Source organism: Pseudomonas sp. (assembly GCF_050739655.1).
Lineage (GTDB): Bacteria > Pseudomonadota > Gammaproteobacteria > Pseudomonadales > Pseudomonadaceae > Aquipseudomonas.
Genome location: NZ_JBOIBY010000252.1, coordinates 1 through 56709, shown reverse-complemented (window position 1 = coordinate 56709; position 56709 = coordinate 1). Strand labels below are relative to the sequence as shown.

The 56709-nt window shown below is 56.5% G+C and carries 52 protein-coding genes and 3 pseudogenes (1 of these 55 only partly in view); 27 read left to right on the top strand and 28 right to left on the bottom strand.

Annotated features, from left to right (window positions below; genetic code table 11):
* On the bottom strand, positions 1-661 hold the 5' portion of the coding sequence (locus ACRESJ_RS12510; protein ID WP_431758170.1) for a universal stress protein. It extends 287 nt beyond the left edge of the window; only the first 661 of its 948 coding nucleotides appear in the window; its start codon is at positions 659-661; its stop codon lies beyond the left edge, outside the window.
* Positions 662-987: 326 nt separating this feature from the next.
* On the opposite strand from ACRESJ_RS12510, the gene ACRESJ_RS12505 reads away from it, so the two are divergent.
* Positions 988-1413, top strand: a complete 426-nt coding sequence (locus ACRESJ_RS12505; protein WP_431758169.1) for a potassium channel family protein — start codon at positions 988-990, stop codon at positions 1411-1413.
* Positions 1414-1462: 49 nt separating this feature from the next.
* Here the strand turns inward: ACRESJ_RS12505 and ACRESJ_RS12500 are convergent, their stop codons facing one another.
* Positions 1463-2347 (bottom strand): universal stress protein, encoded by an 885-nt coding sequence (locus tag ACRESJ_RS12500; RefSeq protein ID WP_431758168.1) that lies wholly within the window; start codon positions 2345-2347, stop codon positions 1463-1465.
* A gap of 297 nt (positions 2348-2644) precedes the next feature.
* Between ACRESJ_RS12500 and ACRESJ_RS12495 the strand changes: the two genes are divergently transcribed.
* The 4 genes from ACRESJ_RS12495 (at position 2645) to fnr (ending at position 7148) form a co-directional block, all read left to right on the top strand.
* Complete coding sequence (locus tag ACRESJ_RS12495; protein WP_431758167.1) at positions 2645-3835, top strand: cation:proton antiporter; 1191 nt, start codon at positions 2645-2647, stop codon at positions 3833-3835.
* Between the two features lie 90 nt (positions 3836-3925).
* On the top strand, positions 3926-5242 hold the full coding sequence (potE, locus tag ACRESJ_RS12490; RefSeq protein WP_431758166.1) for a putrescine-ornithine antiporter: 1317 nt from the start codon (positions 3926-3928) through the stop codon (positions 5240-5242).
* A 70-nt stretch (positions 5243-5312) separates the two neighbouring features.
* Positions 5313-6218 (top strand): amino acid ABC transporter substrate-binding protein, encoded by a 906-nt coding sequence (locus ACRESJ_RS12485; RefSeq protein WP_431758165.1) that lies wholly within the window; start codon positions 5313-5315, stop codon positions 6216-6218.
* A gap of 186 nt (positions 6219-6404) precedes the next feature.
* Complete coding sequence (fnr, locus tag ACRESJ_RS12480; RefSeq protein ID WP_431758164.1) at positions 6405-7148, top strand: fumarate/nitrate reduction transcriptional regulator Fnr; 744 nt, start codon at positions 6405-6407, stop codon at positions 7146-7148.
* Positions 7149-7181: 33 nt separating this feature from the next.
* Here fnr and ACRESJ_RS12475 read toward each other — a convergent pair whose 3' ends face one another.
* On the bottom strand, positions 7182-8093 hold the full coding sequence (locus ACRESJ_RS12475) for a universal stress protein (protein ID WP_431758163.1): 912 nt from the start codon (positions 8091-8093) through the stop codon (positions 7182-7184).
* Positions 8094-8316: 223 nt separating this feature from the next.
* Between ACRESJ_RS12475 and ACRESJ_RS12470 the strand changes: the two genes are divergently transcribed.
* The gene (locus tag ACRESJ_RS12470; RefSeq protein WP_431758162.1) at positions 8317-8880 is read left to right on the top strand and encodes an N-acetyltransferase family protein; all 564 of its coding nucleotides are present in this window, start codon (positions 8317-8319) and stop codon (positions 8878-8880) included.
* A gap of 52 nt (positions 8881-8932) precedes the next feature.
* Here ACRESJ_RS12470 and ACRESJ_RS12465 read toward each other — a convergent pair whose 3' ends face one another.
* The 3 genes and pseudogenes from ACRESJ_RS12465 to ACRESJ_RS12455 all read right to left on the bottom strand — a co-directional run bounded on the left by ACRESJ_RS12465 (position 8933) and on the right by ACRESJ_RS12455 (position 10968).
* The gene (locus ACRESJ_RS12465) at positions 8933-9856 is read right to left on the bottom strand and encodes a universal stress protein (RefSeq protein WP_431758161.1); all 924 of its coding nucleotides are present in this window, start codon (positions 9854-9856) and stop codon (positions 8933-8935) included.
* A 252-nt stretch (positions 9857-10108) separates the two neighbouring features.
* Positions 10109-10681, bottom strand: a pseudogene (locus ACRESJ_RS12460) (MgtC/SapB family protein); the annotation flags it as partial.
* A gap of 41 nt (positions 10682-10722) precedes the next feature.
* Complete coding sequence (locus ACRESJ_RS12455; protein WP_431758160.1) at positions 10723-10968, bottom strand: hypothetical protein; 246 nt, start codon at positions 10966-10968, stop codon at positions 10723-10725.
* A gap of 289 nt (positions 10969-11257) precedes the next feature.
* On the opposite strand from ACRESJ_RS12455, the gene ACRESJ_RS12450 reads away from it, so the two are divergent.
* The 5 genes from ACRESJ_RS12450 to ACRESJ_RS12430 all read left to right on the top strand — a co-directional run bounded on the left by ACRESJ_RS12450 (position 11258) and on the right by ACRESJ_RS12430 (position 14902).
* Complete coding sequence (locus ACRESJ_RS12450) at positions 11258-12178, top strand: universal stress protein (protein ID WP_431758159.1); 921 nt, start codon at positions 11258-11260, stop codon at positions 12176-12178.
* A 254-nt stretch (positions 12179-12432) separates the two neighbouring features.
* Positions 12433-12975 (top strand): cytochrome b, encoded by a 543-nt coding sequence (locus ACRESJ_RS12445; protein WP_431758158.1) that lies wholly within the window; start codon positions 12433-12435, stop codon positions 12973-12975.
* 185 nt (positions 12976-13160) lie between these two features.
* The gene (locus tag ACRESJ_RS12440; protein ID WP_431758157.1) at positions 13161-13376 is read left to right on the top strand and encodes a hypothetical protein; all 216 of its coding nucleotides are present in this window, start codon (positions 13161-13163) and stop codon (positions 13374-13376) included.
* A gap of 240 nt (positions 13377-13616) precedes the next feature.
* A complete protein-coding gene (locus ACRESJ_RS12435) occupies positions 13617-14357 on the top strand; it encodes a sulfite exporter TauE/SafE family protein (RefSeq protein ID WP_431758156.1) in 741 nt (246 codons plus the stop codon).
* Between the two features lie 179 nt (positions 14358-14536).
* Positions 14537-14902, top strand: coding sequence for a histone-like nucleoid-structuring protein, MvaT/MvaU family (locus tag ACRESJ_RS12430; protein ID WP_431758155.1), 366 nt, complete (start codon positions 14537-14539; stop codon positions 14900-14902).
* 103 nt (positions 14903-15005) lie between these two features.
* Here ACRESJ_RS12430 and ACRESJ_RS12425 read toward each other — a convergent pair whose 3' ends face one another.
* From ACRESJ_RS12425 to ACRESJ_RS12410, 4 genes are all read right to left on the bottom strand, one after another.
* On the bottom strand, positions 15006-15614 hold the full coding sequence (locus ACRESJ_RS12425) for a trimeric intracellular cation channel family protein (protein ID WP_431758154.1): 609 nt from the start codon (positions 15612-15614) through the stop codon (positions 15006-15008).
* 185 nt (positions 15615-15799) lie between these two features.
* The gene (locus ACRESJ_RS12420; RefSeq protein ID WP_431758153.1) at positions 15800-17035 is read right to left on the bottom strand and encodes an aromatic ring-hydroxylating oxygenase subunit alpha; all 1236 of its coding nucleotides are present in this window, start codon (positions 17033-17035) and stop codon (positions 15800-15802) included.
* 196 nt (positions 17036-17231) lie between these two features.
* Positions 17232-18569 (bottom strand): MmgE/PrpD family protein, encoded by a 1338-nt coding sequence (locus ACRESJ_RS12415; RefSeq protein WP_431758152.1) that lies wholly within the window; start codon positions 18567-18569, stop codon positions 17232-17234.
* Between the two features lie 240 nt (positions 18570-18809).
* Positions 18810-19769, bottom strand: a complete 960-nt coding sequence (locus ACRESJ_RS12410; protein WP_431758151.1) for a LysR family transcriptional regulator — start codon at positions 19767-19769, stop codon at positions 18810-18812.
* Between the two features lie 372 nt (positions 19770-20141).
* Between ACRESJ_RS12410 and ACRESJ_RS12405 the strand changes: the two genes are divergently transcribed.
* The 11 genes from ACRESJ_RS12405 (at position 20142) to ACRESJ_RS12355 (ending at position 32250) form a co-directional block, all read left to right on the top strand.
* Complete coding sequence (locus ACRESJ_RS12405; RefSeq protein WP_431758173.1) at positions 20142-21176, top strand: quaternary amine ABC transporter ATP-binding protein; 1035 nt, start codon at positions 20142-20144, stop codon at positions 21174-21176.
* Positions 21177-21221: 45 nt separating this feature from the next.
* The gene (gene proW / locus ACRESJ_RS12400) at positions 21222-22172 is read left to right on the top strand and encodes a glycine betaine/L-proline ABC transporter permease ProW (RefSeq protein WP_431758150.1); all 951 of its coding nucleotides are present in this window, start codon (positions 21222-21224) and stop codon (positions 22170-22172) included.
* Positions 22173-22228: 56 nt separating this feature from the next.
* A complete protein-coding gene (gene proX / locus ACRESJ_RS12395; protein WP_431758149.1) occupies positions 22229-23254 on the top strand; it encodes a glycine betaine/L-proline ABC transporter substrate-binding protein ProX in 1026 nt (341 codons plus the stop codon).
* A gap of 46 nt (positions 23255-23300) precedes the next feature.
* Complete coding sequence (locus ACRESJ_RS12390) at positions 23301-24401, top strand: GlxA family transcriptional regulator (protein ID WP_431758148.1); 1101 nt, start codon at positions 23301-23303, stop codon at positions 24399-24401.
* A 138-nt stretch (positions 24402-24539) separates the two neighbouring features.
* Positions 24540-25856, top strand: coding sequence for an NAD(P)/FAD-dependent oxidoreductase (locus tag ACRESJ_RS12385; RefSeq protein WP_431758147.1), 1317 nt, complete (start codon positions 24540-24542; stop codon positions 25854-25856).
* An 80-nt stretch (positions 25857-25936) separates the two neighbouring features.
* Positions 25937-27265, top strand: a complete 1329-nt coding sequence (locus ACRESJ_RS12380; protein WP_431758146.1) for an MFS transporter — start codon at positions 25937-25939, stop codon at positions 27263-27265.
* Positions 27266-27346: 81 nt separating this feature from the next.
* The gene (locus tag ACRESJ_RS12375) at positions 27347-28249 is read left to right on the top strand and encodes a dihydrodipicolinate synthase family protein (protein WP_431758145.1); all 903 of its coding nucleotides are present in this window, start codon (positions 27347-27349) and stop codon (positions 28247-28249) included.
* Position 28250: 1 nt separating this feature from the next.
* The gene (locus tag ACRESJ_RS12370; RefSeq protein ID WP_431758144.1) at positions 28251-29741 is read left to right on the top strand and encodes an aldehyde dehydrogenase; all 1491 of its coding nucleotides are present in this window, start codon (positions 28251-28253) and stop codon (positions 29739-29741) included.
* A 131-nt stretch (positions 29742-29872) separates the two neighbouring features.
* Positions 29873-30115 (top strand): hypothetical protein, encoded by a 243-nt coding sequence (locus ACRESJ_RS12365; RefSeq protein ID WP_431758143.1) that lies wholly within the window; start codon positions 29873-29875, stop codon positions 30113-30115.
* On the top strand, positions 30116-30301 hold the full coding sequence (locus tag ACRESJ_RS12360) for a hypothetical protein (protein WP_431758142.1): 186 nt from the start codon (positions 30116-30118) through the stop codon (positions 30299-30301).
* 386 nt (positions 30302-30687) lie between these two features.
* Positions 30688-32250, top strand: coding sequence for a diguanylate cyclase domain-containing protein (locus ACRESJ_RS12355; RefSeq protein ID WP_431758141.1), 1563 nt, complete (start codon positions 30688-30690; stop codon positions 32248-32250).
* A 17-nt stretch (positions 32251-32267) separates the two neighbouring features.
* Here ACRESJ_RS12355 and ACRESJ_RS12350 read toward each other — a convergent pair whose 3' ends face one another.
* Positions 32268-33032 (bottom strand): substrate-binding periplasmic protein, encoded by a 765-nt coding sequence (locus ACRESJ_RS12350; protein WP_431758140.1) that lies wholly within the window; start codon positions 33030-33032, stop codon positions 32268-32270.
* A gap of 257 nt (positions 33033-33289) precedes the next feature.
* Between ACRESJ_RS12350 and ACRESJ_RS12345 the strand changes: the two genes are divergently transcribed.
* Positions 33290-33529, top strand: coding sequence for a hypothetical protein (locus tag ACRESJ_RS12345; RefSeq protein ID WP_431758139.1), 240 nt, complete (start codon positions 33290-33292; stop codon positions 33527-33529).
* A gap of 599 nt (positions 33530-34128) precedes the next feature.
* On the opposite strand, the gene ACRESJ_RS12340 is transcribed toward ACRESJ_RS12345, so the two are convergent.
* The 15 genes from ACRESJ_RS12340 to rfaH form a co-directional block, all read right to left on the bottom strand.
* Complete coding sequence (locus tag ACRESJ_RS12340; protein ID WP_431758138.1) at positions 34129-35175, bottom strand: acyltransferase family protein; 1047 nt, start codon at positions 35173-35175, stop codon at positions 34129-34131.
* 86 nt (positions 35176-35261) lie between these two features.
* A complete protein-coding gene (locus tag ACRESJ_RS12335) occupies positions 35262-36731 on the bottom strand; it encodes a family 16 glycosylhydrolase (protein WP_431758137.1) in 1470 nt (489 codons plus the stop codon).
* A gap of 8 nt (positions 36732-36739) precedes the next feature.
* Entirely contained in the window at positions 36740-37795 is a 1056-nt protein-coding gene (gene galE / locus ACRESJ_RS12330) for a UDP-glucose 4-epimerase GalE (protein ID WP_431758136.1), read from the bottom strand.
* 28 nt (positions 37796-37823) lie between these two features.
* Positions 37824-39242: an oligosaccharide flippase family protein gene (locus ACRESJ_RS12325; protein ID WP_431758135.1), complete on the bottom strand. Its 1419-nt coding sequence runs from the start codon at positions 39240-39242 to the stop codon at positions 37824-37826.
* A 13-nt stretch (positions 39243-39255) separates the two neighbouring features.
* On the bottom strand, positions 39256-40209 hold the full coding sequence (locus tag ACRESJ_RS12320) for a glycosyltransferase family 2 protein (RefSeq protein ID WP_431758134.1): 954 nt from the start codon (positions 40207-40209) through the stop codon (positions 39256-39258).
* A 15-nt stretch (positions 40210-40224) separates the two neighbouring features.
* A complete protein-coding gene (locus ACRESJ_RS12315; protein ID WP_431758133.1) occupies positions 40225-41550 on the bottom strand; it encodes an O-antigen ligase family protein in 1326 nt (441 codons plus the stop codon).
* The gene (locus tag ACRESJ_RS12310; protein WP_431758132.1) at positions 41547-42659 is read right to left on the bottom strand and encodes a glycosyltransferase; all 1113 of its coding nucleotides are present in this window, start codon (positions 42657-42659) and stop codon (positions 41547-41549) included. Before ACRESJ_RS12310 ends, ACRESJ_RS12315 begins: the two co-directional genes overlap by 4 nt.
* Positions 42656-43741 carry a glycosyltransferase gene (locus ACRESJ_RS12305; protein WP_431758131.1) on the bottom strand — a complete coding sequence of 362 codons (1086 nt, stop codon included), beginning with the start codon at positions 43739-43741 and terminating at the stop codon, positions 42656-42658. Before ACRESJ_RS12305 ends, ACRESJ_RS12310 begins: the two co-directional genes overlap by 4 nt.
* Positions 43738-44442: a WecB/TagA/CpsF family glycosyltransferase gene (locus ACRESJ_RS12300; protein WP_431758130.1), complete on the bottom strand. Its 705-nt coding sequence runs from the start codon at positions 44440-44442 to the stop codon at positions 43738-43740. The genes ACRESJ_RS12305 and ACRESJ_RS12300 overlap by 4 nt, the downstream gene beginning before the upstream one ends.
* A 13-nt stretch (positions 44443-44455) precedes the next feature.
* Positions 44456-45796 carry a UDP-glucose dehydrogenase family protein gene (locus tag ACRESJ_RS12295; protein ID WP_431758129.1) on the bottom strand — a complete coding sequence of 447 codons (1341 nt, stop codon included), beginning with the start codon at positions 45794-45796 and terminating at the stop codon, positions 44456-44458.
* A gap of 40 nt (positions 45797-45836) precedes the next feature.
* Positions 45837-47228 carry an undecaprenyl-phosphate glucose phosphotransferase gene (locus tag ACRESJ_RS12290; protein ID WP_431758128.1) on the bottom strand — a complete coding sequence of 464 codons (1392 nt, stop codon included), beginning with the start codon at positions 47226-47228 and terminating at the stop codon, positions 45837-45839.
* A gap of 161 nt (positions 47229-47389) precedes the next feature.
* Positions 47390-49702: a GumC family protein gene (locus tag ACRESJ_RS12285; RefSeq protein ID WP_431758127.1), complete on the bottom strand. Its 2313-nt coding sequence runs from the start codon at positions 49700-49702 to the stop codon at positions 47390-47392.
* Positions 49703-49704: 2 nt separating this feature from the next.
* Positions 49705-50238 (bottom strand): polysaccharide biosynthesis/export family protein, encoded by a 534-nt coding sequence (locus ACRESJ_RS12280; RefSeq protein WP_431758126.1) that lies wholly within the window; start codon positions 50236-50238, stop codon positions 49705-49707.
* 15 nt (positions 50239-50253) lie between these two features.
* Positions 50254-51414: an outer membrane beta-barrel protein gene (locus tag ACRESJ_RS12275; protein WP_431758125.1), complete on the bottom strand. Its 1161-nt coding sequence runs from the start codon at positions 51412-51414 to the stop codon at positions 50254-50256.
* 36 nt (positions 51415-51450) lie between these two features.
* Entirely contained in the window at positions 51451-51984 is a 534-nt protein-coding gene (rfaH, locus tag ACRESJ_RS12270; RefSeq protein WP_431758124.1) for a transcription/translation regulatory transformer protein RfaH, read from the bottom strand.
* Positions 51985-52587: 603 nt separating this feature from the next.
* Here rfaH and ACRESJ_RS12265 point away from each other — a divergent pair.
* A pseudogene (locus tag ACRESJ_RS12265) lies at positions 52588-52725 on the top strand (NAD-dependent epimerase/dehydratase family protein); the annotation flags it as partial.
* A gap of 7 nt (positions 52726-52732) precedes the next feature.
* On the opposite strand, the gene ACRESJ_RS12260 reads toward ACRESJ_RS12265, so the two are convergent.
* Complete coding sequence (locus ACRESJ_RS12260; protein WP_431758123.1) at positions 52733-53548, bottom strand: DUF1206 domain-containing protein; 816 nt, start codon at positions 53546-53548, stop codon at positions 52733-52735.
* A gap of 66 nt (positions 53549-53614) precedes the next feature.
* Positions 53615-54049, bottom strand: a complete 435-nt coding sequence (locus ACRESJ_RS12255) for a hypothetical protein (protein ID WP_431758122.1) — start codon at positions 54047-54049, stop codon at positions 53615-53617.
* A gap of 521 nt (positions 54050-54570) precedes the next feature.
* Here ACRESJ_RS12255 and ACRESJ_RS12250 point away from each other — a divergent pair.
* The 3 genes and pseudogenes from ACRESJ_RS12250 to ACRESJ_RS12240 all read left to right on the top strand — a co-directional run.
* Positions 54571-54888, top strand: coding sequence for a helix-turn-helix domain-containing protein (locus ACRESJ_RS12250; RefSeq protein WP_431758121.1), 318 nt, complete (start codon positions 54571-54573; stop codon positions 54886-54888).
* Positions 54881-56140, top strand: a complete 1260-nt coding sequence (locus ACRESJ_RS12245; RefSeq protein WP_431758120.1) for a type II toxin-antitoxin system HipA family toxin — start codon at positions 54881-54883, stop codon at positions 56138-56140. The genes ACRESJ_RS12250 and ACRESJ_RS12245 overlap by 8 nt, the downstream gene beginning before the upstream one ends.
* A 98-nt stretch (positions 56141-56238) precedes the next feature.
* Positions 56239-56552, top strand: a pseudogene (locus ACRESJ_RS12240) (hypothetical protein); the annotation flags it as partial.
* Between the last annotated feature and the right edge of the window lie 157 nt (positions 56553-56709).

Sequence of the window (56709 nt, the reverse complement as noted above, 5' to 3'; positions counted from 1 at the left end):
CAGCCCTCAAACTGTCATCGAGACTACCTGTCGGAACACTGATCGGCGCATCGCTCATCTGTGACCAACGGCTGACGTTAAGTACATGCAGCTCGGCCCCGAAACTTGTCGCCAGTGTCGATGCCAGATCGAGTATTCGGTCATTCAATCCCTCAGTCAGTTCTTCCAGGTGAGACAGATCGATTGCCGCAAGAATTTTCAAGGGTTTGGGATTTTTGCCACTGGTCACCAGGTGCAGGTGGGTTGGGCACTCGCGAAGCAACCGCCAATCCAGTGGCCGATGAAAGGCACGGTCAAGTGCTGGCACATAATGACTGTCCTTGATTACCAGGTCTGGACGAACTTCATTCACATACTGAAGCAGATTAGCGACGCTCGACCTGGCCCAGACCACCTCCGTGGTCACCTGCATTCCGATACATCGTTCGAACCGTGCCTGTTGCTCCAGCCAGTGCCGATGCATCTGCAGATATCCTTCCCGTGCCAGTGCCATTGCATCATGGTCAAGCAGGCCGGCCACTGCCAGCGCCGGGACATAATCGAACGCCACAATGTGCAGTGACGCACCGGTTGCACGCACCAGAGCCTTTGCACGTTCAAACGCCGGGGTCAGGCTCATTTCGCTAGGCGCTATCAATAGAATGCGTTTGAGTTTGAGCATGACATGCCTCCCTGAATCCACTTATCTGCCAGCCCGAAAGCCCATTTTCCCAACCCGCCGGGGCTGAAATACCCGTAGTTCGAGTATCTGGTGTTATTTGGCGCAAGTTATGATTTTTATCAATTGAATTAACAAGTCTCCCTCACGGCGAAACCTCCTGTTGATATACCTCAAAGACGTCTGCGTTCTGGGGCATTAAAAAGACTGGCCGGCAATCACGGATCGCCATGGCCCCAAACTTCACGGAGGGCGTCATCAGGTGCGAATCGAAGCGGCGTTGAATAGCCTGGAATGGCTCGAAGCCCCGACATTGCTGGAGATACGCCATGCTGACAGTCATGCTGATCAATGCCCTGGTGGTCATCGCTGCCGTGGTGATCCATTACGAATGTCTGTTACGTCTCAATGACTGGCTACCCCGGCTCAAGCTGTGGAGCCGCTTCAGAATCGTGCTTGGGGTATTTGGCGCTCTGCTGGCTCATGCCACAGAGGTCTGGTGTTTTGCTTTGGTCTACTACTTGATGGTGCACTCCGGCAGATGGGGCAGTCTGACGGGCAACTTCGATGGTTCGTTGATGGACTGTGTTTACTTTTCCTTTACGACATACACGACAATTGGCTTCGGTGATATCTCACCGGTGGGCAACCTCAAATATTTGACCGGGCTGCAAGCCCTTACCGGGCTGGTCCTCATCACGTGGACCGCATCCTTTTTGTTTCTGGAAATGCAGAAATACTGGAAGCGAAAATGAGCTTTCCACGTTCATCATTTGCAGCCGTTTAGCTGCGTATGGATTCCATCTAAACGGCCAGAACACAGCAAGGCACCTGATACAGAATATGTTCGGTCGTGCTGCCCAGAAGTTTGTCCACCCGATGGGACTGGACTCGGCCCATCACGATCACATCCATATGGTGGTCATTGGCGAACTTACTCAAAGCTGTGACCGGATTTCCCTCAATGAAATGTCGACGATTGGAGGGTACTGCGAACTGGCTTGCCAACTTCAGAAAAGACCTTTCAAGGTCACAACGAAGCGCCATGGTAAGGTCAGCGAGCGTCAGGCCGCCCATGTCCGCCAGAAAAGCGGCCGAGATATCGCATGCGTATAACAAATGCAATTGCGCGTTGCACTGCATGGCAAGACTGCAAGCCTGCTTGATAATCCGCTCGTTCAGCTCATTGTCGACTGACTCACTGGCAGACACTTCAACCGCGGCAACCACTTTACGTGGCAATACAAAGCCGCTCCCTCCCACCAGAAACACTGGTATCGGACAGTGGCGCAGCAGGTGCCAGTCCAAAGGTGTGAAGAAGGCTCGATTGAGTACTGATTCGTACTGTATCTGCTTGATCAACAGGTCAGGTTGCAGCTCCGTGACGTGATCGAGGATGTCCTGCTTCATGTCGTCGGCCCAGACAACCTCAACAGTGACCTCGATCCTTCTGTCACGCAGATTTCCAGCCTGAACCTCGAGCCAGTCGCGATGGTCTTGCAGATAGCGCTTGCGAGCCAGCTCGCGATCACCTTCTTCAAGCAGCCTCAACCATTTGAATGAGGGAACCAGCGCGGCGATATGCAAACTCGCGCCGCTGGCCTTGGCCAGTGCTGCTGCATGGGTTAAGGCCGAGGAATGGCGCAGGGTCGGATCGACGATCAACAACAGACGTTGATACTGACTCATGGCGGGCCTCCATTCAGGCGAAAAATACAATGCGAGCCGCTGATCGATTGGACGCCAATTGACGCGCAACCATTGAGCAGTGCGTGCGGCTTGATAGGTCGATTCTGCGAGCGGCTTGCCCTTGCGACTTGATCTACATCAACAACGGGAACCGCGGCTGATGCTCAATGAAGAGGCGCGCGTTTGCACTCATCAGCAGTCGCATCGAGGACAACGGGCCAGAGGAAATCATCACGTCATCGGGTAGCTTTGCGAAAAACATCGAAATGGAACATTCACTGAACAGGCGGACCTTCGATGTATCAAAACCTGGCGATAATTGCCGCTTTTCTCCTGATCTACAGCCTGTTTGCGGGGCGTTTCGAGTCACGCCTGCTCAATGGTCCGCTTATGTTCATGCTTGCGGGCCTGCTTCTCGGCCCATCGTTTCTGGGCATTCTGCAACCCCGGATCGACAGAGAAGGGCTCAGGATCCTGGCTGAACTGACTTTGGCGATTGTGCTGTTCAGCGATGCGGCGAATGCCGATTTGAAGGTGTTACGGGCGCACGAAGGCTTGCCACTGAGATTGTTGATGATAGGGCTCCCGTTGACCATCCTCGGCGGCTGGCTGATCGGCATCTGGTTGTTGCCACAGATCCCGCGATTGGAACTGGCTATTCTGGCAACGCTTCTGGCCCCCACCGACGCAGCGCTGGGCAAGGCTGTGGTGAGCAACCTGAAGGTTCCCGCGCCGGTGCGAGAGGGCCTGAATGTCGAGAGCGGGCTGAATGACGGCATCTGCGTTCCGGTGTTGCTGATGCTCCTGGCACTGCTGGTGGAAGAGCAAACTCAGTCTCCCTTGTCACTGTCACTGGAACTGGTTCTCGAAGAGTTGGGCATTGGTGCATTGGTGGGTATGGTCCTGACGTACATCGCCTGGCTGTTGCAACGCTACTCAGGAAGACATCGTTGGCAAACGCCCATGTGGTCACAGTTGACCCTGCCCGGTCTCGCGATCCTTTGCTTCGCTGCAGCGCAAGCACTCGGCGCCAGCGGCTTTATCGCTGCGTTCACCGGCGGGTTGCTTGCAAGCCACTTGTTCAGCGAACAAAAGCACCATTTGCTCGAGGCTGGCGAAGAAATTGCCAGCCTGTTATCGGTCATTACCTGGGTTGTATTCGGCGCAATGGTGATTCCTTGGGCCTGGAGCAGTCTCACCCTGAGCATTTGGCTGTACGCAGTGCTCAGTCTTAGCGCAATTCGCATACTGCCCGTGTTGATCAGCCTGACGGGGACAGGCTTCAATTTTGAAACCCGCCTTTTCATCGGTTGGTTCGGCCCGCGAGGACTGGCCAGTATTGTCTTCGCCGTCATGATCCTGGACTACCCTATAAGCGCCAGTCGTACGCTGGTGGCTACGGCGGTCTGTACGGTCTTACTCAGCGTGGTACTCCATGGCCTGAGTGCCAACCCATGGACTGCACGGCTGGCCAGTCGTAATCATTGACAATTGTCAGTTGGACCGCTCGTTACTAAGGTTAGCGTGGTGACCAGCTGAGCAATGCAAGCTGACATTGAGCAAATCAGGGAGTGTGCGATGGCCGAAGCGAGCAAGAAAATGAGTCTCATGGGACTGACGACTCTGGTGACGGTGAACATGATGGGGTCAGGCATCATCCTGTTGCCGACGAGCATGGCCCAACTTGGCGCCGTATCGTTGCTGTCATGGATTGTGACCGCTATCGGTTCCATGGCGATCGCTTATTGTTTTTCCCAGTGTGGAATCTTCTGCCCGCGACCGGGAGGATTGTCTGCCTACACCGAAGAGGCGCACGCCAAATCCGGATTTTTCCTTTGTTCGTACCTGTACTTTCTTTCTCTGGCGATTGCCAATGTGGCCGTCGCGATCTCCGCAGTGGGCTACATGACGGCTTTCCTGCCTTGGCTGGGCAGTGGCGCCGTGCCGCTGTTCGTCGGTACGGTCAGCCTGCTCTGGTTGACTACCGTGGCTAACTTTGGTGGTCCGGGCATCACCGGCAGGATCGGCGCAATAACCGTCTGGGGTGTCATTATTCCGGTCGCCGGCTTGAGCATCATCGGCTGGTTCTGGTTCAAACCCGACGTCTTCGTAGCCGCCTGGAACCCGAACAACTTGCCCATCCAGGACGCCATCAGCAAGGCTATTCCCTTGACCCTGTGGGCGTTTCTCGGCATGGAATCGGCGGCTCAGGCTTCCGATGCCGTGGAAAATCCCAAACACACCGTACCGTTGGCCTGTTTGCTCGGTACGCTGGGCGCTGCCGTTGTCTATGTGCTGTCCACCACAGTCATTCAGGGCATCATTCCCAATATGGAGCTGGCCAACGCCTCGGCTCCCTTCGCACTCGTCTACGCGCAAATGTTCAATCCGGTCGTTGGTAACATCATCATGGTGCTGGCTGTGGTGGCCTGCATCGGCTCACTGTTGGGCTGGCAGTTCACCTTGGCGCAGACGGCGAAAATGACCGCTGACCAGCGTATGTTTCCATCACTCTTCAGCAAGGTCAGTACACGGGGCGCCCCCATTGTCGGCATGATTGTCTGCGCGGTGCTGCAGAGTCTGATGGCACTGTCGACCATTTCGCCCAATGCCAGCACCCAATTTGCAAAACTCGTCAGCCTGGCAGCAGTGACCAACCTGATCCCTTACGTGACGGCTGCCACCGGTCTGCTGGTGATGATGTACAAAGCCCATGTCAGTGCTGGCGTATACGTACGCAACACGACGTTACTGCTGATCGCTGTGTCGTATTCCCTATACGCGCTCTTTGCTTGCGGAAGGGATGCCGTTTTCGGCGGTGCCATCGTCCTTGCGTTCGGTTTTCTGCTTTACGGCTTCCTCGCCAAACGTTTTGTCCAAGAGGACCCTGCGTAAATGACAGAACCGATAACGCGTAGCAGTCACTTCAGAGTTGCAAAAGCAGCTGAATCCGGGGCATCAGGATATGAACATCAAAACCGGCAACACCACTTATCTACTGCTTGCCAGCCTTTTGATGCTGGCGCCGCCACTCGCCATTGCAAACACCCTTGAACGCGTGCAGGCGAGCAATACCTTTACCCTCGGCTACTTGCCGGGCTTTGCGCCCTTCAGTACCCAGTCGGGCGATAAGGCCAGTGGTTATGCCATTGATCTATGTTTGAAAGTCGCCGAGAAACTTAAGGTCCAGTTGAATCTGCCAGCGTTGCAGGTGCGCTACCTGCCCGTGGAAATCGCTGGGGAGATGGATGCCGTGAGCTCGGGCAAAATCGACATACTGTGTACACCGACACCACCCACGCTGGTGCGACGCAAGTCCGTCAGTTACTCGGTGCCGGTCTACACGGCAGGACTTTCGTCGGTCGTACGACAGGATGCACCTGCCGGGTTGCTCAATGTGCTCAATGGCAAGGTCGCCCATACCGGGCCGACCTGGCGTGCGACAATCAACGGTGGGCTGGCCAACGCAACCTTCGCCACCACTGCCGGTGGAGTCACCGAATCATGGATTCGTCAGCAGATGCAATCACTGGGGATAGTGTCCAGGCTGGTCACGGTAGATAGTACCGAGGCAGGCCTGAAACTGGTGGCTGACGGCAAAGCCGATGTGTTCTTTGCTGAGCGCATGCTATTGAGCAACCTCCTCAGCACCCATGACGCTGCAGACAACCTGACATTACTCGACCGTATATTCGAATACGCGCCCACTGCGATGGCGCTTGATCGTGACGACGAAAATTTCCGCTTACTTGTCGATACCGCACTAAGCGAGATGTACCGTTCAGGGGAAATAGAGCTGGCTTACAACAAATACCTGGGAGGTATCAGCGTCACAGCCAGAAAGTTGTTCAAGGTCTACGCGATCCCATGAGGAACAAAGAGCTTATCCACTGAATGCGAGGAACGGCGCCAAATTCAATCTGCCTGGCTGGATCAGGACGTGCTTACCATTCATCGGCATCACTGAGAACGGCCTTGTTGGCAGGTCTGTCGCCGTGAGCACGCCCTATACTGAATGCACGTTTGCCAAAGGCACATTCGTAAGGACAGATTGGAAATGTCGGAATCCCGTGCCAATCAAGCTCACTACCTCAAAGCGGCATGTTCCAATTGCAGCGTTCTGGAGTTGTGCTTGCCGATTGGCCTGACAGATCTGGAAATCGAGCGGCTGGACACGCTGATCGTGCAACGATTGAAGGTCCGTAAAGGCGCAGCGCTCTATCGTGCAGGCGATCCGTTGCGTTCGCTGTATGCCGTACGCATCGGCTCCTTCAAAACCAGCGTGCTTTCAGTCGATGGTCGCGAGCAAGTCACGGGGTTCCAGATCCCCGGGGAAATGCTCGGTCTGGACGCCATCAGCACCGATCAACATGCGTGTAATGCGATTGCCCTGGAAGACAGCGAGGTCTGCCCCATCCATTTCACGCAACTGGAAAAACTCGCCCGGGAACTGCCTTCGTTGCAGCACAATCTGAACAAGATTCTCAGCCGGGAAATTGTTCGCGATCACGATATGTTGATGATGCTGGGCAATATGAACTCGGATGAACGCCTTGCGGCGTTTCTGCTGAATTTGTCTCAGCGATTGAATACACGCGGTTATTCGTCCACCAGCTTCGTGTTGAAAATGCGCCGGGAGGAAATCGGCTCTTATCTGGGCCTGCGACTGGAAACCATCTGTCGAGGCATCGCTCACCTGCGTGACCAGCGACTGGTGGAAATCAGCGGCCGCGACGTCACCATCCTGAACATGGACGGGCTCAAGCAACTGATCGCGGGCTGCCATCGCCACCTCAGTTGACACTCAGTGCGTCCACCACCGCCAAGGTCGTGTTCACTCCCGAACACGCTGCCCGACCGCCAGAATGCTGCCCGGCACCGTATACAGTGCGCGCTCTGTATTGCTGCCGATCAGCCGGTCGAGGCCCACTCGGTGTAAGGTGCCCATCACAACGACATCGGCCAGATATTGCTCGACGAACTCACTGATGACCGGCACCGGCAGCCCCATGACGAAATGCCGTCGCTCCGATGGCACGCCGTAGCGCTGCGCCAATGTAATGAACGCCTGATGCAAGGACTGGCGCAGTTCCTCGCTGACGTCCACCCCCCAACCGCCTCCAGCCAGTGGCGCGTCACTGTTGAACGCGGGCGATAAGTCATAGGCGTACAACAGGTGCAGCGGCGCATCGCATTGCAGGGCCAGGGCGTTAGCGGTCTGAATGATGGTGTCGTTCAACCCGCTGATTTGTGTCGACGGATCGAACGGGTCCACTGCCGCCACAATCCGATGCGGCAAGCTGTAACGGACATGGTTGACCAAATGCACGGGGATCGTGCACTCACGTAGCAAGTGACAATCAAGCGGGGTAATGAATACCCGTTTGAGTACGGGTTCAAGGGTGACATCCTTGATCAGCAGATCGGGTTGCAGGTCTTCAATCGTCTTCAGAATTTCCAGCAGAGGATGAGTGGTAAACACGGCTTTGACCGTCACCTCCAGCCCCAGGTCTCTGAGCCGGTCAAGCTCTTCGGCCTCCCAGCGGCGATAGCGGCGCAAATAGCGCTGATGCTCTGTGTCGTCGACTTTTTCCTGCCACAAATGAACCACCGGCGTCGGCTCGATAAACGCTCGGACGTCCAGCACGGCCCCGGCTGCCTTGGCCAGGGCAACAGCGCGCATCAGGGCAGGGGACTGTTGCAGGGTTTGGTCGGCGACCAGCAGAAAACGTTGATATTGACTCATCACGCACCTCCGTTCTGACCGAGGTATCACGTACAGGCATGTCTCAAGACTGCGCTCCAATACTGCGCGCCGTTTGATTTACATCAAGCGCACCTCAATCATCGCCACCGGCACAGACGCCTGATCCAGATCAGATTCAAGTCCAGGTAACGGCGTAGAAAAGGAGTCAGACGCAGTTTTTTTACTGCGCGCCTACCTTCCAACCGCGCTGGAGGAACACCCCATGCTCACCGTCAAAGATCACAATGATCGGGCTGCGGCCCCCTATGCCAAGGTCGAGGGTCAATATTGGATCGAATCGCTGCGGGACGGCCGCCACGTGCTGATCCGACCGCTGACAGAAAAGGATCGCGACCGTGAATACGCCTTCATCAAAAAGCTGTCTCCAGAGTCTCGACACATGCGCTTTCTCGCGCAGATCAGCGAACCAAGTGCTGCGATGCTCAATCAATTGATGGATACCGACGATAGCTTGCGCCTGGCCTATGTCGCTCTGGCCCATGACAACGGCCAACTGGTCGAAATCGGTGTTAGCCGCTATTCGGCGACCGGCGAATATAGCTGCGAGTGCGCTGTCACCGTCGCCGATGAATGGACTCAATTGGGATTGGGCACATTACTGATGGGGCATTTGATCAAGGCTGCACGTAAAAATGGCTTTCACCAGATGTATTCGGTGGACGCCTCCAGCAATGCACCGATGCGTGACCTGGCCAAGGCACTGGGCTTTGAGACGCACAATGACCCTGACGACAGTCGCCAGGTCATCCATCGCCTATACCTGTAGGAAATCGCCCCGCGATGTTCAGCCATAGATACATCGCGGGGTGAGCCAGCTTTCAGCATTGAAGCGATTGTCCTGGCTTGATCGCCAGCACACTGCACGGCGCCCGATGCAGGAGTTGCTCGGCCGTGGTTCCCAATAGTTTACTCAAGCCCTTGTGCTGCACCGTGCCCATGACGATGACATCGGTGCCGTATTGCGAGACGAATTCGCAAATACTCGGCACTGGGGCACCTTCAATGAAGTGACGACATTCCACAGGTACGCCGTGGCGCTCAGCAATGGCTGCGAAAGCTTCCTGCTGAGCCGCTCCCAACATTTCATAGACCCCGCTTGCCAGCGGCAACGCGGCAAAGCCCATGTCCTGCGCATAGACCGCCGTCCAGTCATACACATGCAGCAACTCAAGGCTTGCATCACAGAGCGCAGCCAGTTTCGCTGCGGCATCGATAATCTGATCATTGAATACGCGGTCCTGGTCCTCATCGCGCAACACATCAATGATGGCAAGCAGGCTGCGTGGCCGGGGATGCAGCGGGGTGGTCACCAGATGCACCGGCACAGGGCAGTCGCGCAGCAGTTGCCAATCCAGCGGCGCAAAAAACACGCGCTTGAAGGTCGACTCCTCATGGGCGTCCTTGATGATCAGTGTCAGCGGCATTTCGTTGATGAAGTGCAGGATCTCCTCATACGGATGTTGTACCCACACCACCTCGCTGGTGACCTCGACGCCGTGCTTGCTCATCAATCCGGCCTGCTCTGCGAGCCATTGGCGATGGGTTTGCAGATAACCGTCCCGAGCCAGACTGAACTGTTGCGGGTCGAAAAGCCCCGCCACCGCCAGAGCCTGTGAATAGTCGAACGCTACGATATGCAAGGGCAATTGCATCGCAAGGGCTATTGCAGCGGCCCGATCGAATGCGGGTGTCCGGGTCATGGCTGAAGGAGCGATCAGGAGTAACCGTTGAGTCTGCAACATGGGGCACCTCGGCACATGGGCGTTTCAGACCGGTTGGTCAATCACAGATTGATTGTTCCCCGTTGCGACCATTTGATTTTTATCAGTGATGTCCCTCATGACACCCACATGCCTGCCCACATCGCCAGAGTCAGCAACGCCTGCCCCGGAATCACGAAGGCGGCAAACCGTCGCCCGCCGCTGACCCAGGCCACCACTCCTTTGGTGACCGAATTACTGCTGATCCCGATGAGCAGCGGGCCAACAATGGCATCGAACGGCAATATGCCCAACCGCGCCCACTGCCATCAACAATACGGTCAGACTGCAAATGGTGCGCAGGTTGATCGCCGCGTAGGGGCCGATAAAGCGATCCGGCGCCAAAGGCAGCACCACCAGCGCAGCCGTCAGCAGGATCAGGCCGTCACCCAATTCCGCATCGGTCAGTTGGCTGCGGGCAAAGTAGTGAAGCTTTTCCCGATAGGTCAGCAAGCCCGCCATCACTACGGCGACGGCAATCGCCAGTTCGGGGTTCGAGCCACACAACGCCCCCAGTACCAACACCATGAATAACGCCACTTCACTGGTCACGCCAGGGTCTTCACTCAAGCTTCGCCAGTACGCCACGGTGACCAGTATCCCCACGACCATGGCTACGATACCCACGAGCAGGCTGCCACCGACCTGCATGGATACATACCCCAACAATGAAGATATCGCGAACGTGCGCAAACCGGCACAAGCGCGTGCCTCGTCCTGTCCTTTGTGCCGTTCGCGCTCAAGACCGATGAGCATGCCAACCCCCAAGGCAGCGGCTGCACCTGTCAAATCAATGGCTTCATTCATCAGGTTGTCATCTGCTTGAGCCCCCCGGCGCCTGGCCTACATCACTTCTCCAAACGGTCGGCGTAACCCCATTTGCCATTAGGGTAGGCCGCTTGATTGTCAGGTGTTGGTCTTGTGTCGTTTGCCGGGGCAACGCGACCTGGCCAGACATGTGGCGCATCGATACGTGCCTTGAGTTGGCCAACAAAAGCCTGTGCCTCTCCCAGACTGTTGAAGTTCACTTCCAGGGCATCCATGCACACGACCCAGCAATGGCTTACCGGTTTCTGCGTGATATCAATGATCATAGGGACCTCCGTACTGCTTCGAGTATCAGCGCGCACAACGTAATCCAAAGTTTTGCACGAGCCCACAGACTGCGCCGGGGAGCCGGACGGAAGATTGATAATGGTCAATAAATTCGTCACTGGACGAAGCGAGACAACCGCGTGGGGCAACACCATCTTTTCCCCTCTCTTTGACAAAGATCAAACCCGATGCCCTGAACAGCGGCAGGCTAAGTGCAAGATTTCACGACCCACTATCGCCACAGCATCAGGTGCTGGCGAATGCACGACTACCTACCGGAGATTTGTCATGTCTGATCAATCACGTTTCATGCTGGTCGTATCGTCGTTGATGGAAAATAGCCCCGCCTTCGACCGGGCCGCCGCGTTGGCCAAGGCTGCAGGCGCTGCCCTGCACATTGTGGCGTTCGATTATCTTGAAGGGCTGGCGACTGCTGGAATGGTCAACGAACAGGCGCGGGAGCAGATGCGTGTGGGCTATGTCGAGCGCCATCGTCAGTGGCTCGAAGACCAGGCTCGCCCCTTGCGCAAGATCGGTGTGCACGTGACCACTGAAGTCGTCTGGGTTGAGAGGCCCTTGCAGGAAATCCTCATTCATCTCAAAGAACAGCCGATGGCCGTATTGATCAAGGCCCTGGAGCATGAATCGCTGCTGTCACGCCTGATGTTTACGCCACTGGATATCCACCTGCTGCGCGAATGCCCGGTGCCCCTGCATTTTGTCAGTCATCTGCACAATGTCTTGCCGCGCAAGATTGTCGCCGCAGTCGATCCTTTCCATTGCGATAACCAATACGAAGGCTTCAACGACCGGATTTTGCGCGAGGCCAGCAAACTGGCGAGCATCTGTGATGCACAACTGGACGTGATCTACGCCCATGATCTTTCGAGCATCAGCGCGGATGAATTCGGTTTCAGCAATGGCTCGGCGTTTTTCTCCACGGTAAAAGCCAAGACCCTTTACGACGCGCAAGCTGATGCATTTCGCGAACTTTGTGTACGCAACGGTATTACGCCGGAGCGCCAGCACATGATCATGGGCAATCCGGCCAAGGTGCTTTCCAGCTATGCGCAAGCCTATGACATCGATGTGATTGTCATGGGGCGCGTCGGACATCGCGGCCTGGAGCGGTTGGTAGGCAGTACGGTGGAACATCTGTTGTACAAGTTGCCGTGTAGCGTCTGGGTGGTCTCACCAGAAGTCATATAGATCATGAATTCAATTTTGCCGTTTTATGAGCGACCAATCTCCAGAGTGGAGCGCAGTCCTGTAGGTAATCGATTTTCCCGTCTGACCCACCCGCCCAGGTGCGCTGCAATGGGCTTGGCGATGCTCAACCCCAAACCAGCGTTGGTCATTGCCCGTACGCAGGTTGTCTTCAGGCTGCGTTAAGGCTGGGCAGTCAGGGTACACGCCAGCGGACTGAAAAGTCGCAGTCCGCACTGCCCCTCAAGAGGTCCACCATGGCTGGAAAATCCACACCCCATCGTTACGCAAGACTGTCGATTACCCTGCATTGGTTGATGCTGGCGCTGTTTGTAGGCGTGTATGGCTGCATCGAACTCAAAGGCCTGCTGCCCCGCGGCGGTCATTTGAGAAGCCTGTTTCTGGGCCTGCATGGGGTATTCGGGGTGAGCATTTTTGTCCTGGTCTGGGTCCGGCTATTAGCCCGGCTCACCCCTCGGCCGCCCATCACGCCGACACCGCCCGCCTGGCAGACCGGTCTCTCGCACCTGATGCATCTGGCGTTGTATGTATTGATGATCGCCACCCCGGCCTTGGGCTGGCTGATGCTATCGGCTGCTGGCAAGCCAATGCCGTATTTCGATTTCTCCCTACCGTTGCCGATGGCTGTCGATACGGACATGGTCAAACAATTCAAGCACTGGCACAGACTGCTCGGCAGTGCCGGTTACTGGCTGATCGGCATGCATGCGGCGGCAGGCCTGTTCCATCACTACTATGTGAGGGATAACACGTTGCGCCGGATGCTACCCAGACGTTGATTCCTGGTGACGCCGGGCGCTATCGCCGCACAGGTTAAGGCGCTGGAAAATGGAAGCACTGATGCAGTTGGCGTAGAAGCTTATGGTTGTTGATTCGTAGGCTCGTGTGCAGCCGCCCTTGCTTGAAACATTGGCGAAACATAGCCGCCGTATGATCAGCGCCAACCAAATTGGAAGGGCCAACAATGAATCGTCCATCAAGAAGCGTGCGCAAGTTACTTGACTCCGTCGCCAGCAACAATGAGGCCGCGGCGCTGGATGTGATGCGGGCAACCGAGCAACTAAAGGACGAGGTGTTACGTCAACGACTGCTCAACCTGATTCATCGGCTCAACCAGGACGCCACCGACTTGCGCATCGCGCGGGACGAGATTCAGGGTGGTGCGATCAAACTCGCTTAAGCCTACGCACGTAATGTAGGAGCGTCGACCGGCTGCTCCTACAATTCGCCGCAGCTTCAATACGACCCCGTCGATCAGCAATCAAACTAACGCCCACTTTCACGGATCATGTCGAATGTTCTGTCAGAAGAGGGCGCGCAAGTCCCAGCAAGTTGCCTGTCCTTCCTTTGCGAGGCCATAGGCGCCACAATTCGGCGCTTGAGTTTGACTTCGGCCTTAACGATCAAGATGGAGTAGGGCATGTCGCTGGTTGAGTTGTTCTTGTTGGGGATACCGGCGGTCTTGCTGACCGGGATATCGAAGGGTGGTTTCGGTGGCGCGCTGGGTGGTATTGCCGTGCCGCTACTTGCACTGAATATGCCGCCCACTCAGGCCGCGGCGATCATGCTGCCGATCCTTTGTATTGCCGATATCACTGGCCTGCGCCGTTTCCGTGGTAAGTGGGACAAGGGCAATCTCAAGATCATGCTTCCAGGCGCCCTGATAGGTGTGTTGATTGGTGCACTTTCGTTCGGCGCTTTAAGTGAACGCCTGATCGCACTCATGATGGGTGCCATTGCGATCATATTTTTCTGCCTGAACGTGTGGGCTGCCCGGCACACCCTGGCGCCCGCGCAACCCCATGTTGGCAAGGGAACCTTTTATTCCGGATTGGCGGGCTTTACCAGCTTTGTCGCCCACGCAGGCGGGCCGCCGCTGATGATGTATTTGCTTCCTCAACAAATGGACAAAGTGCGGTACGTGGCGACGACCAACGTATTTTTCCTGTTAACCAATGCAATCAAGTTAGTGCCCTATGCGCTGCTGGGTCAGTTCTCCACGACCAATCTGGGTGCCAGCCTTGCACTGGCTCCCATAGTCATACCCGGTGTCTGGTTGGGGATCTGGCTGCAAAGTCGCGTGAATCAGAAATGGTTTTATCGCATTGCCTGGTTTGGACTTCTTGTCACCGGGGTTCAGTTGGTGATGCGCAATTTATAGATGTAATTTCTGGATGAAATCGCACGGGAGTACCGAAACAGCCCCACTTCATTGCGTTAATCCAGTTACGACCCATCATCTGTTGCTTATTCGTTTAAGTCTTTTTAATTGCGTTCAGTGACTATCGCTTTCAACAATTTGCAATATACTCTTAGCCAACTATCAAAAAGGGATCGGTCATGTCCAAACTCGCAGAATTCCGCCAGCTCGAAAAACACTTGGCCGAGCAGCTTCAAGCACTCGAAGCACTCAAGGGTGATGCTGGTCTCAAGCAGGAAATTGAATTCGAAACCAAGTTGCGCGCTTTGCTGGCAGAGTACGGTTACAGCCTGCCGAAGGTGATCAACCTGCTGGATCCACACGCGGGTCGTCGTGCTCCAGCCGCTGAATCCAAAGTGGGAACTCGCAAGCCTCGCCAGGTCAAGGTCTACAAAAACCCGCACACCGGCGAAGTTGTCGAAACCAAAGGCGGTAACCACAAGACGTTGAAAGAGTGGAAAGCTGAGCACGGTTCAGCGACTGTGGAATCCTGGCTGGCCAAGTAAGTTGGTTTGAATACACGCTAGTGACACAGCAAAAAACGCCCCGACTTGTTCGGGGCGTTTTTTTTGTGCTGATTTTTGCGGATAACGGCCGCCCAATTGCCCATCACCCTTGCCTGGTAGAAAAAATCGCCGGCATCTGAAGATGCTTGTAAATCGCGAGGGATCTGAGCCCAAAGGTGAACATCGAGGCAATGCTGCCGGCGATCCAGACTGACGGGAACAGATCGCGCAACAGCACATAGAGGGTGCAACCCAGCAAGATCGGCGTGGCGTAGATCTCGCGCGACATCAGTAACGAAACTCGACCAGCCAGCACATCACGGGCGATGCCGCCGCCAATGCTGGTCAGCACCCCCATCATCACGGCCAAAGGCGCCGCGAGGTGCAACGCCAGCACCTTCTCGGTAGCTGCCAGGCCGAACAGCGCGGCCGCCAGACCATCCAGATAAAGCAACAGCTGATAACGTTGTTGCAGTCTCTGTGTCAGAAAGAACGCCAGCAGTGCTGCGAACAAGGCGGCCCAAATGTAGTTGAAGTCGGCAATCCAGAATATTGGAAGTTCAAGTAGCAGGTCTCTGATGGTGCCCCCGCCAATCGCCGTGATGATGCCGAGTACGACTGCGCCAAACAAATCGACGTCAGGCTTTTTTATCGCCAATACACCGGTAATTGAAAAGATGGCAGTGCCCAGCATTTCATGGAAGTACAGCATGCGTGGTTCCTTACTCAGGTAACGAGGTACCTGAGGGATGTCGAGGATTTGAGGCAACGATAGCTGAACGTTCAACGGCAGGCTTTGAATAAAGCCTGTGGGGGGGCCGCCAGGAAAGGCGTGATGTGAAAACCTTGGCCTTCCAGGTGCGTGAAACACTGAAAAGCCAAGGTCTGGAACAGGTATCAGCCGACCGACTTCAACGGAATCGGTCCCTGGAGACGATCCAGCATGGTCGCGCAGTACCAGTCATCGAACTGGCATACGCCGGTCTCGGCCGTTTCGGAGTAAGGTCCTGGCTCGTAGGACGGCGAAGTCACACCACGTTGAGTGCCCTCCACCAGCGTACGGTCCTGATCGTTGGTGGCGATCCAGACCTTGGTCAGCCGATCGATATCGTAATCAACGCCTTCTACCGCATCTTTGTTCACCAGCCATTTGGTGGTGACCATGGTTTCCGTTGCGCTGATTGGCAGGACGCGGAAGCTCAGGGCGTGATCGCCCAGGAAGTGGTTCCAGGTCGACGGGTAGTTGAAGTACAGCAGGGCGCCGATATCGGATTCACCGGATTTGTCCAGACGGCTGGTGACCGCAGGTTTACCGTCCATGGTGTAGCTGACCGCGCCTTTGGACAGCGGAATGCGAGTCATGCGGAATTGGCCGTTAATGTCCATCACCAGGCGGCTTGGCAAGCCGGCTTTTTCGCACTTGTTCCAGTAGGCGGAAAGTTCGGGATCGTCGTCACCACTGGTGCCGCCGACGGAAAGGTTGTCCACGAACGATTGCAGCAGTTCAGGGTGCGAACCGTCGCAGTGGTAGCACTCGCGGTTATTCTCGAAGACCAGCTTCCAGTTGCCACGCTCGATGATGCTCGACTCGAAGGCCACTTTGCAGTCGTCGAGATTGTGCGGGGCAATGAACGGCGCAACAGCTGTGCGGAAGGGTTCGAAATCCGGTGCCTTGGTCGCCACGCACACGTAAATGTAGGTGTGGACGATCTCGCAGTGCACGGTTTTCAGGTTGTATTGGCTCTTGTCGAAATCCTGGCCCATGTTGCCGGCAAACAGCAAGTTGCCATCCAGTTCGTAAGTCCATTTGTGATAAGGGCAAACCATCTTGGCCATTTTGCCGTGATCGGCTTCGCACACTTTCGCGCCACGGTGACGGCAGGCGTTATGGAAAGCGCGTACCTGGCCATCCTTGCCGCGAACGACGGCGACCGGGTAATCACCCACTTGAAGGGTGAAGTATTGGCCGGGTTTTTCGAGTTCAAAGGTGTGACCGGCGAAAATCCAGTCGCGGTGCCAGATCTGTTCCAGATCCTGGCGAAAGGCGCCTTCACTGCTGTACAGCGCCCCTGGGAGAGAATGCCAGGGTTTACGTTGGGCAATCAGGTTATACACGGTTTGTTTGTTATCCATCTTATCCTCCCAGGATATATACCTTGAGCGGTCACCTTTGAACGTGACTTATATTGTTTTTAACTAACCAAGTTGATGCGCGACTGAATCAAATACGGGTGACAATGAGCGCAGCCTATATCGGCTGCGCCGGGCCTCACAAACGACATTTCAGGGGTGCAATCCATGATTTGAGGTTATCGATTTGGTTCGAGAACTAACCCACGGAATCAAATATCGGCGCCAGGGCGGTAATGGCGGACGCTGATTGATCAAGCTGAGTAATCGCCTTTTTCACCGCCTGACTTCTGTTCTGACCGAGGCCGACAGCGAACAGCTCATATTTTTGATCCAGTTCCTCGACGGTCAGCGCTGTATGCGGGTCGCCCTTGGCAGCGGTGATCGGGCTTGTGATCACGGTGCCGTTTTTCAGGGTAATGGTCAGGCGCGAGAGGATTTCGTCGGGGAATCGCGCCGAGATATCGGCGGCTTCGACGACTTCGATCCGCACACTCATCGACAGGATGTCTTGGGCGTTAATGGCTGCACCTGTGACTTCGTCTGGACCTACCTTGCCCCTGACGATCAGCGCCGCGAGTGGAAAGGCGAGTGCGTATTGGGCTTCATCGGCATTCGATGGGGTATGGCCTTGCAGGCACATCGACTCGTAGAAGGTTTCCACGCGGATGGTTTCGATCGCCTGCGCGTTGAGTTCAGGGTGCTCTTGCTGTAGCGCCAGCATGGCGGTCAGCGCCGGTTGCGCCCAGCGGCAGACGGGCCAGGGTTTGAAGTACTGGCTGTCGATCTCCCAGCGCTTGCCGATGTCGGTCCAGTGCGCAGCGACGGTGGGATCCTCCACGGTTTCCGCCGGTGCGCCGGTCATGCCTTCCTTCGCCATCAACAGCGCATTGAGGCCTACAAAGGCGCCCGAACCATGGGCGTCGCGCAGCATTGTCGGAGCCTGGACCACGCGCATCATCGGGCAACGGGCGCTGAAGTATTCGGCGATGCCCAGGGCATGGCGGAACGTCTGTTCATCGAAGCCGAGTAAGCGGGCTCCGGCGCACACCACGCCCATGGCGGAAAAACCACCGGAGGCGTGATAGGTCGCAGAAGTGGCCATCAGCGCTACGCCGGCGCGCAGGCCGGTCTCGTAGCCGATGCACAGTGCGGTGAGGAATTCATGGCCGCTGATGTCTTTGCCCTGGGCGTGAAGGGCATCGGCGAGGGTCAATAGCGCGGGAACCACCGTGGCGCCTGCATGGCCCTTGGACAGGAAATGGCCTTCGTGGGCGTCCAGGCTGTCGGCGGAAAATCCACCGGCCCAGGCCGCGCCCAATACGTTGACCCGCTGGCCATCGAAAACCAGTCGACTGGTGTAGGTCCCGTCCGGGTAGTGCAGCTTGGCGAAGCGCCGCATCAGTTGGCTGGTGTCGTTGGACACCGCACCGGCCATGACCCCGACGATATCGAGCAGGCTGTTTTTCAGGATTTGCTGGGTCTTGAGCGGGGCGTCGAAGAAATCAAAGTCGCGGCAGAATTGGAACAGTGACATTCAATCATTCCTTCCTGTGATTTGGCCCGCTCAACAATGAGCTACAGGAAGGGATGGCTCTAGCGACTTTTTGGTAGGGCAATTGATAACTAAATTTGATGGAAATGCAGCAGACCTACAATCAACTCAAAACCTGTGGGAGCTAGCCTGCTAGCGATGACGGCGGCATATTCGACATCTTATTTGAATGTGAAGGCCCTATCGCTAGCAGGCTAGCTCCCACAGGTACAGCTATCGACACTAGCGGCGGGGGAACTTGGACAGAATCCACTCCCGAAACCGACGCAGTTCATCTTCATTGTCGGCATTCTCCCGACAGCTCAGGTAATGCCAGCTATTACGCAACTGCACTTCCTGCTCAATCGGACGCACGAGCAAACCTTGCTCCACCAGCCGTGTCACCAGGTGATTCCAGCCCAGCGCAACCCCTTGGTGAGTCAAAACCATACTGATCAGCAGGTTGTAGTCATTGGCATTGAAAATCGCTGGACTGCTGGCGGGACGGTCGTCGATGTCGATGGACTGGAACGCCAGCCACACGCCCCAATCGACATGCTCGGCGACCTGGGAACGGCCATAAGGGCTCAGGTTCAACAGCGCCGAATCGCGCACGCCCTCGATGGTCGAAATCTCCGGATGCTGCTTGAGGTACTCCGGCGAACAGACCGGATAGATGACGTCCTGGCACAGCGGATAACTTCTATAGCCGTCGCGGATGCGCGAGATTTTGGTGATGAAGATGTCGGGCTGAACGCCGGGCTCCATGGTCAGAAAATTCTGGGTGGTGATCAGGTTAAATTCGATGTCCTGACTTTGTGCGACGAATTCAGGCAAGTGGCTCGAGAGCCAGAGTGCGGAAAAAGCAGGGGAGCAGCAGACGGTAAGCACCTTCTTTTGCGTCTGGCTGCTGCGAATCCGTTCAGCCGCTTGCGCAATGTTCACGAAGGACAATTGCGCGGCATCGAAAAACAGCGCGCCGGCGGGAGTGAGTTCAACGGCGCGACCAACCCGCGTAAACAACTGGGCGCCCAGGTAGCTCTCGAGCTCACGGATCTGCCGACTGATCGCGGCCTGGGAAACGCACAAGGCCTCGGCCGCGCGGGTGAAACTTTCGTACTTGGCCGCGGCCACGAACGCCTTTACAGCTCTCAAGGACGGCATCTTCAGCAGGATCGTGTCCGGATCGACATGCTTGGACATTACTACGTTCTCCTAACGGTACAGCTCCCCAGCGAAGCGCGGGGAGGGTAACGGAACCGAGATGCTGCGGCTACGTTGGCGTCGTTGCAGGGCCAAGGACAGTCGCTCTTGAGCGGTAGCGGCGGTGCTGCAAATGGATGCTTTGGACCTATAACCCGACGTTATCAAAATGTCCCTGTAAATGTAGTTGGATTTAGAAAGGGGATGCTAATAAATTTGAAACATCCCCTCTTTCCTGGGTTTCAAAAATAATAAAAGGAAGACCGTCGTGAAACTACGCAATTACTACCGCTGCCGTTTAAGAACAATTTCGCTCGTTTGCATCTCGCTTAAAGCGAATACTGCTAAACACGAAGGAGGCAAGGTATGAATATGAATAGCGCCGACGAGATTATTTCCGTCAAGAATGTCTTTAAAGTATTTGGAACCCAACCGAAACTGGCCATGAAGATGCTGGCCGAAGGCGCCTCAAAAGCCGAAGTTTTCCAGAAAACCGGCCAGGCCATTGGTGTGTTCGACGCGAACTTCGCGGTTCGCCGTGGCGAAATTTTCGTCATCATGGGTTTGTCGGGCTCTGGTAAATCAACCATGGTCAGACTGTTCAACCGTTTGATCGAACCCACTTCCGGATCCATCTTTCTTAATGGCAAGGAAATCACCGGGCTGGGGGACAAAGACCTGCTGCAAGTTCGTCGCAAAGACATGGGCATGGTCTTTCAATCCTTCGCGCTGATGCCTCATATGAGCGTCATCGACAACGTCAGCTTTGGTCTGGAAATTAGCGGCGTCAGTGAAAAAGAACGCTATTGCCGGGCCATGGGCGCCCTGCAACAAGTGGGGCTGTCGGGCCAGGAATACAGTTACCCCCATCAACTGTCCGGTGGCATGCAGCAACGTGTTGGCCTGGCGCGCGCACTGGCAAACGACCCGGCAATCCTGCTGATGGACGAAGCCTTCTCTGCCCTGGACCCGATGATTCGCAGCGAAATGCAGGGCGAGTTGATCAAACTGCAGGCCGAGCAGAACCGCACTATCATCTTTATTTCCCACGACATCGAAGAGGCCGTGCGCATCGGGCACCGCATCGCGATCATGGAAGGCGGGCGGGTCGTGCAAATCGGCACGCCGCGCGAGTTGCTGTGTAACCCGGTCAACAACTATGTCCGCGACTTTTTCAATGGCTTCGATACCAGCCGCATTCTCAAGGCCGGCGATATTGCCCAGCAAGACTCGGGCATCACCTATGAGCCTGGCCGTCAAACTCCGGTTAAAGCGGAAGCTTCTTTAAGAGAAATACTTCATATCGTCGCTGCTTCGGCAACTCCTATTCCGGTCGTGGACGAAATTGGCCTGTACAAAGGCTCGATTTCCCAAGGCCATCTTCTGAGCTGCCTGAATAACCATTAATTCCATTGATCAGAATGTTCAGTAGTTCTGAGGCGAGGAAGCATCATGTCGGACTTTAACTTTTTAGACCCCTTCCAAAGTATCAATATCCCATTGGGGTCGTGGGTTGAAACAGCCCTTAAATATCTGGTGCATAACTTCCGAGAGGTGTTCCGCTCCATTCGTTGGCCGGTGGACCAGGTACTCGATGGTGTGCAGTGGGGCTTGCTCTCCGTGCCTCCGTTGGTGTTCATCATCATTGCCGGCTTGATCAGTTGGCAGATCGGCGGTAAACGCATCGCGATCTTCAGCGTTGCAACCTTGACCGGGCTTGGGCTGATCGGCGTCTGGAACGATGCCATGGTCACACTGGCACTTGTTCTTACTTCACTGTTGTTCTGTGCCGTTATCGGTATTCCCCTCGGCATCCTTTGTGCCCGCAGCGACCGAACCGAAATGATCGTCCGCCCGGTTCTGGATGCGATGCAAACGCTGCCGGCCTTCGTGTACCTGGTGCCGGTGGTGATGCTGTTCGGTATCGGCAACGTGCCGGGTGTGATCGTCACCATCATCTTCTCCGTCGCACCGCTGGTGCGTCTGACCAACCTGGGGATCCGCCAGGTGCCGGCCGACAAGGTCGAGGCTGCACGGGCCTTTGGATGCACCGCCACTCAAATGCTGATGAAGGTCCAGTTGCCCCTGGCGGCGCCGACCATGATGGCCGGCCTGAACCAGACCTTGATGCTGTCCCTGTCGATGGTGGTGGTCGCGTCGATGATCTCCGTAGGCGGCCTCGGCTTGATGGTGTTGAGCGGCATCGGTCGCCTTGACATGGGCCTGGCGAGCGTCGGCGGTGCGGGGCTGGTGCTGCTGGCAGTGTTCCTCGACCGGTTGACCCAAGCCATGGGTCAACGCAGTAGCGACCTGGCATCCGGTCAGCGCTGGTATGAGACCGGGCCTGTAGGCCTCGTCATGAAATTGAAGAAAAAGAACGTTACGCGCCCAGTGATTAATTAATTTACCGGCTCACCTATTCCTGCCCACTAAAACTAAAACCCAAAGCGTGGTGAAAAATGAAACTTGCAGAGCTTAAGAAAACGGTAGTTGCGAGTCTGGTTGCTTCAGTGTTTGGCGCGATTGCTTGTTCGGCAGTTAATGCCGCTGATGCGAACAAACCAGGGGCGGGCGTTTCCATCACGCCTATTTTCCCGACCATCGCCGAAGAGCGTTTCCGTGGCGAGATCGCAATGGCTGGTCTTAAAGACCTGGGCTACGACGTCAAGCAGCCAAAGGAAACCGACTACCCCGCGATGTTCCTGGCGCTGTCCTACGGCGATGCGGATTTCACCGTGCATGAGTGGGAACACCTGCATGAGGCTTTTTACGATAAAGCCGGTGGCGACGACGTGATGACCAAAGTCGGGCAAGTCATGAAAGGCGTCCTGCAGGGTTACATGATCGACAAAAAGACCGCCGATGCTTATCAGATCAAGGATCTGTCGGACCTGAAGAAACCGGAAATCGCCAAGCTGTTCGACAGCAACGGCGATGGCAAGGCGGATATGACCGGTTGTAACCCGGGTTGGGGCTGTGAAGTGATGGTCGAGCATCACATGAAAGCCTACGGCCTCGGCCCGACCGTAGTGGACAACCGTGGTTCGTACTTTGCGCTGATGGCCGACACCATCGCTCGATTCCAGCAAGGCAAGCCGGTGCTTTATTTCACCTGGGTCCCGCAGTGGATCGCCAGTGTGCTGGTGGAAGGGCGTGACGTGGTCTGGCTGCCGGTTCCCTTTACCTCGCTGCCTGATGGCAAGGAGAGCAAGGACACCTTCTATCAAGGCAAGAACCTCGGCTTTCCCGTGGATACCATCAACGCCGTCATGAACAAGGAATTCGCAGATAAGAACCCTGTGGCGGTCAAGTTCCTGTCCGAGTACCAGATCAGCACCGATGACGAAAGTGCGCAGAACTTGCGTATGCAGAAAGGTGAAAAATCCCTGGCCGACATCAAGCGACATGCCGCCGAGTGGATCAAAGCTCACCAGACCGAATATGACAAATGGCTGGCTGACGCCCGGGCTGCTGCCAGGAACTAAGTCTTAGCTGTCAATATTTCAGATGCCGTTTCAGGTGTCGTTTCAGGTGCTGTTACAAGTAAAAGTGATCAGGTGGAAAATGATGGATACATTCCAAAGCACGTTGAAGTTCCAGAACATTGGATTTCGGCAAACTACAGATTCAATGGGTCATGAAAAGGTAGTGCGGGTTGTATTCATTCTGCTTGATCACTTTTCGCTGACCGCGCTTTCAACGGCCATGGATGCCCTGGCAACCGGCAACTTGATCAGCAGCAATACCATTTACAAGGTGTCCACTTATTCGCTTCAAGGCGGTCTGGTTGAAAGTGATATCGGTGTCCCGCTTTCCTCGGAAAGGCTGGTACTGGAGAAATTCAACTGTGACGCGGTAATTGTTGTGGGAGGGCAGAGGGTCAGGCTGTCCGCCAACCCATTGCTTCGTCGGGTGTTAAAGAAATCCGCCGCCGGCAAGGGCATCGTCGCCGGTGTCTGGAATGCCGCGTTTTACCTGGCCGACGCAGGTTTGCTCGATCAGCAAAGCAGTGCCTGCCACACCGATAGCTGCGGGCTGATGAACGAGTATTTTCCCCAAGTGAAAATCGCCGCTTCGGATTTTGTCTTCGAACAGCGTCGCGGCACTTGCTCCAGTGCTTCCTCGGCGTTGGACATGACTCTGGCGATCATGCAGGAGCTCGGTTGCCGGGGCGATGCCGGGCTGACCAATGAAATAAAGCGCGTGCACCAACCTAAAGCCGTGCAAAGCAGCGAGGCCGGGATAACCGTCTTGCCGAAGTCGATTCCTCGTCCACTCAACATCGCGCTGAACCTTATGGAAAATCATATCGAGGCGCCGATGGAAATCGAGGAAATCGCCAGCCAGGTCGGTGTATCACGTCGGCAACTGGAAAGACGTTTTGCGCGTTATTTGAATGCCGCCCCCAATCGTTACTACCTGGAGTTGCGTCTGACTCGGGCAAGGCAACTTATTGTTCAAAGTGATCGTTCCTTGACCGATGTTGCATTGGCCACTGGTTTCGTCAGTTACCCGCACTTCTATAAACGCTTCAAGGATTTGTTTGGCCTGCCGCCCATGACCTTTCGCGATAATTATTATTCCGATGATGGTGGCAGTGCAGGGCGATATGCGGTTGCGGCCAACTTTTGACAGGCATTAGTAAGTTCTGACACAGCTGTTTGCGTAGCGGTAAGAAATGGTTGGCACGAAGTTGCCAGGCAGGGTGTCCCGTGGACTGTCGTCAGTTGATTTCAATATAAGCAATTAAACAATAAGCGGTTTAAGACTATGAAAGTGACCTCGCTACCCGCCGATGATAAAAGTTGTGGCTGGTTCCATCTGAGCCGCCCGCGCCAACCCCGGCCTGCGCACCAGGGGCATACCTCAGCTCGCTGGGTAATTATCGGGGCTGGGTTCACTGGACTTGCCGCTGCGCGTCAACTGGCGCTGAATTTCCCCAATGACGAAGTGGTGCTGATTGAAGCGCAAGAAGTTGGCCTGGGCCCATCGGGGCGCAACGCCGGCTTTGCAATCGATCTGCCCCATGACATCGGTGCCGACGACTACATCGGCGATATCAAGCTCGCCCGCACCAGCCTGAAGCTCAATCTGGCCGGGCAGTCGATTTTGCGTGACCTGGTCAATCAGTTCGACATCGATTGCCAGATGAAAGCCTGTGGTAAATACCAGGCGGCCGTGGAAGATCGCGGCATCGCGGTGCTCGAAGCGTACCGGCGAGGGCTGGATAAACTCGAGCAGCCTTACCAGATGATCGAGGCTGACGAATTGCCCGAGCATCTGGGTACGCATTTTTACCGCAAGGCGTTGTACACCCCCGGCGCGATCCTGATTCAGCCGTCGGCGTTGGTGAAGGGCCTGGCCGACAGCCTGCCATCCAATGTCACGCTGTATGAACGCACGCCCATTCTTGAAGTGGAGTACGGCGCGAAGACCGTTCTGACCCACGCCAACGGCAGCATCACGGCGAACAAACTGATTTTGGCCAACAACTCGTTCGGCATGCGCTTCGGCTTTCTTCAAGGCCGCATGTTGCCCATCTACACCTACGGCAGCATCACTCGCCAACTGACCGAAGAAGAACAGGCACGCCTGGGTGGCAAACCGTACTGGGGCGCCATTCCGGCAGACCCATTCGGCACAACGGTCAGACGCACCCCGGATAACCGACTGCTGATCAGAAACAGCTTCAGTTTCAACCCGGACGGGCGCAGCAACAGCAAATACAACGAGCGTTTTGTGCGTCGCCATAAAGCGTCATTCGATCAGCGTTTCCCGATGCTCCCCAATGTTGACTTCGAATACACCTGGGGCGGAGCGCTGGCCATGTCGCGCAACCACAACGGCTTTTTCGGCGAACTGGCACCCAATGTCTACGGCGCTTTGGGTTGCAACGGACTGGGCGTTACCCGCGGCACCGTGACCGGGAAACTGCTCGCCGACTGGCTCGCTGGCGATCGCGGCGCACTGATCGAGTTTTTGCTGCAAGCGCCAGGGCCGAACAGCAACCCGCCTGAGCCGTTTCTTTCGATGGGCGTAAACATGAACCTCAAATGGGGGCAATTCCGCGCCGGCAGAGAAAGCTGAGCCGCCATATCCCTACTGGCTGTCCCGAACCCGCTGTAAGTGCAACTCGCTTCCCGATGTATCGAATATAAGGATAAGAAATGAAGAACGTTGGTGTTTCAATTGAGGATGTCCCACTTAACAGTTTTCATCGACTGCTGACGATTCGCGCGGCAGGTGGTTCTTTTGTGGATGGCTACGTCCTCAGTATCATCGGCGTCGCGCTGATACACATGTCCAAGTCCCTGGCCCTCGATGATTTCTGGGAGGGCATGATTGCCGCTTCGGCACTGATCGGCATCTTTTTCGGCGGCTTCCTCGGCGGCTGGCTAACCGACATTCTTGGCCGTAAGCGCCTGTTGTTCGCAGGCCCCACCATTTTTATCGCCGCGTCCCTGGCCCAGTACTGGGTGGACTCGGCCATTGCGCTGTTCTTCCTGCGCTTGTTGTTGGGTGTGGCGGTGGGCATCGAATACCCCGTTGCCACTTCGCTGCTGGTCGAGTTTCTTCCCCGCAAATACCGCGGCCCGCGGCTGGCGATGCTGACCATCATGTGGTTCGCCGGTGCGGCCATGGCCTACATCGTCGGCGCGGCGATGTTCAAGATCTGGGGCTCCGATGTTTGGCGCCTGGTGTTGGCCAGCGCTTCGATCATTGGCTCCTTGTTGTTTCTAGTGCGTATCGGCACGCCGGAATCGCCACGCTGGCTGCTCAACAAGGGCCGACCTGCCGAAGCCGAAGCGATCATCAAGAAGGTCTACGGCGCCGGATTTTCCCTGGGGAACCTGCCGGAGCAGTCCTGCGGCAAGAAAATCAGCATCTCCAACCTGCTTCATTCGGGCTACGGCAAACGAATGCTGTTCGTGGTGATTTTCTGGACCTGCTCGGTCGTTCCCCTGTTCGCCGTCTACGCCTTCGCGCCAAAAGTATTGGCCGCCCTGAATCTGCAAGGGGATTGGGCATCGCTGGGCTCAGTCGCCATTACTTTGTTCTTCGTGATCGGCTGCGTGATTTCAACGCGAATCATCAATGCGGTCGGTCGTCGCAACCTGCTGATCTACAGCTTCCTGTGTTCCGGCCTTGCACTGCTGGGCCTGGCCATCGGTCACGCCGGGCCGAGCGGTCTGGTGCTGTTCTTCTTCATTGCCTACGCGCTGTTCATTGGTGGCGCCCAAGTGCTGACGCTGGTGTACCCCAACGAATTGTTCCCGACGGAGATCCGTGCATTCGCCGTGGGTGTCGGCACCTCGCTCTCGCGGGTCGGAGCTGCTGCGGGGACTTATCTGGTGCCGATTTCACTGAGCAAATTGGGGATTGCCGAGACGATGTACGTCGCCGCTGGCGTCACGCTGGTCGGGCTGTTGCTGTCGTGGCTGCTGGCACCTGAAACCCGTTCGCTGAATCTGCAACAGGCTGCATCGCTGAATTAATCAATTTTAGAACCAACCCTTTTTGAACCCGGCTGATGACAGTCGCGGGCAATCAACACGGAAACCACTGGAGGAAACATCATGAACTTCGACGGCATTTTTACCCCGGCCATTACGCCACTGACTTCGGATGGCCAAATCGACTTCCCGGCCTTCGCTGAGGTTCTGGAGTATCTGGTCGAGTCCAAAGTCCACGGCATCATCATTGGTGGTTCTACCGGTGAGTACTACGCGCAAACCACAGCCGAGCGGCTGGAAATTGCCCAGCGTGCGAAAGACGTGCTCAGGGGGCGCCTGCCACTGGTAGTCGGTACTGGCGGTATTCGCACCGAGGATTCGGTGTACTTTGCCGAGAAGGCCAAGGAGCTCGAAGCCGACGCGCTGCTGGTGGGTTCGCCGCCTTACGCCTTGCCGACCCAGAAAGAAATCGCCGCCCACGTGCTGGCCGTGGACAAGGCCGCGGGCCTGCCGATCATGCTCTACAACTACCCGGCTCGCATGGGCGTCTCCATGGGTGACGAGTTCTTCGCCGCAGTGGCCCAGTGCAAGAACATCGTCGCCATCAAGGAAAGCTCGGGCGAAATGAATCGTCTGCATCGCCTGGCGCATTCCCATCCCGAGATCCAGCTCTCCTGCGGTTGGGACGATCAGGCCCTGGAGTTCTTCGCCTGGGGGGCCCGCAGCTGGGTCTGCGCAGGCTCGAACTTCATCCCCCGCGAACACGTGGCGCTCTATGAAGCCTGCGTGATTGAAAAAGACTTCGCCAAGGGGCGTCGCATCATGTCGGCCATGCTGCCACTGATGGACTTCCTCGAAGGCGGCAAGTTCGTCCAGTCCATCAAGCACGGCAGCGAATTGAACGGCCTGCGCACCGGTGGCGTGCGTGCACCATTGCAACCGCTGGAAGCGTCCGAGAAGCAGGCGCTGAAAGAGGTTATCCAGACCCTTAAACAGAACGTCGCCGCAATCGTCGGGGAGGCATGAAATGGCAGATCTATTGACTAAAGAGGCGTATCGCGACCTGGCCGGCAAGCTGGAGTTTCGCAATCAGGCCTTTATCGATGGCAAGTTTCGCGACGCACAATCGGGCAAGACCTTCACCACGACCAACCCGGCCACCGGTGACGTGCTGGCTGAGATTGCCGCCTGCGATTCAAGTGATGTGGACGTCGCTGTCGCCGCGGCCAAGGCAGCGTTTGACGACGCGCGCTGGCATTCGCTTTCACCTTCGGCTCGCAAGTCCGTGCTGCTGCGCTTCGCTCAACTGTTGGAAGACAACGCCCACGAACTGGCAGTGCTCGAAAGCCTGGACAGTGGCAAGCCCATCCGTGAATGCCAGAACGTTGATGTGCCCGAGACCATTCACACGCTGCGCTGGCATGCCGAGCTGATCGACAAGGTCTACGACTCGACCGCGCCGACCGGCTCGGGCGCGGTCACCATGGTGGTGCGCGAGCCCATCGGTGTCGTCGGCCTGGTGTTGCCGTGGAACTTCCCGCTGCTGATGCTCGCCTGGAAGATCGGCCCGTCCCTGGCGGCGGGCTGTTCGATCGTGGTCAAGCCTGCGAAGGAAACCACCTTGAGCACGTTGCGCGTGGCGGAGCTGGCTTATCAGGCGGGTATTCCGGCGGGCGTGTTCAACGTGGTGCCTGGCGGCGGCAAGGACGCTGGCGAACCGATGGGCCGGCACGCGGATGTCTCGATGGTCAGCTTCACCGGTTCGACCGACACCGGGCGTTTGTTCCTCAAATATTCCAGTGAGTCGAACCTCAAGCGCATCGTGCTGGAGTGTGGCGGCAAGAACCCGGCGGTGGTGATGGACGACGTCGAGGACATCGATCAGGTCGCCCAGCATGTGGTCAACGGTGCTTTCTGGAACATGGGCGAAAACTGCTCCGCGTCCTCGCGCCTGATCGTTCACAGCGACGTCAAGGACGAACTGCTCAAGCGCGTTCAGGTTCACCTGGCCGACTGGCAGATGGGTGATCCGCTCGATCCGGAAAACCGTCTGGGCTCGATGATCAGCAAGGCTCACTTTGAAAAAGTACGGTCCTACATCGAACACGCCAAGGACCAGAAGCTCGATGTACTCGCTGGCGGCAACACGGCCAAGGACATCTTCGTTGAGCCTACGATTCTCGATGGAGTAGGGCGCGACAGCCGCTTGTTCCAGGAAGAAATCTTCGGCCCGGTTTTGAGCGTGACCACCTTCAAAACCTTGGACGAAGCAATCGAACTGGCCAACGACACGGCTTATGGGCTCGCGGCGTCGGCCTACACCGGCAACCTGCGTAATGCCTTGAAGCTCTCGCGGGGTATTCGTGCGGGCATCGTGACCGTGAACTGCTTCGGCGAAGGCGATGCGTCCACGCCGTTCGGCGGCTACAAGGAGTCCGGCTTCGGTGGTCGGGACAAGTCCATCTGGGCCCATGACCAGTACACCGAATTGAAGACCATCTGGATCGACGCGTCCTGATAAAGCTTCAATGTTGTGATTCAAGGATCGCCTCAACCCCAAGGGTTGTGGCGATTTTTGTGCTTGTTTGATTGGAGCGGGGTTCAAGCAAGGAGCTCTTCTTCTGCTCGCTGATATTTCCAGTGCAAACGATGTTTTTCCTCTCGCTCAAGGGCAAGGCTGCACATGTGGGTGATAGCGTTGGCGCCGCTACTCAAAACATGAGCCACGCGATACATGACGCCAGTGATCGGTTGACGCGCAATACGCAGGTGTTGGGTCAGCAGTTCAACCAGTTGCTCAAGGAACAGCCATTGATGATGGCCGCAGCGGGTATTGCCGTAGGGGCGATGATTGGTGCGGCGTTGCCGACGACCACCACCGAGCAGCGTTAAATGGGACGGACCAGCGCGGGCCTGGTGGACAAGGTGAAGAAGCAGGCCCAGGAGGGCTACGAAGCGGTGCGCGACACCGTTACCAAAACCACCGACCAGGCCGATGCTCCAGCAAGACCGGACTCGCCGCAAAACAATGCATCCAATGCATCGGCGGATCCTTCTCGGGGATTAGGTACTTCCTGAGCGTAGCGTTACGGTAGGCCCGCAATGGGTCTCCCGTAACGTTCCAGCGAAATCGTCAACGATAACGCGTGAATCCTGGCACTCCGGGGTGGCCGCGAATTTTTCGCTGGCCGGCTCCTACTGATTGGGGGTGTACCCACTATCAGAATGCACCCGCAATACCTGTGGGAGCGAGGCTTGCCCGCGAAGGCGTTGGTTCTGACGCATTGATGTTGGATAGGTTGACGTCTTCGCGGGCAAGCCACGCTCCCACGGTGGTTGGCGTCGATCAATGAAATTGTGAACGCCACATAACCTGCTGCTTAACCGGTAGAGACCGTAAATATCAGCTGATTTCTGTAGATGCCCACGGCACTATATGCGTTCTGCGCATTGGGGAAATCAGGATGATATGGACTAAACGGCGCAGCTCGCTGATGGGCTTCATTGTTCTTGCGACGGGGCTGGTACTTTTTTCAGCCTTTCTGTTGCTGAAGTCGGAGACGCAGCGAAGGGAAAGGTATTTTTCAGAGTACGTGCAGAATATTTCCGGCATCGTGCGCAATCAGCTCGATACCAATGAAGCGGTGCTGTCGGGGTTCTCGGCGTTTCTGCAAGCTGTCGATCAGAGTGATACCGAGGCTACGGCCCGATACGCGGCAGCCGTCTTGTCAGCCTATCCCCACATCTACATGCTCGAAGCGGCCCGCGCTGTACCCATCGCGCAGGAAAATGAGTTTGAGCAATTGCTGCGGCGCACCTGGCGCCCCGACTTCAAGCTCAAGGATTTTCCAAGCCTCACTCAGCAACCGGTCCAACCCCAAGCCTATCTTGGCGAGACATGGCCGGTTCTGTTCATGTACCCGTCGCTCCCAGGATCGAGCTCGATCTATGGCGTCAGGCTGGAAACCGTCGGGCACCTGTCCTACGCGCTTGCTCGAACCCGCAACAGTCAGAAGCCCATTGCCTCGCCTGTTTTCTCAATGTACGAGGGCGATAGCGCCTACATTCTGATGCAGTCTGTCACCCGCCCGGCAGGCACACGAGAAAATGCTTCCCCTAATTTTTTTGGTAGCACGATGGTCTCGTTGCTCTTGATCAGGACGGGCTCGCTACTGGATGCCGTGAACGACGCTAACGTCGATCCCTTGGTTCACATCGCCGCCGTACTGAAGACAGCTGCCGGAATTGAAAGCGATGTGTTTTCAACGCAGGTTCAACACGCCGGTTTTCTGGATCGCCTGTTCTTGCCGCAATTGACTGACCGTGTCGACGTTCGCAGCGCGTCGCAGCCCATGACGCTGATATTCGAACGTCAACTGCGCATGGGGGATGTGCTGACCGAAGAAATCCTGATGATCTTTTTGGTCCTCGCCGCCGCACTGGTGCTGATGCCGATTGTGCTGATCCGGCATTTCAAGGCAATAGAAAGGGCTGAAGTCGAGCACGAACGATCGACCTATCTCGCGACTCATGATGTGCTGACGCAACTGCCCAATCGGTATCTCTTTGCCGAACGGTTCGCCCAGGCCTTCTCGGATTGGGAGGAGAAAGGGATTGCGTTTGCCGTGTTGTTGATCGACCTGGATCAATTCAAGGAAATCAATGACAAGCACGGCCATGAAGTCGGCGACCAGGTGCTGCGAGCGGTCGCACACCGTATGCTTCACACCTCGCGCGCCTGTGATACCGCTGCACGCTACGGCGGTGATGAATTTGTAATGCTGATTTCCGGTCTCACGGATCCTCAGAGTGCTGAGTTGAAGGCAGCAAGAGTGTTCGACAGCATCTCGCAATCAGTCATGACGAGCGCAGGAGAACTTTCGGTATCGTGCAGTATCGGAATTTCGCTGTGTCCGTTTCATGGCCAGAGTCTCGATACGCTACTCAAGGCGGCAGATCAGGCCATGTATGGCGTAAAGCAATTGGGGCGAAAAGGCGTTGCGATGACTGAATCCCCGGACGCTTGAGAGTCCTGATGATTCGGTCATTGCCTGGTATTGCTTCTTGCGGAGTCATCAGGCGGTGAAGGAAACCAGCGCACGTAAATCTTCTTGATCGTGCCGTTGGCTTCGAGGCGTTGATAGCCCTCGTCATACAGCTTGAGCGCTCGCACTCCGTCTGGATGAGAAAGGCTGAAGCCGATGAAGGAGTTTTGCACGCCGCAATTGAAGGCAAAGCGCACGGTGTCCTCCGTACCCGACTGCCTGGCTTTCTGATTCCTTGCCTCGATGTCATTGCTCATGACCACCGCGGCCTGAAAGCGTTGGGCGGCGAGTTTTTGCAGGCTTGTCAAATCCGAGAGGGAATTCTCGAAGATGACCCCTGAGCTCTGCAGTGCCATGATCTGTGCTGAGTATTCGAAATCCCGGGTGATGCCAACGACGGTGCCAGGCGGCAAGACGCACTTGCCATCCGGCGGTTTCGGCAAGGGGGCTTTGACAGGTTCAAACAGGTCGTTGCTGACTTTGAAGATCGGTCGCGCCGCCAACTTGATCTTGCCCTCGAAATCCGACTGCCAGCTCATGTTGAAACAGGCGACAACCTGGCCGCTCAGCACCATGTACTTGCAGCGTGAGTAGGGGACGACTCTCAGGTGCGCCTCCACCCCCATCTCCTTGAAGGCGGCGACCACCACATCGTTGGCGTAACCTGTGCCGTCGCTGTGGGACCAGGGTGCTGCAGCATCCTCCACCATGATCGTCAATGTCTCGTGCGCCTGCTGTGCGATGACGGCGTTCGCTGCAAGCATCTGGAGTGTACACGTCAGAAGGGTCGGTAAAACGTGTGGCCACATTCCGTGGTAAGTCCTTTTCTACAAGCGGGCGTCTTTGCGTCGTTGATACCATCTCAAGTCAATAAAGTCTCTGACTACAGCCTCAAAGCCTGAAATTTTCAGATGAGGCGGCCTCTGCGATCGTACGTGCTCCTCATCGGAAATCGATATTCGTTCCTTGCCATGATGGCAAACAGCCGCTAAACATTAAGGGAAATGGAGAGGGCCTGAATATGATTTTGAGATTCGTCGTTGTCCCTGCAATCCCGACAGAAACAGGAACTGTGCGCAGCGGAGTGCGCTACTACTGCGAAACCGCTCCGATCGGTTTCAACGTCTACGACAACGAAGAAAAGATGCGCCTGAAGATTGTCTATCAAGCGCGGGCCGAAGCCGAAAATGCTTGCATACAGCTCAATCAGGAACGGCTGCAAAGGATGATTTCAGAGCGCGAGTCCGTAGCTTCCCTATAGCAATGCCCATTTGGAGGAGCTGGCTTGCCAGCGATGAGGTCGGCACCTTCACTACCCATGTTGCCTGACACGACGCCTTCGCGAGCAAGCCCGCTCCCACAGGTTGATCGTATTCGTACACAAAATTTCCGATCACCGCCGACCTACTGTGGGAGCTGGCTTGCCAGCGATGGCGGCCTCACAGCCAATCTGACTCTCACGACCGCACCCAGTCCAACTGTGGGAGCTAGCCTGCTAGCGAAAGCGGTGTGTCAATCAACAAAGATGTTGGATGTGCCGACCCCATCGCGAGCAGGCTCGCTCCCACAGTGATTTTGGTGCAGTTTTCAAATGTGGGAGCTGGCTTGCCAGCGATGGGGCCGTGTCAGGCGACATCTCCATTGCCTGACACTCAGCTTTCGCCAGCAAGCCGGCTCCTACAGTTTGATCATTGTCGTGCACAAATTTCGTGTTAACAGCAGATCCACTGTGGGAGCTGGCTTGCCAGCGATGAGGCCATCAAATCCAACATCAGTGTCGCCTGACACGACGCCATCGCCCGCAGGTCCGCTCCCACAGTTGATCTTCGGCGAATACAGATTTCGTATACTGGATCCCTTTCAGCTTCTGACACGGTTAAACGATGCTGAAAGTAGCCTTTTAACAAAACCGGAAACGGGCACTTCGACTTTTTTGTGGATGAGATAAGACGCTTCTATCATCAAAGCGATTGTGCCCCACAGCAGCAGGTGTGAATTGATGCCCGGGTAAGCAACGTTGAAGATCATGAACCCGATCATCTGATGCAATAAATAAAGTGGGTAGGTGATCGCACCAATGGTTGTCCAGTTCATTTGCCCGATGACGCCTGTCTTGTTCATCGCGATCAAATAAAACGTCATGTAGAACAGGACGATCAGGCTACAGACGATCAACGGATTGTATTCGGTGGCGTATTTGGTTTCGATCAGTTCGGCCCAAACGACTGCCGTGTAGCAGGCCAGCGCCAATGATCCCGCCAGCAAGAGCACTCGCGTTTTTGTAAAACCCTTGGTCCATATGATGTAGAACGTTGCACCTGCAATGAAGTAACACGCGTAGTCGGTGATTAGAATCGAGCGCAGCTTTTCAAAACCGAGTACTTCTGCCGTTGCAGAAATCAGCAGCCAGAACACAAGGCACGTCTCGATCTTTTCAATTTTCTTGAAACCCAACAGGATCGATATCATCAGGTAGAACTTTATTTCTACAAATAAAGACCAGTAAACGCCGTCTATGGGCGCGACGCCCACAAACTCGCTGAGTAATGTCATGTTGACGATGTATTGATAAAAGTCAGCTGTAAACCTGGGTTGTCCGATGAACAGAGTGATGACAAACGTGAGGGTGCAGCACGCCCAGAAAGCCGGGTAGAGGCGGATGGCGCGGGAGATGAAGAACTTTTTCAGATTATTGTTCGAAGCGGTCATCAGAATGACGAAGCCGCTGATCATGAAAAACAGTTCGACGCCCAGATAACCGTATTTGGCAGGTTCGGCCAATAGCGGGTAGGGCATCGCAGACATGTCGCCCTTGGCATAACCACGAAAAGCATAGTGAAAAAACACTACGGCAATCGCAGCCAAAAAGCGCAGCAAGTCCAATTCGTTCAGCCGGCGTTTGATCACGTTTATGCGCTCCATACTCGTTGGCGCTAATCGAAAACTGACAACCTTGCCGATTGAAATCTGTCTCGGGCGGCTTGGTGTGGCCCCTATTGACTGCGTTGCCACATCTTCACGTAGTCGACGCTGAAGGTAGACGGCAGATCGGCATCGTCGACGACGCCGAACCATTGCCACATGGCTTCACTGTCAAAGATGATTTGCATGGGGAAGAAGAAGTGCTTGTTCTTCGACTCCCTGACCAGCACGCCATCGACGTACCAGCGCAAGGTGTCGGGCTGCCAGTCGAAGCCGTAGACGTGAAAGTCGTCCGCCAGACGCCAGGGGCTGATCCAGACGCTGCCGTCGGCGATATGTTCGGTGCTTTGCGGCGTGGCCCACAGGTGGGCGTTCATGTTGTAGCTGCGGTCGAAGGCAGCGTTTTTGGTTTTGCCGCCGATTTCAAAGATGTCGATTTCAGTCGCATTGTCAGCCATGCCCGTCCACGCCAGCCAGAATGCGCTGGAGCCTGCGGAGTTCATGGGTTTGGCACGTGCTTCGTAATACCCGTAGAAGCCGCGTTCAAGGGTTCGGACCATGGCGGATGTGTAGTCCTTGAAACCGAGCTTGACGTATTTCTGCGCCAGGGTTTCCTTGCGAAAGACGATGTTCAGGTTGCCATTGCCGACGCTGGCGTTGTTCGGTGTGAACAGCGCCGGTTTGCGTCCGAGCGATTCGTTCCCGATGCCGTTGTTGACGTGCCAGCGCCCAAGGTCGAGGGTGGTGCCATTGAAGTCGTCGGACAGCTTCGCGTTGAGCGTCCATCGACCGACATTGGCCTGGTCCGACAGCGGCAGATTGGCGTTGGTACTGGTCGGTAATGCGCCCAGTGGCCCGACACGGGTCCATGTATCGGCCAGTACGGGAATTGCAATCGACCACTTCTGCGCCAGGTACCCAAACGCATGCTGACGCTCTGCAAGGGAAGCAAACGGTCGGTCATACACCAGCACTTCTGCGATGTCGCCACGGAAGTTATCGGAATTGCCGACGACATTGCGCCCGATGGCATAGGGACCGATCGGCACATCAAAAAGCTCCAGGACGGAAACGGTTGGCTCATACGCAGTGGCCTGTTGCAGGCTGATGGCGAAATTCGGCAGCACGTTATCGTTGGTGGCGGTATTGGGTCGTGAACTGAGCAGCCGCTGCCAGGGATCGACTTTCGCTTGATCGGGTAATCGTCGGGAGACGATCAAAACCGTCACAGGACCTTTGGACGCGCGGATCGTTTTGCCGAGAAATCCCGAAACGTTACTGAACCGCACAACCGAATGACCATTCAAGGCGTTTGCCACGCGCTGTGGCTGCGTGGCGGCATCGTCTGCCGTGGCGTCATTGGACTGACCGGATTTGTCTTTCCAGCGCGCAATGCCTTGCTGCGCATCGATAGTCATCGTCGAAGCATCGGCCCCGTCCAGCCACAGCACCAGACCTGTGGCGGGTGGCTGCGACGGCGCCTGCGCAGCGTCACAACCAAACGCCACCATCAACACACACAGCAGCAGGCATTTGCTCATTCGCGGCATCACTTGACCGCAACCCTTGCCGGAGTTTCGATTGAGGACTGATAACCCTGCGGATTAGACGACTGCCAGCGCCAGGTATCCGTGATCATCTGTTCCAGGCCGCGTTGTGCACTCCACCCCAATTCACGGCCTGCCTTGCTGGGGTCGGCCCAGCACTTGGCGATATCACCGAGGCGGCGCGGGGCGAAGCGGTAGGGAATGGTGATGCCGGTGATGTCCTCGAAACTGTGGATGATCTGCAGCACGCTGTAGCCGATGCCGGTGCCAAGGTTCCAGGAGTTGATGCCGCTGTGGTGCTGCATCACTTGCAAGGCCGCGAGGTGACCATTGGCAAGGTCGACCACATGTATGTAATCGCGCACGCAGGTGCCATCCACGGTGGGATAGTCGCTGCCAAAGACCGTGAGTTCGGGAATTCGGCCGATCGCCACCTGCGTCAGGCACGGCAACAGGTTGTTGGGACGGCCCTTGGGGTCTTCTCCGATCATCCCGCTTTCATGGGCGCCAATCGGGTTGAAGTAGCGCAACAACGCAATGCTCCAGCGTGGGTCGGAATGGCACAGATCGGTGAGCAATTCCTCGATCATGAGCTTGGTGCGACCGTAGGGATTAACCGGTTTGCCGGTGCCGAAGTCTTCCAGTATCGGGGTCTGGGCGGGATCGCCATACACCGTGGCCGAGGAGCTGAACACCAGTTTGAACACCTCATGGGCCGCCATCACCTTGCACAGGTTCAATGTCCCGGCGACGTTGTTGGCGTAATAGTCCAGCGGCTTGCGAACGCTTTCCTCCACGGATTTGAGACTGGCGAAATGCACCACCGAATCGATGTCGTAACGGCTGAAAATCCCGTCGAGCAAGATCGGGTCGCACATATCGCCGTTAATGAAATCGACATGGGTGTCGGTCAATTGCTCAAGACGCGTGATGCACTCGCGACAACTGTTGCACAGGTTGTCGAGTACCAGCACGTGGTGTCCGGCGTTAATCAGCGCCAGGGCGGTATGGGAGCCAATGTAGCCGGCCCCGCCAGTGATCAGCGTAGTCTTGCGCATGGTGAGGGTTTCCTTTTCGGGATTGAATTCAGCGAGCGGTGAAAACCGATTTGAATTCTTGCGGCCAGCGCGGGTGCATGACGCTATACGCCACGGCATAGCTCAGCGCGCCAACCACGATGCAGCAGATCAGGTGCAGGTAGCCTTGAACATCCAATCGGGAAGAAACGGTCAGGACGATCGCTGCCATGACGAGCGAGGCAACCACGCTGCGATAGTTGGTATCGATGAACAGGCGCCAGCCGTAGCCGATTGCGTTGTTCAACCCGTGGACTTGCAGTGGCGTGATGATCGACATCCGGATCAACAGGGCCAGGGCGGCGGCGATACCGCCATAGAGGCTGCCGAAGCAGTAAACCAGCGTCAGTGCCAGCAGCGTGGTTGCCACTTCCGCCTTGATGGTCAGGTAGCTGCGATTGACCGCGATCAGCGCGGTCGTGGCGTACATGGCGGTGTTGCCGATGGCTGCCGTGCACGCCAGCACTTGCAACATGGGAATGGCGTCGGACCATTTGGCGCCGAAAATCAGCAGGATCAGGTCGTGTGCCGTGAGTGCGATACCGATGAACAGGGGCGTCAGCAGGAAACCGCTGATGGCGGTCGAATCGCCGAGGATCGCACGCAACCGTGACGGGTCGGCGCTGCGTCGGGCGAACACCGGCAGGGCATAGCTCAGCAGGCCGTTGTAGATCGCTGTACGCGGCAGCTCGATGATGCGCATCGCCATGTTGAACATGCCGACCGCGTTGGCGCCGGCCGTCATGCCCAGGACCACATTGACACCGCGCTGTAGCGTCTGGGAACTCAGGGCGTTGATGGCCACCGGTGTTCCGGCCTTCAACAGTTCGCGCAAGAACGGGCCGTCAATATTGAACGCCATGCGTCGCGGGTCTGCGCGCATCAACACAATGATGGACACCAACTCCATGATCAGCGCCTGGGCAATGACTGCCCAGGCGCCAAGTCCCCACAGCGCGACAGCGATACCGCCGATGCCGCCACACACCTTGCCCAGTAAAGTACGCGACGCCAGCATTCTGAAGTTGCCGCTTCGGCGCATTTGCGCCACATAGACCCGCGCCATCATGGTGAACAGGATTTTCACCGAGGCCACTGCCGTCATCCATTGCAGCACCGGGTCGGACGTGTAAACGATGGCCACGCACGAGATGACCACGATGGAGACCAGACTGATGAGTACCGAGGCCCAGAAGGCAGTGGCGATGTGTTTTTCTTCCAGACGTTCGAGTCGTACCAGCGGGTCTTCCAGAACCGATGAATACACCAGGCCAATCAACTCGACGATGGCGATGATCACCGTGCCCACACCCAGCTCCGCAGGCGACAGCAACCGCGCATAGGCGACAAACGTGATCATCGACAGGAAGATCAGGCCGAATTTCTCGGTGAAGATCCAGATCAATGTAACCAGACGGTGATTGGCCATGGCGCTCGCCCGTTCAATGAGCAGTGGTCGACGCAGCGGCCTCGCGCAATGTCCTGAGGCGGGCATAGAGGTAGCGCAAGGTCGGTTTGCCGTGGGCGAAGATCAGCGTTTGCCAGGAACACTCCAGCATGCGCCGGTACACATCAAGCACCTCGACATGCTCGCCACGTCGGGAAAAGGCATTGAGAAAGTCGGTGTGGTTGCCCAGCACGAAATCGATCCGCTGCTGCTTGTTGAGCTGAGCGCCATAGCGCTCCAGATACACCTCGATGAACCTGATCTTGTTCTGGTAGTACTTTTTCGGTTGCGCGGTCATGTTGCCGCCGTTGACCGTGCGCTCCAGCAACACCTGTGGCACGGTGTGGACCTCCCAGTGTTCGGCGATCCGGGTCCACATGTAGCGGTCTTCGGAGTAGCGCAGGCTGGCATCGAAGCCGCCCAGTTGCATGATCACATCGCGTTTGACCAGGGCGGTGGATACGCCATTGACCACGTTGGCATGGATGAAATCGTAGAAATGCATGCCTCTCTTGAGGTAGTTGTCCAGTTGCCGCCTGCCATCGCTGTAATTGACCTGCGTATAGCAATCGATCAGTCCCACCGACTTTCCCTGACGGGTGAGTTCTTCATACAGCGCCAGTTGCAGCTCCAGCTTTTGCGGGCGAAATTGGTCATCGGCATCGAGCATCGCCACGAACGTTTCCTGGGAGTGGCGCATTCCGTGGTTACGGGCGCTGGCCTGGCCTTCATTGGCTTGATGCAACAACGTCAGGCGAAACGGCGCCGCGAAGTCCTTGACCCGTTGGGGGCCGTCATCGGTAGACCCATCGTCGACGACGATGACGTGATCGGGCAGTCGGGTTTGCGCGACCAGGGACGCCAGTGTTTGCTCAATGCTGTCGGCGCCGTTGTACATCGGAATCACGACGCACACGGTAGGGGATAAAGCTTGGGCTTGGTCGGACACGGGTTTCTCCTTTTGTTACGCCTTGGCTGAATGGCGCGGCAATTCCCCGTCAGACGGACGCTGACGCAGGGATGCCGTGGATAGATCGGGGGATGGCTCGGAGGCAATCGCGTAACGGCGCCGAAAGGACAGGGCCAGGGTGCAGAACACCAGGAACTCGGCGGAGCGGTAGTTGGGAATCACATACGCCACGTAATTGGTGACCACGAACAAGCCAATGATCACCAGGGCGCTGGCGCGAAACTGTGCCGCGTGGTTCGCCGTCACGGCGCGGTATTGTTTGAGCAGCGCTTCACCCAACAGCAACACCAGCGCAATCAACTGGATAACGCCGCCGTTGAGCAGCGTCTCCATGTAGCCGCTGTGGGCGTTGCCGATGTAGCCCCAGCGAGTGATGAAAGCATTGGCGTCGGGACTGGCCCAGAACGCGCCAAAGCCGTAACCGTTAAGCCATTGTCGGTCGACGAAAGGCGCGAGCAGTTCCCAGATCATCGTGCGGTCCGTGAGCGATGGATCGCGTCCGGCCATTTCCAGCAGCCACGCAAGATGGTTGTACAGCAACAGGCAAACCAGCAGGAATACCACCGTGCAACCGAAAAACAGCCACTGCGAGCGGTTGAGGCGCAAACGGATCAGCGTGAGGAAATACCAGTAGCTCACCGTGCCGGAAACAATCAACGCCACACCGGTCGCCGACTGGGCGAGGATTACGGCGATCAGCGAAAAAAACGAACAGAACACGGCCCAGCGGTTGCGTTGGCGGATCATCGGCAACAACAGCAGGATGGCGATGGCGTTGAGCCGTGCGCCGGCATTCTTTTCGGCAAAGATCCCCCTGAATGCACCTTCGCGAATGCCGCCGGCAATGAAGGCGACACTGGGCATGAGCAGGGCGACGATCAGCCCGATCAGCGCTGCGGCGCCGATGGCACAACCGAGCATGAAGGTGATTTTTTCGAGACTGTAGTTATAGGCAATGAAACCGGCGAAGAACACCACGCTGATCAGCGCGATAAACCGCTTGAGACTCAACATCGGGTCGTGGGACCAACTGATCGACGCAGCGACAAAGAACAGGAACACCAACAAAAAGAAATTGCCCCGGTAAAAGCTTTTGCTGAGGAACACCTTGTTGCGGATGAAGAAGTAGAGCGGCACCAGCAGGGTGATCAGACCGCATATTTGATTGCTGACGTTGCCTGCGAGGTCTTTATCGATGTCGTCGAAACTGGTGACGCCACCCAGCCCGAGGAAAAACGCGATCACCTGGATGTAGAACAGCACGCCGAACAGGGTGAATGCGTCGCGTAGCGTGGAATATCGGATCTGCAGAGTGCTCATGGCGATGGTCTCCCGAGCAACGCGGCCAGATAGGTTTCGACTGCGCTGGCATTCATGAATCGCGCGGCAGCATCGATTCGGGATTGGCGCTGTAGACTTCGCGGTGTGGAGAGCTGCTGGGTAATCGCTTGCGCCAGGGCGATCGGGTCGTCGACGGCCACGAGCGGGGCAACGATTCCACCCACGAGAATGTCTTGCGGGCCATGGGGGCAGCGGGTCGAGACCACCGGCGTTCCCGTGGACAAGGCTTCTACCAGCGCGTTGGGGCTGCCCTCGAAACGTGACGACAGTACAAAGCAATCGGCGGCGGCCACTTCTGCCATGGGGTCGCTGGCGTAGCCTGGCAAGTCAAACCGATCCGCCACGCCCAACGTCTGGGCTAGGTCTTGCAATTGAGGCCTGAGCGCGCCTTCGCCAAAAATGATCAAGCGAACGTCAGGATCCGGTATCGCGGCGAAGGCCGCGATCAAGGTGTCGAAGCCTTTTTGCGGGGCCAGGCGACCCACGGCGACAATCACCGGCGCGGATTTTTGCAGCAGCCAGGGGTGACTCGGCAACCCGGGCTGTTTGTCGCGAAAGTCGTTGTCCAGGACCGGGTTGTCGGCAACGGTGACATCCCGGCGTCGCGCAATCGTGGTGCTGACCAGGTCCTGGGCAACGCCCCGTGAAACGCAGATCACCGGATTGGGAATGAGCCGATACAGCAGCGGTGCCACCAGGTAGGCGACCCGCACCATGAGCTGGCGATTGACGTACTTGTCGTAGGAAAACGCGTTGCGCTCGCTGACGTGCAGCCGTGCCAATGTCCCTGACAGTGTTGCGGCGGCGATCGCCACCACGTTGACGTGGGTGAGGGCAGCCAGTTGCGCATCGAAGCGATTGGCCCGCAGGAATCGCGCAAGTGCCGGCACCGCACGGGCGCTGCGCGGACTTTGCAACTCAACCATTTTTACTCGCGAGTCGAGTTGCCGGGCATGGATGCCGCCACCGGTGAGCATCAACAATGTCACGTCATTGCCCGCGTCCACCAGGGCGCCCGCGAGGCGCATCATCATTTTCTCGGCCCCGCCCGCGTTGAGGTCATGCAGGATAATCAGCAACTTTTTCATTGATTCCATACCTGGTAGTAAGCCTGCGCGGCGTACTGGCTGGTGTACGGGTGGAGGGCCTCGGTGACCATCTTTTTGCTGGGTGCACTGCGACCCTCTGGTGCCAGGCTTTGCAGCATTCCACCCGCCAGCGCCGGTACATCGTTGACGTTGACCAGTTGGCCAAGCCGGCCGTTGTCCAGCAGTTCCCTGGGCCCGGTCTCGCAGTCGCAAGCCAGCACTGGCGTACCCAGCGCCAACGCCTCGATCAGCACGGTGGGCATGCCTTCATGCACTGAACTGAGGATGAACAGTCGCGCGTGCTTGAGCAGGGGATAGGGGTTACTCAGGAAACCCGTGAAATGAACCCGTTGTGCAATGCCCAGACGGCATGCCTGAGAGGTCAGCGTGTCGCGCAGGGGGCCGTCGCCGACGATCAGCAGATCCGGCAACGCTTCGCTGCGCAACGCCAATGCGTAGGCATCGAGTAACAGGTCAAACCCCTTGGGTTCGACCAAACGGCCCAGGCTCAACCAGTAATCGTCGGGAAGCCCGGCGGGCAGCGGGGCCTGGGAGGCTTGCAGCAGCTGCTCGGTGACGACAGCGTTGGGGCAATAACGAATTCGCTGCTGGCCCCAGGGCAGTAAATCCACAAGGGTCTGGCGCAGGGCAGTGGATACCGTTACGACTTTGCCGCCGCCACAGAGGTACAAGGCGTAGAGCAATCGCAGGCTTGAGGGGCCGGTTTTCTGCTCATTGCAATCGAGTGTCGCGTGGCGGCTGTAGATGACTTTACAGCCACTGCCCAAAGTGGCGAACCAGCTACAGAGGTTGGCCTGCTCCTTGGCGGAGATGAGGTGGGTGACACCCTCACGGCGAATGAGTCGGCGCAACAGTACGATGGACTTGAGCAGACCGACGATGCCGCTTCCGCCGCCGTTGAGGTGTTGAATGCCTTCGGTGTCGGGGATGTCGCCGTTCATGACGAAGAAACTCACACGCCGGCCGTCTTTGAGAAACTGTTCGGACAAGCGTTGCTGAACGCGCTCGACGCCGCCGCCCGACTTGAAATCCTTCAAGATAAACAGGATGTGCATGGTCATTCCCCAACCCTGATGGCGACTTGATGCCTGGCGAGCATCACCAACAGCTGCAAGAAGTTGCCTGGGTAGTCGATGAGGTAGCGTTTGATCGTATGGGGTTCGCGATACATTCGATAAAAAGCGCGCAGATGCAGGCGATTGACCAGCGGCGGGTAGTATTGCCGCGTGGCCATGGCTTCCTGGCGAATGAACCCGCCACAGGTGAAGGCGACACCGCCGAAGCCTGCGCGCAACGCATCCTGCACAAACTGCTCTTGCCGTCCTGCACCCAGGCCTACGATCAAAATGTTCGCTTTGCTGCGGCTGATGTCGGCCCGAATGTCCTCGACCTGTGATGCATCGAAGTAGCCGTTGTGATAACCGGCGATGGTTAGCCGTGGATAGAGTGTGTTGATCTTGGAGACGAACAGCTCCAGTTCACTTTGCCGGGCTCCCACGAAATACACGCGCTTGCCCTGTTGCTCGGCGCTGCCCAGTACCTGGTCGGCAATGGACGTGAAGTCGAAGCTGACGCGGCCGATCGTACGGCCGGTGACGCGGGACATGAACGTCGACATCAGCATGCCGTCGCAAAAAAACGCGACGGTGCTTGGAGCCTGCTCGAAAAAACTGCCGATGGACGCAAAGTTGATGAAGGAATAGGCCTGGTTGGCTTCCAGTAACTTCGGTGAGTAATGCCCGACGAGTTCCAACGTGAACATGGCGCGACTCCTGTCAAAGGACCGAGTGGGTCTGTCGGCCCATGGAGATGTAGGTAAAGCCGCGTTTGCCCATGCGCTGGGGATCGAACAGATTGCGTCCATCAAAAATCAGTGGTTGCTTGAGCTGGGCGCCGAGCAGGTCGAAATCCGGTGCGCGAAAGGACTGCCACTCGGTGACGATGATCAGTGCGTCGGCATTTTTCAGGGCCGCTTCCTTGGTGCCCGCCAGTGTCAGGTCATCGCGCGAACCATAAATGCGCTGGGCCTCTTCCATGGCCTTGGGGTCGAATGCCTGGACGCTGGCGCCGGCCTGCCACAAGGCTTCCATCAATACCCGGCTGGGGGCTTCGCGCATGTCGTCGGTGTCAGGTTTGAAACTCAAACCCCACAAGGCAAACGTCTTGCCGCGAAGGGCACCGTTGAAATGACTGAAAATCTTGCTGTACAGGCTGGTTTTCTGTTCGCAGTTGCGCGTCTCGACGGCCTTGAGCACCCGGGCGTCGAAGTCGACGTTGGTGGCGGCCTGTATCAGTGCCCGCACGTCTTTGGGGAAGCACGAACCGCCATAGCCAAGGCCGGGGTAGATGAACTGATAACCGATGCGTGGATCGGAGCCGATGCCATGGCGCACCTTCTCGATATCGGCGCCGAGTTTTTCCGCGAGGCAGGCCATTTCGTTCATGAAGCTGATTTTGGTGGCCAGCATGCAGTTGGCGGCGTACTTGGTCAGCTCGGCACTGCGAATGTCCATGACGATGATTTTTTCGCGGTTGCGATTGAACGGTTCGTACAGTTCGCGCATCAGTTCTTCGGCGTGGGCACTGTCGGTGCCGATGATGATCCGGTCGGGGCGCATGCAGTCTTCCACTGCGCAGCCTTCCTTTAGAAATTCCGGATTGGAGACCACATCGAACGTCAGGTCGCAGCGACCGTTGTCGGCCAGCACCTGCGCAATGCACGCACGCACCCGATCGCCGGTGCCCACCGGCACGGTGGATTTGTCGACGATGACGTGGTGGCGATCCATGTTCTGCGCGATGGTTTGCGCCACGCTCAACACGTATTTGAGGTCTGCCGAGCCGTCTTCGTCAGGGGGCGTGCCGACGGCGATCAACAGTACATCGCCGTGCTGAACTGCGCGGGGCAAGTCCGTGCCGAACTGCAATCGCCCACTCTGGTAGTTGTCGCGCACGAGGCTGTCCAGGCCGGGTTCATAGATGGGCAACGTGCCTTCCTTCAGCGCCTCCACCCTGGCAGCGTCGACGTCGACGCAGAGCACGTTGTGGCCGACCTCCGCCAGTGCGGCGCCCTGGACGAGGCCTACATATCCAATACCGAATACGCTCACATTCATGTTCAATCCTCGGATCGTCATAACCGCAAAGGGCAGGGCATCAGTAGATGTTTTTGGAGAACAACGTGAAGGGGGTCTTGATCAGGATCTTGATGTCGAGCCACAGCGACCATTGGTTGATGTAGTTGAGGTCCTGGGCGACGCGTAGCTGCATTTTTTCCACCGTCTCGGTTTCGCCACGATGCCCTGTGATCTGGGCCAAACCGGTAATGCCCGGCTTGAGGCGATGGCGAGCCATGTAGGCGCGCACTTTTCCGGTGTAGTAAATGTTGTGGGTGACGGCATGGGGGCGAGGGCCGACCAGGGCCATGTGGCCGAACAAGACGTTGAACAGTTGTGGCAATTCGTCGATGGAACTGCGCCGCAGGAAGCGTCCAAGGGGTGTGACGCGATCGTCTTCCCGCGTGGCCTGACGCACGTCGCTGTCGTCGTGGACGCGCATGGAACGAAATTTCCAGACCGTGATGACTTCACCGTTGCAACCGTGACGGTTCTGCTTGAACAGTACCGGACCGGAAGACGTGAGCTTGACGGCGGCCGCCACCACCACCAGCAATGGACTGAGCAGCATGATCGCCATGGCGGCCAGGCTGCGTTCGAACAGGTCTTTGCAAAACAGGCTGGCGGGGTGTGAGCTGATCAGGCTTTCGTTGAGGTAGATGGCCGGCATCCGCTCGATTTCCGAGATCGAATGATTGAGCAGCACCATGCTGCCGAAGTCCGGGATCCACACCACGTCGACGTTCATGTCCAGAAGGTCGATATACAGCGCTTCGATGGTGGCGGCATGGGACATGGTCAGGACGATGTAGACGCGGCGCACCTCCAGGCGGGTGATGATTTCGCGGATCGAGTCGACATGGCCGAGCAGCGGCAGGATGCTGGGGGCCGGGCCGCTCTCTTCCTCTGCGGCGATAAATCCCAACACCAGCGGACGGTCAGACCTGGAAAGCTTTTTTGCCAGCTCCTTGGCGGTCGGGCAGGTGCCGATGATCACCGAACGGCGTTCGTTGCAGACCATCCGGGCATGTAGCCTGGCGAAGTAATGCAGGGGCAGATAACTTGCGGCCTGGACCACGAAACCCAGCACCGCCCAGACCATGATCACCTGGCGCGAATAAATCACACTGGTCTGGGTGAAGAAGGCAATGGCTGCCAGCACGGCCAGCAGAATCAACCAACCGGCCAGCAATCTGCCGAGCCCCACCAGCAAACCATGGCGCTTGTGGTAAACGTGCATCACGCTGTAGATCGGCACCGAACCGAGCACCGTCAGAATTATCAGAATGCGGTATTCACTGGTCAGGCTGCCTACGCGCCAATAAACGAGCAGCATCAACAGCGAGATGGCCAGCGTCATCGCACACAACCATTGCCCCCAGAACGTCAGGCCTCGGCGGTGTGTCATGTGAGCGGTATAGAGCGGTGTCATGGGCTCGACCTCATTGCAGAAGTAAACGTCAGCGCTTTTGTGACAGCCAAAGCGCGGCCCCCGGGCGCTTTTTCAAAGCTCGGTAGAGGTGAAGCAGGCAGAGGTGAAGCAGCGTGTTGTGATGACGTATGTTGTGTAGCGGCAGAGGCTACCTGCGCGCCTTAGCGAGGCGCGAAGTCGTAGTTATATAACGTCTTGGAGTGGAGATAGCCGTACTTGCGCGCCTTGCGCATGTCGACCTGGTTGAGCACGGTGCCGAACACCGGCACATGGCTCTGTTGCAACATGGCAATGCCTTTTTGCACTTGGCTGATCGGCGTGCTGTCAGCCTTGACCACGTAGATCACCGCATCCGAATGCCTGGCCAGCAACAGTGCGTCGCTGATCATTTCCGCCGGTGGTGAGTCAATGATGATGTGCCGGTACCGCGACTTGAGCACCTCAAGCATGCGCGCCATGCGCGGTGAGCTGAGCAGATCCTGCGGCGGAGGCTGGCGCGGCGGGTTGAGTGAGTCAGCGGGGGAAGGCAGAAGCGGCGCGGCAAACAGATCCAGCGAAGGCGGCATGACTTTGCCGGCCAGCAGCATGTCCAGATTACCCACCGAAACGATGCAGTCTTCGAGCCTGGCGGTGCCGGCAATGACATTGGCCAGGCCTGGGCTTTCCGGCGGAAAATCGAAGTTTGACGAAAGGGTAGGCTGGCGCATGTCAGCATCGATCAGCAGCACACGCTCCAGGGACGTGAGCGAACTGGCCAGATTGTTGGCAATGGTACTTTTACCCTCGCCGGCGACGGTCGAGGTCACCAGAACCACCTGCGACGGCATATCACTGCTTTGCAACATCAGCCAGGTGCGCAGATTGCGGATGGTCTCGGAAAAACGCGGGTTGTCGTTGTCCTCGAACAGTCGCGCCAATTGCCGGCGGTTTTTCTTCATCACCAACGGTATGACGCTGAGCAGAGGAACGTTAAGCGCGCTTTCGATCGTCTCGTCGGTTTTGAAGGTGTTGCTCAGGCTTTCGAAGAGCAACGCCAACGCAATCCCGACTACGGTCGCGACCAGCCCGACAATGGCGACAATCAACGTTTTGCGGGGCTTGCTGGCTTCTATCGGGACGATGGCCGGGTCGACGATGCGTACTTTGGTGGAGTCCATGTCGGAGGTCGCGGCGGTTTCCTTCAAGCGGGTGACGAAGGTTTCATAGAGCGCGCGGGTGCTGTCGACCTCACGCTGGAATTCGCGCAACTGGAACTCCTTGCGAGCAATGTCCTGGATCTGCGCCTTGTTGCTGTTGAAGGACTGGCGTAACGAGGCTTCGCTGGCCGAGGCGAGCTGGTATTGCCGTTCGATACCGGCCACCACCTGTTGCACCTGCAGTTGCAGGCTGGTGGTGGCGGCTTTCAGTTCGGACTGGGCGGAAATCAGGCTAGGGTGTTTCGCCCCGTAGCGGCCGGACAGCTCATCGACCTTGGCCTGGGCCTTGGCCCTGTCCGCCTGAAATTGCTGGACCAAAGGATTGCTCAATACCGCAGGCACGCTGGAAAGCCGGCTCAGATCGCCGTTGCTCAACGCCTTCGCCTGGCGGTATTGGCTCTCTGCTTCAGCGCGATTACGACGGGCGTCGACCATGCGGTTGCCCGTCATTTCCAGTTCGTTGGCACTGATGGTGGCGACGCCTCCGACGTCGACCAGACCTTGCTCTTCACGATATCCCTGAAGTTTCTTCTCGGCCGCCCGCAGGTTGTCGCGCAGCTTGACCAGGCGAATGTTCATCCACGCAGTGGTGGTTTGCGAGGACTTCTCGCTGGTGTCCAGCTGGCTGTCCGTAAAGCCTTGGGCGAGCGCGTTAGCCGCCGCCGCCGCCAATTCAGGGTCCGGTAGCTCCACCTCGATTTCGAGCAATTGGCTCTTGCCAATGAACTTGACGCTGGTGTGCAGCATGAGGTTTTGCGTGACCTGATTGAAGACGTCTTCTTCAGTCGGCGCCTCCTCTACCGGTATGTACCTGCCAAGTCCTGGAATCCATTGATCGAGCTCAAGATCGGCCAGCCATTTGCGCGGCGTGAACCAAGGCTTGGGTTGCTGGCGCGGGTCGGTGATCGGGTTAGTCGTCAGGCCGAGTTTTTTTACTGCTCGTTCGGCAAGGTCCCGCGATTGCAGGAGCGCTTGTTGTGTTTGCAAGTAATCGGTGGCGTTGCTGCCCGAATCCTTGACCTGCTGGAAGGACATCAGCGGCGGCGTTTTATCGTTGAACAGCAATGTGGTGCTGCCGATGTATTGCGGCGTAATGGACGAGACCACAATAGCCGCAAGCGCACAGCACCCCAGCACGAACCATGCGATGTTCCACTTGGCGCGCCATATCACTCTCCAGAGTTTGAGCAGGTCAATGGTGTCCTTGTCTTCGCTGTACTGTTGATATACATGCGTTTGAAGGGGACGTTCAACGTAGGTGCTAGGGCTGTTGTCCATGATCAGAAGAACCCTTGTGCAATGGAAATGGTGTCGCCGGGGGCAATCGTGGTGGTCCGCTGTACCTCATCGGTCAGCGTCGCGCTGCCATCACCGCGTACGATGGTCACGCGTTTGATCGAGGCTCGTTCGGTCAAGCCACCGCCCAAGGCAATGGCTTTCTCCAGTGTCAAACCGGGTACGAAGGGATAGCTGCCGGGTTTGTGTATTTCGCCATTGATGTAGAACGAACGGTATTCGATCTGGCTCAGGCTGACTTTCGGGTCGATCAGGTAACCCTGCTTGAGCCCATCGACGATGATCTTTTCCACTTGCCCGGGGGTGAGTCCCTTGGCGGAAATCTCACCCAGGAAGGGGTAGGAAAAAGTGCCGGCATCGCTGAGACGAATTTTTTTCATGCTCAACTCCGGCTCGCCAAACACGATGATGCGCAAGACATCGCCAGCAGCCAGTTTGTATTGGTTGCCGGGATCCGCGGCATGCGCATTGGGAAGCAACCCCAGAGCGAGCAACAGGCCCAGAGTTTTCGCGTTCATGTCCAAACCCTCTGCTTAAAGGCTTACGTTGAAACTCAACTGGAAGATGTTGCGGGTGAAACTTTCATCGTCGGCATCAGAGTCGTTATCGCGGTAGCGATAGCCGAGTTCGATATCCAGCCATCGACGCATCTCGTAGATCACGGCCAGGTTGTAGTCCTGAAGGTTGTCGGTTCGGTTTTGACCTTCGTAGACGTAGCGACCGTATCCGGCTTGCGCCACCGTGGTGACGCGTTCGGTCCAGCCATGGCGCCAACCGACCTGGGTGAAGGTGGACTTGACGGCATCGGCGCCGTCATCACCTTCGGCCAGGGCCTGGCGGGCGACGAAGGTAAAGGTTGAATAGGTCCGTGGTTTCCATTGCATGTCCACTTGCCAGGTGGGATTGTCGAGGTCTTTGGATTGGCTGTTGTCGAAGTCTTTTTTCTCATAACCGATGCGCACCTTGCCGGTGGTGCGGGCGGTGATGTCCCATACGGCACCGGCCAGCACGGCATTGGAGGTGCTGCTGCGGGTGCTGTCGGATTGCAGGTAATCAAATTTGGTGTGGTCGTATTCCAGAATGCTGCGGGTATTGCTGCCGAGGCGGTGGTACCAGGTGCTCGTCACTCCCGTGGTATTGCGCTCTTTGTCATCGTTGATTCCGTCGGAGTTGTCGGACCTTAGCTCTGCGTAACTGGCCCCGAAATCGATCTGGTTGTCAGCACTTTTGGCGCCATAGGTGTACAGACCATTCACCCGTTTATTGTTGAGCTTGTCATTGATGCCTTCGACGGCTGTCGATTCCGTGCGCTCGTACTTCCTGTATTCGGCTTCGAGTTTCAGGCGATGGCGGTCGGTGAATTCCATGATGCTGTCCGCCCGCACCCGTTGTCCGGTGTAGGACGCATCAGACTCGTCGTGATAAATGTAGCGGCTGGGCTGCCAGATCAGTCGGGTGGCGCTGTTTCGATCTTCGGCCTTGAGTTCGAAGTTCGGCACTATCTTGGTCACCATCGAGGACTGTGGATTGTTTTCCACTTCCCGAAAGTTATCGTCATAACTTTCTGCCACTATCAAGGACGGGGTGAAATCGAACCCATATATTTCTATGGGCGCCGGATCGATACTCCAGGCCATCCCAGGGTAGAGAGAGGCCATGATGAGTGCAAAAGGGCAGCGTGATTTCAAAACCATGTCATAGCTCCCGGCAAAGCATCCAGGTTCAGATGGTTAATTATTTATCTGCAATGAGGGATGCTGGCGTTCGAGATCACTTAATGGCACGCAAATGGTTTGATCTCGATTTAAAAACTGCAGCAGGATCACGACGCGCTCAGATCCTTGGGACGATAGAAAAACACCCTCCAGGGACGACAGTGGCCCTCGAACGATGTTCAATTGTTCGCCCGGCTTGAGGGGCTCGTTATTTTGCGATTCCGGTATTTCACAGCGCCCACGCAAATGCTCGATGACATCCTCGGACACCGTTGCAGGACCATGATTGAATTCGACGATACGACTGACGCCACGGGTGGACCGTATGGGCGACCAGTTGTCGTTACCGCCAAGATGGATAAACAAATATCCAGGGAAGAGGGATTCGCGCACACTTTGCGGTCTACCGCGAATCACGCGTTCGCTCATAAGCTGAGGATGGAAAACAACATAGTTTTGTTGAAGCAGGTTGACGTGTGCACGGTCATCCTGGTGAGGCTTGCATTGCAACAGGTACCACTGAGACCGTTCAGAATATAATCCGGGCATGCTGATAAACTCCGTAATGATCGAAAGTTTAAGCAGGCAGCGGCTCTTCAGAAGCCATGAAGTTCAAGTCAGGCAGTGTTGTTATTCTTTTTAATATTACGTAGGGCTGTGTCAGATCTGAATCACTTAGTGTTACCCTGGTGAAGCAGTGTTCTTGAGTTTTCGTTATTTCTGACAGCGTAATTGATATAAGTCTTAGGCATTTTATCCCAGGCAAAGCTACCGCACGGTCTACGTGGCAGGCCTGGGAGTTGGTACGTTAGTTAGACGCCTTAGAAAAAGTGGCTAACGAACAAGTGGCGTCCGAGCCCTTTTTCATTCAACCCGTGTAGTTATTGACTACCCTCGACAGCCTGTCAATCGTTCTTCGTCAAAAAACGTGCCTTCTATCCAAAAGGACGAACGGTATTAATCAACTACTTGTTTTTTCTAGTTTTTATTATCTCGTCGGGCGGATAAAACTTTCCAGACTGTCAATAGTCCTCCTCATTGAAGAACTAAGTGATACGTTCAGCCAGAATGGGGGACTTGATAGGAATGTGGATCCCATCTTCGGCAAGACTATAACTAATTGCCTTCGGTTGGGTAATGAAGCAGCACACCATGACCGTTCTTGTGACAGGCGCTGCAGGCTTCATCGGGCATCACACGGTAAAACGCCTGTGCCACGACGGTGTTGAAGTCGTCGGTATCGACAACCTTAACGATTACTACAGCGTTGAGCTCAGTATGAGTCTCTTGGCCGGAGCTACGGGCTCGGCATGTCCGGTAAATCCATGTTTATCTTTCGCCAAGCGGCTTGGGCAAAGCTGTAAACCGAAAAGGCGATCAACCCGAAGGCCATCACCATCAGAACCATGCCTCCAGCCGGCAGGTTCTGCAGAGCAACGAGTGCGTCCTTCATGCCCGGTGGATTCAGGGCTTTGTAATTCGAGCCACTGAATATCAGTAACAGGGCGATTTCGATAAAGACGATTCCACGGGCTATAAGACCGAGCCGCGACACCGGACGCACGTACTGCATGACGTCTTCGTCCGCTTCAAAATATTTTTCGAACGACGCCTTCCATCCCTTGATGATATGGGCGATGCCGACGCCAAGCGGTACGAGTGCGATGAGGTACACCAGTAGATTCGAGTGGTCCCAGGATAGAAGGTGCGCCAGCAAATCCTTGGTTTGCGCACCTTCGGAATTGCCCGATCTTTTGATGCCGCCAATGAGCAGACTCAAGGCAAAAACTGCCAATGCACCATTGACGATGCCTGCGGCCAACAAACCTGCACGAATAACCAATCCTTTAATTTTTTTACCGTGATGATCAACGTCGCGTATTGCTTGCAACATTCGCCATCCGGCGAAGGCGAATAGACCTGCGACCACCAGTGCAACCAGAACATAACCGAATGGCTGGCTTAACAGTGCTTCCAGGCTCCTGTGACTGTCCTTGGGTTTGGTCGAGTCGAGGGCCGCCAGTAGCGCGAAGACACCGATGATCAGATACAGAACGCCTCGAGCGGCATATCCGCCCCGAGCGAGTACGACAAGGCTCCGTTGAGTGGACATAACGACAAACTCCCGCGCGTTTAAAGGAGCAGACCTGACTGTTGCGCGGGGGTTCGATTGAAGGCGTCAATAGTACAAAAGACCTGCGGCCCGGGCTCGCAAAGCCATCACCAGGTTCGCTGGAATCGTTTTAATTTCGCCAGGCCAGAGCGCCAGGTGTCCCCGGAATTCTTTCGACTCATCATCGTATTTAGAAAGGTCAGCAAGCAAAAAGCTGTATCGATTGAGGTAGGCCGCCGACAAATCATCGGCCAATGCCCTTGCAGGCTCTCCAGCTGCGGCCAGACACCACTGGACTATTTCAATGATTCGTTCGTGTGGTGATTGCGGCGTTACGCCGAGCATGAATTCCAGAATGTACTTGTTATAAAGAAGCGCGCCTTGCTCGGGTTCATCGGTAGGGTTTCCCGGACAATGCCGTCGTTCCCAAGGCAGCATATAAACCATTTTTTCCATCACAGTCTGAAGAACATAATCCGACGGCTTCACCAATCGATGCATAATCTTCTCCGAAAAAAACTACGGTCAAGCTATGGTAGCTCATCCGTGGAGGCCAATAGCCTCTATGGGAAAAGGATGTTGGGCCGCAGCCAATCTGTGTAGGAGCTGCCGCAGGCTGCGATCTTTTGATCTTGCTTTTGATAATCAAAAGATCGCAGCCTCGTTGCACTCGACAGCTCCTACAGGTGCTGCGCTCTGACAGAAAGTGAGTGAACGCATTCTTCTGTAGGAGCTGCCGCAGGCTGCGATCTTTTGACCTTGCTTTTGAAAATCAAAAGATCGCAGCCTCGTTGCACTCGACAGCTCCTACAGGTGCTGCGCCGAATGGCCGACTCCCTGCATCGCGAGTTCTCATCAAAAGGGAAAGCTTCTCGAAGTAATTTAACTCCAGTATATTGTTGGTTATGTGGTGATTTTAAAGATAAAGCACAGAATATGAGAATTACGTGGCTTCAAGGCTTGAAGAAGCTTAATTCTATTATTTTGGGTATTGAGTGCAGACTGGATGGTTAAGGGCCGATATGTTGGATTTAAGCTTCAGCAAGCCAAGTGAGATCGTCAAGCGAGTTTGCGATCGCCTGCGCCTGGAGCGCCTGGCTCAACAGATGACTCAAGCCGAGGTTGCCGCTCGCGCGGGAATCGGGACCAATACCGTGTCCAACCTCGAAGCCGGGCGCAACGTAGGGTTCGAGAATGTGGTTCGGGTGGCCATGGTCCTTGGACGAACCCGGGAGTTTGAGGATCTGTTCATGCCCAAGCTGGACAGCCTTGAAGACATTCGCCGCTACGAGGACAGCGTCAATCGTCAACGAATCAAGAGGAAATCCGACGGTGCTTGAGCAAGTTGAGGTCTACTTCGATGGGTGGGGGCAGCGATGGTTGTGGGGCACGCTTGTTTCTACGACTGCCATCAGCGGTCGCCCGCAAATTGTGTTTGAGTTCAGCAATGAGGCTAAAAGTAGAGGCCTGGAGCTGTCGTCCTACACACTGCCATTGAAGGGGCCCCAGTTACGCCGAGATTTTCCGTCCCACCAGTTGGGTTTGCCAGGGCCTGTCTATGACTCATTGCCTGACGGTTGGGGCATGTTGCTGATGGACCGATTGTTCAAGCGCCGTGGCCTCAACCCGGCACGTGTCGGACCGTTGGAGCGACTGGCCTATATTGGCAACAATGCCATGGGGGCAATGTCGTTCGTGCCCGTAGCGCCCGAGGCCCAGAAGCCGCAAGCGCATATTTCCCTTGAGCTGCTTGCGGCTGAGATCAAGGACGTTCTCAATGGAGAGGGTGGGGAGTTCCTTCAGACGTTGATGTTGGTGGGGGGCTCGCCTCAAGGCGCCCGACCCAAGGCGCTGGTCTATCGTGACCCTCAAACCGGAGCCTTCACCACTGCCGCCAAATCTGGCTTTGAAGCCTGGCTGATCAAGTTCCCGGCAAAAGAAGAACATCCCGAGGTATGTGCTATCGAAATGGTCTATGCCGAGTGCTTGCGCAAGTGCGGTATCCAGACCCCGGACACGCAATATTTCAGTTTGCCCAATGGCCAGGCAGCCTTCGCGAGTAAACGTTTCGATCGTCTGGACGGTCAGCGAGTGCCCATGCAAAGCCTTGCAGCCTTTACCGGCGCTGACTACCAGTCACCGGGGGCATTGGACTATGTCAACTTCTTGCGCGCTACACAGATGTGCAGCAACGATGTGCGAGAGAAAGCAGTCGCTTATGAGCGTGCCGTCTTCAACGTCGCGTTCAACAACCGAGACGACCACCCCAAAAACTTTGCCTACGTCATGTTGCCGTCCGGTGCATGGCAGTTGGCGCCGGCCTACGACGTGACTTTTTGTGAAGGGCCGGGCGGATATCACCAGATGGACGTGATGGGCGAGGCCCTGGAAATTCACCGAGATGCGTTGCTCAGGCTTGCAGAAGAAGCCGAGGTCTCGGTGGAGGCTGCTGGCGATCTCATTGACAGAATCTGCAACGTCGCCAGCCAGTTTGCGGCCATTGCCGAGAACCTGTTCCCAGGTGTGATTACCCAAGACACTCTAGATACCATTCAACGCCGAATCGACGAGAACATCGGCCTGCTGCGCTAACGCTTGGCGATACCTGCGCACCCACCGCGGAATTTTGAACTCCAGATCCCGGGCTCATTCCTATCTCACATGACACTGCACTCGGCATTAATGTGACGATGACCCACCAACAGCTGCATGGCCGCGAGCCCGGCGCGATCTTCGAAACGGATCTTCCAGCACGTCTGGACCGCTTGCCGTGGGGCGCTTTCACTCACTGCTGGTGCTCGCCCTTGGCATCACCTGGTTGCTCGACGGCCTGGAAGTGACCCTGGCGGGCTCGGTGTCCGGCGCGCTGAAAGATAGGCGCTGCGCTGATGGGTGTGGCGGCGCTGGTGCAAGCGTTCTGGGGAATGGCCGCAGAGCGTCGAGCGTTGGAGCACGTGGCCGGGCCTTTGTCCCAGGCCGGGGATTGAGGGTAATGCCTGTAGGAGCCGGCTTGCTGGCGATGGCGGAGTCTCTGGTGACATTGATGTTGGATGTGCTGGCCTCTTCGCTGGCAAGCCAGCTCCCACAGGTTTGCGTTGTTTGGTGTTCACCTGGCACGACACAAATCCCCTCACACGCATTCGCGTCTAGAATTCCACTGC

What these genes read in the sequence shown, in the direction of transcription:
- ACRESJ_RS12505 (WP_431758169.1), top strand. Translation starts at nt 988, where the DNA reads ATGCTGACAGTCATGCTGATCAATGCCCTGGTGGTCATCGCTGCCGTG.
- ACRESJ_RS12500 (WP_431758168.1), bottom strand. Translation starts at nt 2,347, where the DNA reads ATGAGTCAGTATCAACGTCTGTTGTTGATCGTCGATCCGACCCTGCGC.
- ACRESJ_RS12495 (WP_431758167.1), top strand. Translation starts at nt 2,645, where the DNA reads ATGTATCAAAACCTGGCGATAATTGCCGCTTTTCTCCTGATCTACAGC.
- potE (WP_431758166.1), top strand. Translation starts at nt 3,926, where the DNA reads ATGGCCGAAGCGAGCAAGAAAATGAGTCTCATGGGACTGACGACTCTG.
- ACRESJ_RS12485 (WP_431758165.1), top strand. Translation starts at nt 5,313, where the DNA reads ATGAACATCAAAACCGGCAACACCACTTATCTACTGCTTGCCAGCCTT.
- fnr (WP_431758164.1), top strand. Translation starts at nt 6,405, where the DNA reads ATGTCGGAATCCCGTGCCAATCAAGCTCACTACCTCAAAGCGGCATGT.
- ACRESJ_RS12475 (WP_431758163.1), bottom strand. Translation starts at nt 8,093, where the DNA reads ATGAGTCAATATCAACGTTTTCTGCTGGTCGCCGACCAAACCCTGCAA.
- ACRESJ_RS12470 (WP_431758162.1), top strand. Translation starts at nt 8,317, where the DNA reads ATGCTCACCGTCAAAGATCACAATGATCGGGCTGCGGCCCCCTATGCC.
- ACRESJ_RS12465 (WP_431758161.1), bottom strand. Translation starts at nt 9,856, where the DNA reads ATGTTGCAGACTCAACGGTTACTCCTGATCGCTCCTTCAGCCATGACC.
- ACRESJ_RS12455 (WP_431758160.1), bottom strand. Translation starts at nt 10,968, where the DNA reads ATGATCATTGATATCACGCAGAAACCGGTAAGCCATTGCTGGGTCGTG.
- ACRESJ_RS12450 (WP_431758159.1), top strand. Translation starts at nt 11,258, where the DNA reads ATGTCTGATCAATCACGTTTCATGCTGGTCGTATCGTCGTTGATGGAA.
- ACRESJ_RS12445 (WP_431758158.1), top strand. Translation starts at nt 12,433, where the DNA reads ATGGCTGGAAAATCCACACCCCATCGTTACGCAAGACTGTCGATTACC.
- ACRESJ_RS12440 (WP_431758157.1), top strand. Translation starts at nt 13,161, where the DNA reads ATGAATCGTCCATCAAGAAGCGTGCGCAAGTTACTTGACTCCGTCGCC.
- ACRESJ_RS12435 (WP_431758156.1), top strand. Translation starts at nt 13,617, where the DNA reads ATGTCGCTGGTTGAGTTGTTCTTGTTGGGGATACCGGCGGTCTTGCTG.
- ACRESJ_RS12430 (WP_431758155.1), top strand. Translation starts at nt 14,537, where the DNA reads ATGTCCAAACTCGCAGAATTCCGCCAGCTCGAAAAACACTTGGCCGAG.
- ACRESJ_RS12425 (WP_431758154.1), bottom strand. Translation starts at nt 15,614, where the DNA reads ATGCTGTACTTCCATGAAATGCTGGGCACTGCCATCTTTTCAATTACC.
- ACRESJ_RS12420 (WP_431758153.1), bottom strand. Translation starts at nt 17,035, where the DNA reads ATGGATAACAAACAAACCGTGTATAACCTGATTGCCCAACGTAAACCC.
- ACRESJ_RS12415 (WP_431758152.1), bottom strand. Translation starts at nt 18,569, where the DNA reads ATGTCACTGTTCCAATTCTGCCGCGACTTTGATTTCTTCGACGCCCCG.
- ACRESJ_RS12410 (WP_431758151.1), bottom strand. Translation starts at nt 19,769, where the DNA reads ATGTCCAAGCATGTCGATCCGGACACGATCCTGCTGAAGATGCCGTCC.
- ACRESJ_RS12405 (WP_431758173.1), top strand. Translation starts at nt 20,142, where the DNA reads ATGAATAGCGCCGACGAGATTATTTCCGTCAAGAATGTCTTTAAAGTA.
- proW (WP_431758150.1), top strand. Translation starts at nt 21,222, where the DNA reads ATGTCGGACTTTAACTTTTTAGACCCCTTCCAAAGTATCAATATCCCA.
- proX (WP_431758149.1), top strand. Translation starts at nt 22,229, where the DNA reads ATGAAACTTGCAGAGCTTAAGAAAACGGTAGTTGCGAGTCTGGTTGCT.
- ACRESJ_RS12385 (WP_431758147.1), top strand. Translation starts at nt 24,540, where the DNA reads ATGAAAGTGACCTCGCTACCCGCCGATGATAAAAGTTGTGGCTGGTTC.
- ACRESJ_RS12380 (WP_431758146.1), top strand. Translation starts at nt 25,937, where the DNA reads ATGAAGAACGTTGGTGTTTCAATTGAGGATGTCCCACTTAACAGTTTT.
- ACRESJ_RS12375 (WP_431758145.1), top strand. Translation starts at nt 27,347, where the DNA reads ATGAACTTCGACGGCATTTTTACCCCGGCCATTACGCCACTGACTTCG.
- ACRESJ_RS12370 (WP_431758144.1), top strand. Translation starts at nt 28,251, where the DNA reads ATGGCAGATCTATTGACTAAAGAGGCGTATCGCGACCTGGCCGGCAAG.
- ACRESJ_RS12365 (WP_431758143.1), top strand. Translation starts at nt 29,873, where the DNA reads ATGTTTTTCCTCTCGCTCAAGGGCAAGGCTGCACATGTGGGTGATAGC.
- ACRESJ_RS12360 (WP_431758142.1), top strand. Translation starts at nt 30,116, where the DNA reads ATGGGACGGACCAGCGCGGGCCTGGTGGACAAGGTGAAGAAGCAGGCC.
- ACRESJ_RS12355 (WP_431758141.1), top strand. Translation starts at nt 30,688, where the DNA reads ATGATATGGACTAAACGGCGCAGCTCGCTGATGGGCTTCATTGTTCTT.
- ACRESJ_RS12350 (WP_431758140.1), bottom strand. Translation starts at nt 33,032, where the DNA reads ATGCTTGCAGCGAACGCCGTCATCGCACAGCAGGCGCACGAGACATTG.
- ACRESJ_RS12345 (WP_431758139.1), top strand. Translation starts at nt 33,290, where the DNA reads ATGATTTTGAGATTCGTCGTTGTCCCTGCAATCCCGACAGAAACAGGA.
- ACRESJ_RS12335 (WP_431758137.1), bottom strand. Translation starts at nt 36,731, where the DNA reads ATGAGCAAATGCCTGCTGCTGTGTGTGTTGATGGTGGCGTTTGGTTGT.
- galE (WP_431758136.1), bottom strand. Translation starts at nt 37,795, where the DNA reads ATGCGCAAGACTACGCTGATCACTGGCGGGGCCGGCTACATTGGCTCC.
- ACRESJ_RS12325 (WP_431758135.1), bottom strand. Translation starts at nt 39,242, where the DNA reads ATGGCCAATCACCGTCTGGTTACATTGATCTGGATCTTCACCGAGAAA.
- ACRESJ_RS12315 (WP_431758133.1), bottom strand. Translation starts at nt 41,550, where the DNA reads ATGAGCACTCTGCAGATCCGATATTCCACGCTACGCGACGCATTCACC.
- ACRESJ_RS12310 (WP_431758132.1), bottom strand. Translation starts at nt 42,659, where the DNA reads ATGAAAAAGTTGCTGATTATCCTGCATGACCTCAACGCGGGCGGGGCC.
- ACRESJ_RS12305 (WP_431758131.1), bottom strand. Translation starts at nt 43,741, where the DNA reads ATGACCATGCACATCCTGTTTATCTTGAAGGATTTCAAGTCGGGCGGC.
- ACRESJ_RS12300 (WP_431758130.1), bottom strand. Translation starts at nt 44,442, where the DNA reads ATGTTCACGTTGGAACTCGTCGGGCATTACTCACCGAAGTTACTGGAA.
- ACRESJ_RS12295 (WP_431758129.1), bottom strand. Translation starts at nt 45,796, where the DNA reads ATGAATGTGAGCGTATTCGGTATTGGATATGTAGGCCTCGTCCAGGGC.
- ACRESJ_RS12290 (WP_431758128.1), bottom strand. Translation starts at nt 47,228, where the DNA reads ATGACACCGCTCTATACCGCTCACATGACACACCGCCGAGGCCTGACG.
- ACRESJ_RS12285 (WP_431758127.1), bottom strand. Translation starts at nt 49,702, where the DNA reads ATGGACAACAGCCCTAGCACCTACGTTGAACGTCCCCTTCAAACGCAT.
- ACRESJ_RS12280 (WP_431758126.1), bottom strand. Translation starts at nt 50,238, where the DNA reads ATGAACGCGAAAACTCTGGGCCTGTTGCTCGCTCTGGGGTTGCTTCCC.
- ACRESJ_RS12275 (WP_431758125.1), bottom strand. Translation starts at nt 51,414, where the DNA reads ATGGTTTTGAAATCACGCTGCCCTTTTGCACTCATCATGGCCTCTCTC.
- rfaH (WP_431758124.1), bottom strand. Translation starts at nt 51,984, where the DNA reads ATGCCCGGATTATATTCTGAACGGTCTCAGTGGTACCTGTTGCAATGC.
- ACRESJ_RS12260 (WP_431758123.1), bottom strand. Translation starts at nt 53,548, where the DNA reads ATGTCCACTCAACGGAGCCTTGTCGTACTCGCTCGGGGCGGATATGCC.
- ACRESJ_RS12255 (WP_431758122.1), bottom strand. Translation starts at nt 54,049, where the DNA reads ATGCATCGATTGGTGAAGCCGTCGGATTATGTTCTTCAGACTGTGATG.
- ACRESJ_RS12250 (WP_431758121.1), top strand. Translation starts at nt 54,571, where the DNA reads ATGTTGGATTTAAGCTTCAGCAAGCCAAGTGAGATCGTCAAGCGAGTT.